Here is a 57341-nt window from a genome sequence, read left to right as displayed (position 1 = left end):
TGCGCTTGCCCAGAGACATGAGCTGAAGATCATCATTAATCTCTTCACTCATGCTTTCCCTCAGCGCAGTGGGCACCCAAGACATGGACCAATAATGGCGCCCATGCATGAGCCGGGGAAACTGCCGGTAGAGATCTACCACCCAGGGACTGATGGCATTATCCAGCTCGCCCAGAAACTGTTTGGTGTACGGCACCCACTTGATGGCTGAGGTAGAACCGCTGGTTGGCTGAAAACGGCTCACCGGGGAGCGGCTCATCCAGCTGCGCCCCTGGCTACGGTGAAAATCGATGGCGTCACGCCAATAATCGTAATCCGTAACCGGCTGGGCAGCCGAAAATTGCTCCCAGCTCATATCCGCCGTCAGCCCAGCCTGTTCTGCAGCGGGCATACCGGCAATCTGTCCCAGCAAGCGGGACAGGTTTTCTCGTTGTACGTTTTCCATGGACTCTCGCGAGCGCGCAAAGCGCCGTTCGCCGGGTCCAGTGGCCAGCTTCAATAGATGGTGTCCGAACATGGTTGCCCCGTTTTTGTAATTATTTTGCCGGGATAGCTGTCATGGTCCCGCGGGTTTTACGGCGCAGTTTGCGCCACAAGGAAAAGGGGTAATGCAAAATCAGGGAGTAGCTAACCTCACCCACACAAGGCAATTCAGTTCCACGCTCCCAGCTGGGGTTGCGCTTTTCGAAGAAATGAATTTTTTCATTTCTTGCACGCATTTCATCTGTGATCTGTGCCACATCTGATTTCAGGTGAGTATAGCCGCCGCCAAAGTCGAGAAGCTTGTTTTCCGGACAATAGTAGGGCTGAAAAAGCAGTTCACAGTAATTATCTACCAGCCCCTCAAGCTTTTCACAATGCCTGTCGGGGTTTGGATAATAATTATGGAAATTATTCGCCATCAACAAGTACGTTTTGTAACCCTTGGAGATCAGCAACCAGAACATGGGACGAAAAGGATGTCGTAGTTTTTCTCGAATCATGCGTAAAAAGAACGCCACATGCAGTGCTTTATTTCCCCAATATTCCTTCTCGATAATGGTGTCACCACTGAACACGCCTTTAACCCGTTTATCGCCATTACGCATGTCCAATGTTTTCATCGTTGAAAAACCTACCACGCGCTTGGTAGAGCGATCCTCAACCAGAAAAACACCGTTTTTTTCAGCCATATCCTGACAAAACAGATCCAGACTTATATTTTCGTAGTACTGAGAATATATCTCATACATTCGCCTTATTAACCGGACTGATACTTTAGAGATAGGGACATACCTCGCTTTCAATTTAGGCGCAGTTTCCCTTTTCATTTTGTGGCTCCCTGATTATTTTTATGCGATAAAGCGGGGCGACATCATGAGCATCTGAAGGCGATCAATTAATAGTAAAAGCGGCCAATTTTTTGTTAAAACGGGAAAACTTTCATTTCCGTTTTCATGATCAGCAAGATATTGCGACAGAGTTCTCAACAATAAAAACAACGGGGTCCGATTAAACCGGATAATTGAGAATGAAAAGAAAAGGAATGGCGCTCGAAGTTCCTCTGATTTCTGCACGTTATGCCCGTCGGTATCTACGCTTTCTCCAAAAACGCGGAATAAATGGAACGTTGGTACTCGAAAATTCAAACCTGGATTTTCATGTTATCGAACAGCCCGACACCTATCTCTCGATAAATCAGATCTGCCACATCCTTCGCCAAGGCGAAAAACTGCTGAATGATGCCTCTGCCAGTTTTCAGTTTGGTCAGGAACTGGATTTACAGGGCCATGGCTTGTTTGGTTTTGCGCTACTACGCCAACAGGACTTCCCGAAACTGGTCTACATGGTCGTGCAGTATCTTCGTGTTTCTCTGCCGCTGATGGATATGGAAATCACCTGCAATGGTGAATTGATCACTATCGAGTTGTGCGACAACTGGGACCTGGAAGATCTCCGGCCAACCATCACCAACATATACATGGGCAGTATCTATTCCCTTGCTTCCCTGGTGTGCCGTGAATTCACCTTCAAGTTCAACTTTCCCTGCCCGGAGAAGTCTCCCAACTGGCGACAGTTGCCCAACGATGTCTCCGTCTATTTCAACGAACCCTCCAGCAAGGTGCTAATGCCCTTGTCCGGCAGACAGGCAAGAGACGATGAGGCAAGCATGGCTGCATTTCTGGCCAGCGCCCGCTCCCGCGAGCAACTCGACCAGGATGACAGCCTTCGCGTTGCCACGTTGATCAGGCAGGAAATTATTCGTGGTTGCGGCCGTAACAGCAGTCTTGAACGCGTGGCGGACAGTCTCGGCATGAGCCCACGCTCAGTGCGTCGCCACCTGAAACTGGCCGGGTATGCCTTCAGCACTATTCGAAACGAGGTAAGAGAAACCTTCGCCACCCGCTTTCTCCGCGATACGGACATGCCGCTGGACAAAATCGCCGAACAGATCGGTTACAGTGACCAAGCCAGTTTCAGCAAGGCTTACCGAGGCTGGACGGGAAAAACCCCCGGAGAGGTGCGCCGGGCCCAACGTCAATAACCCCCCACATACAAAACCAGGCGAGAATTGACCCAAATTGCAGCCAGACTGGCGCGAGCGGCTTTTTCTTTCTGAACCTTTCCTACTACCATCCACTCATACCCTAAAGCGATACCAGTAATAACAACGCAGGAAAATTCCATGAAGAAGCTGATGACTGCCGCCCTGGCCGCTTGCGCCCTGGCAACATCCATGACGGCCCAGGCCGCTACCACCAAAACCAAGATCTGTGTTTTTGATATTGTCGGCAATGTGGGCCCGATGATGGGAGCCATGAAAGACTGGCAGACCGCCGCTGTGGGCTGGGGACTGGATGCAGAACTGATCCCCTACACCAATGAAGCCATCGCCGCCGAAGATCTCAAGGCGGGTATCTGTGATGCTGCCCTGGTTACCGGTATCCGTGGCCGAGGCTTCAGCAAGTACGCCGGCACCGTGGATTCGATCGGCTCCATCCCCAGCATGGATCACTTGCGTATCGTGCTGCAGGTGCTGTCACTGCCCCAGAGTGCGCCCAAACTCACCCAGGGCTCCTATCAGATCATGGGCATCGCGCCGGCAGGAGCGGCCTATATCTTCGTGAACGACAAACAGGTCAACACCCTGGCCAAGGCTGCGGGCAAGCGGGTAGCGGTTCTCGAATATGACGAAACCCAGGCCAAGCTGGTCTCCCAGGTAGGTGCCACCCCGGTAGCGTCTGATATCACCAACTTCTCCACCAAGTTCAACAACGGCGTGGTGGACGTGATTGCCGCTCCCCTGGCCGCTTATGAAGCGCTGGAACTGTACAAGGGCCTGTCCCCGGATGGCGGCATTATCAACTACCCGCTGGTGCAGCTGACCATCCAGCTGATCGGCAAGAAAGACGCCTTCAGCCCCGAGCTGGCCCAGAAATCCCGGGAGTATTTTTACCAGAATCTGGACCGGATTGTGGCCCAGCTGAAAAAGGAAGAAGAAAAAGTTGATGCAAAATGGTGGGTAGAAATCCCGGATTCCGACAAAGCAGAATATGAAGTGCTAATGCAGGAAGCGCGTAACCAGCTGAAGATCGAGGGATACTATGACCCGGACATGCTGACCCTGCTGCGCAAGGTACGTTGCAAGCTGGATCAAAGCCGCCCAGAGTGTACCGCCGGCTGAGCCAGAGCACTCGCCACCAGCCACAACGCCGCTGAAGCTCGTTGGTGGCTCAACAGAGGCCGCGCCCATGCCTGGACGCGGCCTCTTTGGTTGTTGGGAGATGAGTTTCGAAAGGCAAAACCCTCCCTGTAGTCACTGCTGTCCCACAGTCCTGAAGGGCCGGCAGGGTTTTCGTGATATGAAGACATGAATTGTCGGCGAGCCAATTTTCAGATGCCGCCACTCCACGTCGGTTGGTTCTTCCTGGGTAGGCGCTTGCTTGCAGGCGAAGAAGTGTTCGCTAGTGCCGAATTCGCTTGCAAGCAAGCTCCCACAAAGGAAGGGGGAGGCTGTCCCAAAGAGGGGGTCTGAAAATGTGGGACAGCAGTTCCCTGTAGTTCGCTTCTCGTTACTCGTTACCCAATCTTCTCTCACAAGCCCATTTGCTTCGCGATCACCTCATTCATGATCTCATGGGTGCCGCCGCCAATGGACAGAATACGGTTGTCCCGGTAGAGGCGCTCAACGATGGTGCCACGCATATAACCACTGCCACCAAATAGCTGTACCGCGTCATAGGTGACTCTGTCCGCACAGCGGGTCGCCACGTTCTTGGCCATCGACACATCCAGCACACAATTCTCACCGGCCGCAATCTTTGCCGCTACCCGATAAGTGAATTCGGTGCTCGCCTTGATGTCGGTGGCCATTTCCGCCAGCTTGTGACGGGTTACCTGAAAACCCGCCAGAGGCCGCCCAAAGGCTTCCCGCTCCTTGACGTAACGCAGGCATTCATCCAGCGCCAGCTGGGCGGTACTGTTGGCTGTCACGGCCAGGATCAGGCGCTCCATCTGGAAGTTGCTCATGATGCAGTAGAAGCCGCCATTCTCAGGGCCAATCAAATTTTCCACCGGTACCCGGCAATCTTCGAAGAACAGCTCGGCGGTATCGGACGCCCACCAACCCATCTTTTTCAATTTTCGGCCCACGGTGAACCCCGGGGTACCCTTTTCAACCAGCAGCAAGCTGATGCCGCCGTAGCCCTTGTCACCGGTACGAACAGCCACCGTGTAATAATCCGCGCGCACACCACTGGTGATAAAGGTCTTGGACCCGTTTACCACATAGTGATCACCATCGCGCACCGCACGGGTTCGCAGATTGGCCACATCAGAACCACCATTCGGCTCAGTGATCGCCAGCGCCGAGATTTTCTCACCGCCAATCACTTCGGGAATCACCTTCTCTTTCATGGCCTCGCTGCCCCACTTCCACACCGGGGGCAGGCCAATATCCAAAGACCCGAGGCTGGCGCAAAGGCCACCGGAAGAGCAGCGTACCAGCTCCTCACAGGCCGCTACCTTCATGAATACGTCTTCACCGGTGCCGCCAAATTGCTCCGGGGCATTAATGCTGAGAATGCCGGCCTCTGCGGCCTTGCCATAAAGCTCCCGGGGGAACTCGCCGGCCTCTTCCCAGTCATCCACATGGGGAAGAATTTCCTTTTCTACAAATTTGCGAACCGTCGCCCGCACCATCTGGTGGGTTTCATTGAAGTATTCCAGTGCGCTCACAGGGCCTCCTTATGCTTTCAACCTAGCGCTTGCTTGGTTTCGACCTTAGCAGAATCTGCGCCAGAAAGGCTATACAGGTTGATGAGTTATGTGGATTGGGGGTTGTTTGTCTGGCGCGGATTGGCGGGGAGGCGCAGGCACTGGCTGTAGCTTTGAGTTGCGAGGAACGAGTTTCGAGTTGCGAAAGGCATTAAAGTCAAAAGCGGTTTTACCACAGAGGGCACAAAGATCACGGAATCAATGGGGCTGATTCTGTGATCTCTGCGGTAAATTGATTTTACCAGGTTTTGATCTTCGAAACTGGAACCTCGAAACTCGCCTCCCAACAACGAAACAGGCCGCGTCCGGGTATGGGCGCGGCCTATTGGGGCTCAGTCACGGACAAGCTTCAATCCCGTTGTAGCTGCTAGCTCTCGAACGGTCGGCGGGCGCGAAGGGCCTGGGCCAGGGTGGCGCCATCCACGAATTCAAGGTCACCACCCATGGGGACGCCCTGGGCAATGCGAGTCACCTGAACGCCGGCATCCTGAGCCAGATCCAGAATGTAGTGAGCAGTGGCTTCCCCTTCGACGGTAGTGCCCGTGGCCAGGATCAGCTCGCGAATTTCACCGCCCTGCAGGCGCTGCTCCAGCACATCCAGACCCAATTCGCGCGGCCCAATACCATCCAGCGGCGACAGCTCACCCATGAGCACGAAATATTGCCCCAGATACTCACCGGATTGCTCAAATGCCAAAACGTCAGCGGGGGTGGAGACAATACAAATCAAGGATGCATCACGCTTCGGGCTCTCGCAGATCGGACACAGCTCAGCTTCCGCATAGTTACGGCAGCGCTGGCAATGCTGCACCCCATCCATGGCGGCGTGCAGGGCATCACCGAGTCGGCGCCCCTGCTCCCTGCCGCGATCCAGTAACGCATAGGCCATTCTCTGCGCCGAACGCGGTCCAACGCCGGGCAAACAGGTAAAGGCATGAATGAGCTGATCAACCAGAGGCGCGTGCTTCACAAATCGGTCCTAGAGTTTGAAGCCGGGAGGAAACGGGAAACCACCCGCCATGTTCTGCATGTTGTCCTGCTGCTGCTTCTCGACACGACGCACAGCATCATTCACCGCCGCAGCCAGCAGATCTTCCAACAACTCTTTGTCTTCGCTCATCAGCGAGTCATCCACGCTCACCGATTTCACATCGTGACGGCCATTCATGGTCACCTTGACCAGGCCTGCGCCCGCTTCACCGGTCACTTCGGCGTTGGCCGCCTCGTCCTGCATTTTTTTCATCTTCTCTTGCATGGCCTGCGCCTGCTGCATGAGAGAGTTGATATCAAAGTCCATGGGGATCTCCAGATAAGTACACCTGACGCCGAACACCGGACGCGTGAGGCTTAAAAACAAAAGCGCAAACCGGCGTCTGGCATCTGGCTCGCTACTCTACCGTTTGCTTAGGGGTGACACTGTCTTCGTCCAGGCGCCCGTCAAAGCGATTAACCAGCTGCTGTACAACCGGATCGTTGTGCAACGTCTCAATTGACTCAGCGAGAATTTCCTGACGTTTAGCCTCGGCCATCAGCTCGGGGGTGTCACCAGCACGCTGTTCGTATTCCACCTGCACCTGAATGCGGCGCTGGAAGTAATTTTCAAGGGCCGCAGACAATTCATCCAGCCGCTCACGATTGACCAGTACCTGATGGCCGGTGCTGATGCGCAGCGTCCACAGATGGCCTTCACGGCTCACCAGCACCGCGTTGCGGGCAATGTTGCGCACCGTGCCATCCAGATCCAGACGCAGCAGCAGGGCTGCCCACCAGGTGGCCACTTCAGCCTCATTGGTCGGTTCCGCCAATGGAGCCAGCGGCGCCTCAGGCTCAGCTGGACTGACTTCAGGCACTGTCTCGGTTATGGCCTCAGCCGGCAGTTCAACTTGCGGTGGCTGTGCAAGTGCGGGGTCAGATGACTGCGCCTGCTGCACGGGCTCATCTTCCCACGGCGGCACATCCTCCTCCCAAGGGGGAGTATCCTGTGTGGCTACTGTCGTTGGTGCTGGCTCAGCTGCCGCCGGTGCCGCGGCAACCGGTTGAGACTCAACGGGTTGCTGTTCCATCGGCTGAGACTCAGGACGGGAAACAGCCACTGCCGGTGATGTGGGCTGTGGGGCCGGCTTGGGAGCATCCAGCAAGGCTCGCAAATCCGGTAGCCCGTCGGTATTTGCCGACGGTGCTGCGGCTTCAGGCTTTTTTGCCGGAGCCGCACCGCCCCCCTGGGCGGGCAGTACACCTTTCGGGGTAAACAGCACCATCCGCAGCAGCAACATTTCCAGTGCCGCGCGGGTATCCGGGGCATCCTGCAGATCACGACGCCCACGCAGTGCCACATCGTAGTAAAGCTGCACCTGCTCGGCAGTGAGCGCCCCCGCCAGTTGAGTGAGGGTCTCATCCGCCGCCCCCGGGACGGCCTGGCACACTGCAATCTGATGCAACTGGCTGATCAGTTCATCCAGCAGGGCCAGTTCACCGGGGCTGTGTTCGCACACGGCCGCCAGCGCCTTGAGCACCCCGGCCGGCTCCTGCTCTGCCAGCGCCACCAACAGCGTTAGTACATGGTTGCGATCCACGGTGCCCAGCATGGCGTTCACCGCCTCGCTGCCCAGCTGCTCGCCGCCAAACGCAATAGCCTGATCGGTGAGGCTGAGCGCATCACGCATTGAGCCTTGGGCCGCCTTGCCGAGCGACAGCAACGCAGGCTCGTCATAGCGGATCATTTCCTTGTCGAGCAGGGCCTTCAAATGCCCAGCTATCTGCTCAGCAGGTAGCGCCTTGAGACTAAACTGCAGACAACGGGACAGCACTGTCACCGGCAATTTTTGTGGATCAGTGGTGGCCAGCAGAAATTTCACATGGGGTGGTGGCTCTTCCAGCGTCTTCAATAGCGCGTTAAAGGAATGAGCGGAAAGCATGTGCACCTCATCGATCAGGTACACCTTGTAACGGCCCCGTGTCGGCGCGTACTGCACGTTATCGAGCAGCTCACGGGTATCTTCCACCTTGGTCCGGCTCGCCGCATCCACCTCAATCAGATCGACAAAACGGCCTTCGTTGATTTCCTGGCAGGTCGGGCAGACGCCACACGGCCTTGCACTAACACCCTGCTCGCAGTTCAGGCAGCGGGACAGAATCCGCGCAATGGTGGTCTTGCCCACCCCGCGAGTGCCCGTGAAAAGGTAGGCGTGGTGCAAACGATCCTGATCCAGCGCATGCATCAGGGCCCGCGAGACATGCTCCTGCCCTACCAGTTCATCAAAGGTACGGGGACGGTATTTACGGGCAAGAACCTGATAACTCATAGCACTCCAGCAGCTTTCTCAGCCACCACGACAAAGGAATTGAAATTCAGTCGCTTATGCTAACGAAGTTCCCGGAGGGAGGACAGTACGAGTCGCGGTTTTGGCAGGTTTGCTGTTGTGTGTTGCGACAAGGGTGTTACAGAAGAATGTTGCCTGAAGCGGCGTTATGGAGGTCTTCCCGCCAGCCACACCCCGGCACACGAGTCCACTGCTACCGTTGCTCCCTTCCGGGCCTGGCGGGGTTTACAGCTTGTCGTTGCGGGGGGACCGACGGGTCGACCATAACGCGCAAGGGCCTGGCGGCCACGAAGCGAGGGCGCATTGTGCTCCAAAGCGGCGATGCTTTGCAAGAATCTGCCGTCTGTCTGAACAAAGCTTGATCAACCCGGCCACAGGTCTACACTGAAAACATGGCGTAGAGGGAGACTGCACCATGAGCGAGAACAGTAAAATTCGCATTGCTATCAATGGCTTCGGCCGTATTGGCCGCTGCATTGTCCGTGCTCTGCACGACCACCCTGCCGGGAACCGGTTTACCCTGGTCGGCATCAATGACCTGGCTGATTTTGAGGTACTGGCCCATTTGCTGGCTTTCGACAGCACCCATGGCCGCTGGCAACATTCGGTGCACTACGACAACGGCTATATGGAAATCGACGGCCAGCGCATCCCCTGCACCTCACATCGAGAACTCACCGACCTGCCCTGGCATAGCCTGAAACCGGACCTGGTGATCGAGTGCGCGGGCAAATTCAAGACCCACGGTGCCCTGCAAGATCATCTACACGCCGGCGCACCACGAGTGCTTTGCAGCTACCCGGTAGAGGATGCAGACGCCATGGTGGTTTACGGGGTCAACCATGAATGCCTGAGCCGGGATCACCACATCGTCTCCAATGCCTCCTGCACCACTAACTGCCTTGCCCCACTGGTGGACGTGCTCGATCAGGCTTTTACCGTACGGCAAGGCTTGATGACCACGATCCACAGCTATACCAATGACCAAAACCTGGTGGACAAGGCCCATGGCGATTTGCTGCGAGCCCGCGCGGCAGCAGTCAACATGATTCCCACCAGCACCGGAGCAGCCAAGGCGGTCGGCAAGGTGCTACCGCATCTGGCCGGCAAGCTGGATGGCCTGGCAGTGCGCGTTCCCACACTCAATGTATCGTTAACCGACTTGACCGTGCTGCTCGACAAGCCCGCCACTGTGGCGGAGATCCACGAGGCCCTGAGTAATGCCGCCCATGGCCCACTGCAAGGCATCATGGCCATCAACCACATCCCGCTGGTATCCGGTGACTTCAACCATCAACCCTTCTCATGCATCGTGGACACCAACCACACGCGCCAGATAGGCCAGCAAACCAAGTTACTGGCCTGGTACGACAATGAATGGGGATTCAGCCAACGGATGCTGGATGTGGCCAACTACTGGATGAGCGTGTGACGCCTGGCCGCATGGAACACTTGCGACAGAAGGGTTAGCTCAGGCTTGAGGACCATGCGCGTCGGGCCCAGTCGACTCCGGCGCGCCATCAATCAAAGGGGCTGAAATGTTCCTCACGGCCCGCTTCTTCGGCCTCATGACGATGACCAGCCATGACCTTCTCAATCTTGCCAGCCTGGGCATCATCGTCAGCGTCCACCATCATCAGATAATCACCCTCCATCACCCGATCCATATAGGGTGTGAGGTGATGGTTCTGACTGGACACACCATGCAAACCGCCTAGCCAGGCACCAAAGCAGGTACCAAACAGAGTCGCGCCGATGATGGTGCCGCTATCAAGCTGCATGCCCCAGGGATCAAGACCGGCCAGCAGGAAACCCGCCAGCAACCCCACCCCCATTCCTGTCAGTGCACCGACAAAACCGGAATGCATGATGTCGGTTTCTTCCCAGGGGGTAGTGCCATGGACATGGGCCTGGGCAATGGCCATGGTGTCGTTGCCCATGACGTGGAGGCGGTTCTCGCCAATCCCCGCCTGCTGCAGCTCATTGGTGATGCCTCGCACTGAGGCCAGAGACTTGGTGAAGTAATAGATACGTTTCATTGCGTGCCGCTCCCTGTGGCTGACAATGTTGCCGGTCCTGATCATCCTGACCAGAGCTCGAAGGCAATACCCAATACGGGCTGTCGCACCTGCGGAAACGAGCTGACGACCCGTATTTGCAGAATCAAGGTAGCAAAAAGGGGCCATTCCGGCCCCTTTACTGTGTCACAAAATCCGCGTCACAAACTGTTAGCAATTAATTGCTTTTTGTAGGCGCTGTTTCGCCGTCCACCGGGATGATGCGGGGCTTTTTCTCTTCCGGAATCACCCGATTGAGGGTCACCGTCAACAAGCCATCATCCAGGCTCGCTGAGGCGACTTCCACATGATCGGCCAGCTTGAAAGTACGCTCAAACGCACGGCGTGCTATGCCACGATGTAGCCAGGTTCGACCCTCCTCGCCCGGGTCAGAAAGCCCGCCACGGATACGTAGTTCGTTCTCCTGAACCGTAATTTCCATGTCGCTGCGCCGGAATCCTGCTACTGCCATCACGATACGGTAGCAACCATCCTTTTCGCGAATAATGTCATAAGGTGGGTAGCCGCTGGATTGATCTGCCCGCAAGGCCGCATCCAGCAGCTCATCAAAGCGGTCGAAACCTACGGAATGGCGAAAAAGGGGAGCCAGGGAAAATCCAGTATTCATCACACAAATCCTCATCATCAACAGCAGACCCCGCAGGCATCCACTGCATCATGGTTAATCATCAGATTGGCGCGACAGGAAGCAGCTGCCACTCGGGGCAGACACTTCAGACCGGTCTTGTCACGAATAAAGTAGTGGGGCCGGCAAAAACGTTTTCAAGGGAGGCGCGGAAAAAGAGAAGTGTTGAATAACGTGACGGCACTCAACGCACAATGCTGATGCGGGCTGTGGCCTGCTGTTTCGGCACCTGGAAATCTTCTGGTGCACGTGCCGGATAGGTCAGCGCCTCCATGGTCAGCTCCAGCGGTTGGTCTGCTACCGCCACCGGCACCCTGACGCACAGCTCCTCGCCAGCAGTCACAGCCCAACGCGGACTACTGCCACTTTGCCAGCGCTCGCTATCACCGGTGCAGGCGCGATCCATCAGGAAACCGCTATCCTTGTGATCTGCACCCAGAAACTGCACCTGCCCGGTGAGCGTGGCTCGATAACGGAACGTCAGCACGACTTTGCCACCTGGAGAAACCCGCTGCTCACCCGGTGCCCGCCATTCGGGCATGGCCACCAGCCCCAGCTGAAGCGGCCCGGAATGGCGATCCGGCTGCGCCTTGAGCGCCCAGGAAACCTGCCGCCCCTGGGTACGACCAGCTACCCCCTGAACGACAGGAATCACGGGAAGTAACCAGTTATCCGGCAACGCCACGGACAATGTCATCGGCTGCCCCCGGCTCTGTGCTTCAGACAGCCGCAAACTGATACCTCCAGCATCCCCGCTGACATCCGCCAGAGTGACGCCCCGATTGTCGGTCAGGGAAACGCTCACCTCAGCAAGAGGCCGCTCACCATCATCCTGCCGTGCATTGAAGGCGGCACCAGGATTGGCCGCGCCGTTATCCTCGAATATCACACCCGATACCCAGTGCCCGGCCGGACGACATTGATAGCCCGCCAACGCACCGGACACCGACCAGGATGCAAACCCCGGCCACGGCTGTGGACCCGCAGCAAGCCGCTGGCCTTCCCCGCCATCGCCACCGCCGGCACTGCCTTTGCCTCCCTGCAACGCCAGGGTCACTGGCAACAGGGATCCCGCCGGCATATCCAGCCACAAGGTGCCGCCACTACCACCGCCACCACCGGCCTTGCCCGCTACACTACCGGGGCCGCCGGACAATTGCAGGGCACCGGGGCCCAACAGCCCTGACGTGCGCACCAACAGCAGCCCGCCACCATGGCCGCCGTCTCCACCTTCGCCCTTGTTACGGGCCGCCGCGCCGCCCCCACTGCCCATTACCAGGCCTCGGGGAGCCACACCTCCCCCTTTACCACCACCGTTCGCAGGCAGGCCATCCTGACCCTTTCGCCCATTACCCGCGCCACCGCCACTAGCAAAAGCCCGGTGAGAAAGATCCAGAGCATTGCCTCCGCCCCCCGCCGTGGCGGGCGCGCCCCGTGCCATGTCGCCACCCGGATACCCGGATTCCTCATCAAGCAACATCACTGGCGTTCCGGCAATGCCCTCACCTTTGCTGCCATGATGACCGTAGGCCACATCACGGTCGGCCTTGCTGGGGCTGGTGTAGCGCCAATCCTCCGGGCTTCCCAGTGCCCCCAACAGGGACACCGCCGGCGCGCCTCTCAAACCTGCCGCAGAAACATCCAGTTGATGACCATTGAGCTCCAGTTTGCGACGCACATCCAATGCCAACACGCCGCCGGTAAATCCATCCCAGGGCAACGGTTTGAGATCCTGCGACAGGGACAGGCTGTCATACTGGGGCACCCGCACCAGCTGCCAGCGTCGTCGCCCGGTTTCCGCTGTGGCAGGCTCATTGACGTAGGTATAGAGCAGCCCCCCTCCGGTTCCAGCACCGCGAACCCGAAGCGTGCTTCCTTCCAGGTGCTCAATACGCACCCATTCAGCATGGAGCTGCTGACTTTGAACTTGTCCGTAGCGGGCATCATTGCGACTCACAATCGCAGCACCCTGCACCTGCATAAGCAACGCCAGGTCACCCGCCATCAAGGGTGTCGCGCCACGGGCGCGGGCAAGAAGAAAAGTGCGCGTGCCGGCCGTTAACGTTTGCGAATCGGGGCCGGTGAAGTAGGTATTGATGATGTCGCCGACTGGAGCTGTGCCATCACGGCCAGGCTCACCACACAGCTCGCCACGCACCGTCCCGGCAAGCAGGAGACTTGCCAGGATCAGCGTGGCGGATCGAGCCAGTCGGCGGTGGTGTTGTTGCATCGGAACCATCCCGCAATACTGTAGCGTTCCTGCGTGGCTGCCAAGACTTCGTGGGGAATTTTCTCGCTCAGGAAAGCCACCAGGGTGCCTGCTACCGGCTCGACTTCAGTGGCAACAGATGTGGCATCCGGCTCCGGCCAGATACGTAACCGACCACCCCATTCACTCTGCCAGCCTTCGTTCAGGTACAACACCACCGACAACAAGCGTCCATTGTTGCCGTTAAAGGCATCGAGATGTCGCTGGTAATAATCCCCCGGCCCATAGATAGCAAAGTGGGACTCCAGTTCGAACAACCCCATATACAAGGATTGGTTGACGGCAAGGCGCAGTGCTTCCATGTGCTCCAGCCACTGACACTGGGCCAGGGTTTCTGACTTGAGCCAGCAGGTCCGATCGCTGCGTACACGGGTGTCTTTCTGGTGATCCTGACGGCGACCAATGCCGGCAAGACGAAATTCACCCAACTGATCGCGTTCCATGGCTTCCTTGCGCAAGGCGCGTACTAATGAGAGCGGCGCAAAGCCCGGTGACACAGCAAAGCCTTGTCGCACCAGGGATTCGATCAGACCATCAAGGTGACCACCGCCTACCCCGCCGACCAGATCCGCGTTCTCATGCATGTCAGTGCAGCGCCTCACCAGGAGGACTGTCCATCTCATCCGGCCAGATCAGCCAGTGATATTCCTGACACTCATCCATCAGCTGCAGCGTGGCATCCACCGTAGCCTGCACAAAATAGATGAACTGATCGAAGGTAATACCACGACGACTCAGCAGCAGATCGCAGGCCACCAGGCGCGGCAGAGAATCGTCATTGACGTCGAGGAACAGCTTGATAGAAGGATAAGCCATGTTAAGGCGGCTAAGCTCAGCCTGAACAGCAAACAGTGCAGCCGGACGTACCTCCAGTTCGGTGGTGAGCAGCACGCCATCCTCTTCCACAAACAGGCGGGAATCCACCACGCCTTCACGGCCCTGCAACTCAGACAGGTGCAAGCCATGACAATGTTCGCAGATATAATGTTGGATATTGGCTTGCAGTAACCACTGTTTAACCTGGTCTGCATCCACCTGAATGACGCCTAACATGCTTGCTCCTTACACCCAGCAATGGCCGCGAATCATCATCTATCGGCAGCCAAAAAGGAATAGAAAATGGGCAATTTTGGTCATTGGGCAATCAAATCCCCACGCGTATCATCCTTTCTTCCAGCCTGAGGAGAACAAGAATGACAATACCCCACGTGGCTTTCCTGTCCAGCGAGACCCTGCACAGCAAAACCGAGGCCTTCATCAATCACATGCAAGGCGGTGCCAGCAAGCCGGAGCCCAAGGAAATTGAAGCCATCATGGGCATTTTCATTGACGAAGCCCTGCACTCCTTCATGGTGCGCGCCGCCGAAGCGGCGGGTTTGTCTGCCAGCATGTTTCGAGTGGTTAACATGACCTGCCAGACCATCAGCAAGGCCACCTCTCTGGTGATCGGCCGTAGTGCCAAAAAGATGGATCTGGAACAAAACAAGGCGGCGGCACAGTACATGGACACGATTCGCCAGCCAGGCAGCCAGGGCGAGGGCTGGTATGTGGCTTTTCCTGTGAGCGAAAGCATGGCACTCAAGGGCAACAACCTGCCCGATTTATGCGCCAATGGCGAATACGACGAGGCCCGCCGTGAGCTGGAGGAGTATCTGCTCGATATCACCAACGAAACCATCCGCTGGTACTTCGAGGAACCCATGGCCCTGCTGGGGTTCGGTCCTGTGCTGCGTAAACTGGCCAGCGTGGGAGTAGAGACCACCCGCAAGGCCTCCCGCAGCCTGATCCATAATCTGGTCCCCAAGCTCGACAACGACCAACTCACGGCATCAGCCCAGTACCAGGCCAGCATGCTCATGGCATTCGCAGAACGGCAGCGTTGACACTCGTCGCACAGGCCGTTGCCCACTGAATAACTCGACCTACATAGTGCACGTCTTTTAATAACAAATACTTACACAGGACAACTACTGAAGGGCAATCTCACCAAGTTTTTACAAAACTACTTATTCAACGGATTGCGCAGCAATAACACGGCTCTCTACTATCAATATGGTATTACCTATATTTAATCAGGACGAGGAGTCAGCCGTGTCTTTGCGCCATGCCATACTTGTATTGCTACAAGATCAAGAAGCCAGCGGTTACGACCTCGCTCGCGAGTTTGCCAACAGCATCGGCCTGGTCTGGAACGCCACGCATCAACAGATCTATCTGGAACTGGGCAAACTGAATGAGCAGGATATGGTGAAGTACCGCCATATTCCCCAAGACGGCAAACCAGACAAAAAACTCTATCGCATTACCGAAGCCGGCCGTGATGAATTGATTCGCTGGCTGCGCAAACCCGCAGCCCCACCCCGCATTCGTGACGCCTTCATGGTGAAAATTGCTGGTGGTGCCCTTAGTGAGCCGTCAGCCGTGCTTCGGGAACTGGAAGATCAGGCCGACCTGCGCCGCGAGCGACTAAGCACCTTTGAGGAGCTTGCCCAGGCACTGTCCGAGCGTAACAGTGAAAAGGACACTTACACCTACCTGACCTTGCGCCGTGGCATTCTCGACCAACGCGCCTGGTTGAGCTGGGCGGATGAGGTCCGTGCCGAACTGCGCAAACGGGAAGACCTGCCCACCTCTGCATGATCACAGCTCCGGTCAACGGGAGTCTGCATGGCCAGCTAAGCTGGCTGGTTCAGGCTCCCTCCTTGCTAGCTTGCCCACCTTATGCGGATGCCGGCCTTCAGTTGCAGCGTGAATGGCAACGAGACCCCGGTCTGATAAATCGTGCCGCCGAATGGCTTGCAGAAACCAGTCAACCCCAGCGGTTGGGTCTGGCGTTTGAGCAATGGGTGGCGGCTTTGGTGTGCGCCAGTGAAGGACTGGAACTGGTGGAGAGAAACCTGCCCATTCGGGACGGCCAGACCACGCTCGGTGAGCTGGATATGTTGGTGCGCGATCTGGAAAGCGGCAAACTCTGGCACTGGGAACTGGCCCTGAAGTTCTATCTTGGCACACCCGAACAGTGGTACGGCCCTAACAGCCGGGACACGCTGGAACGCAAGCACAAACACTTGTTTGAACAGCAATTGCCGCGCAGTTTACTCCCTGCATCACGAAAGCTGCTGGCGCAGCGCGGATTGAAGGTCAACGGCCAGGCATTGCTTACCCGGGGAAGGCTTTTCTACCGCAATGGACACCCGGAGGAACCGCTTCGTCATCCACATCATGAAAGAGGCTGGTGGCTACCAGCACGCACCCTTCCACAACAACGCTGGCGGATCATTGAGAAGAAAAACTGGCCCACTCCATCAATGTCGGACAAAAGTACCACTTTTATTGATACGCCAGAGCTCATTGACTATGTTGAGGCTCAATCACGTCCGCTCATGGTCTGCTCCACACTGCGCCCTGAGCCGGGTTTTATTGTCCCTGTCAGCTGGCCTCACGCATGAATTTTCAACCTCAACCTTCCCCGTTAGTGAACGACCGGGGACAGGTAGCATTGGGCGTTTTCCCTGACACTGTTTCTCTGGTGAATGGTCGCGATGCGGATTATCGCACCCCCATGGGCAGCCGGGCCGGTGCCATGGCGCGCCATTTTCATTACAAGCAGTTCCAGTACTTCGGCATCATCAGTGATGATCTTTTGGCAGGCTGTGCCCTGGCACACACCGCCTGGCTGGGCATGGCATTTTTCTATGTCTTCGAACCCAAAACCGGCACGCTGAAAGAGTACACCTGGCGCTCCCCGCTGGGCCGCGATTTGCAAATGTCCAACTCGCCTCGCGAAGGGCGTAGCCGTTTTCAACAGAAAGGGGTGGATATCGAGCTAGGCTACCAGGACAACAATGGAGCCCTGACCAAAACTCTGGCCATTGCACTGGATGGCCTGCAATTGCAGGCGACCATGGAAGAAGGCAGTGACTATCAGCCCATGTCCCTTTGCACCCGTACCGGTGTCAATGGTTGGGTCTATGCCAATAAGGTGGCCGGCAAAACCGTGACCGGCACGCTGACTCGAGCGGGCAACACCCAAACACTGGAAGCGTTGGGCGCATGTGGTCATCATGATTTTTCCGCCGGTTATATGCGCCGGGAAACCTTCTGGAACTGGGCTTGTCTGTCCACAGAAGCCGATGGCAAACGCATCGGCCTGAACCTGTCCTGCGGGGTTAACGAAACCACCTTCTCGGAAAACTGCCTGTGGGTGGACGACGTCATGATTCCTACTGACGGGGTCATGTTCGATTATCAGCGTGATGATCTGATGCAGCCCTGGCGCATCCGCAGCCTGTGTGGTCGTGTGGATCTGACCTTTACCCCCAGCGGCAATCATCGCGAACGCCTGAACCTGGGTTTGTTCGCCAGTAACTTCAATCAACTTTTCGGTCGCTTTGATGGCGAGCTGCGTCTTGATGACGGCAGCACCATTGCCATCAGCAACCGCTTTGGCTTCGTCGAGGAGCAATACGCGAAATGGTAGACAACAAAAATCCTGAAGCCCAAGAGGCACCGCCAAGAAAAGTGAACGAAAAACTGCGTCGAGGTTTTTTCTGGATCGTTCAATACTGGCGAGAGCTGTTCAATTTCCGCTTCGACAAGTACATGATCATTCAGGTGCTGCCGGGAGTGTACGGCATTGCACTGGCTGCGATTGCCATGGGACTGCTGTACCTTTGCGTGGAAGCCTTCATGGCCTCGACCTGGCGTGGTCTTTTCTATTTCTTTGTCGCCGCACCCGTAACGTTTCTGGTACTGGCATCTGTGCTGCGGGCGTTGCTTGAGTTCTACATGGTGGTGTTCAAGATTTCCGAACACGTGGATGAACTGGTGGGGCTCCGCGACACTGTCGATCGCCTGTCGGGCATTGGCGACACGGTGGATGAAATGGTCTCTGTGACCCGCCGCATTCCATTCTGGCGGGTACTCTCAGGGCGCTCCCCTACCCCCAAAGCCGAGCGACCACCGCGCAAGGAAGAAAGCCGGAAAAACCAGAAGGACAAACCGGAATAATTCTCGGCTAGTGTGAGCCTGTTACTCGCAAGTACAGGCTCACGCCAGAGATATGCCAAACCTGAGCTTAGCCAGCGGCTTCCAGAGCAGTGAGCAGCAAACGCTGATAGAGATGCTCCTTTACCCCATCCGGATCACTTAACTCCATCCGTTTCAGCTCCTCTGCAAACTCTGTTTCACTACCTTCATGAAACAATGCCTTGTTGCCCAGTTCCATGTATTCCTTGTGACTCACTTTTTCCTTAAGCCAGGTCAGCGCCTTGAGCAGACGCTGCTCCGTGTTTGTGAAATCTGCTCCCAGGGGGAATAACGGGAAACTGGTGTCGCCACAGCTCGCGGCAATGTCATGGAGATGCTCTGGGTTATTGCGCCGGTGCGCTTCCGGAATCTGGTAGTCCTTGCGTAGCTTGCCTGCCGCCTGGGCCTCTTCCATTAGTGCAATCTGGAAACGACTGTCAGACACATTCAACATGGCCATGACCACCTCTTCATCGGTCTTGCCGCGCAGATCAGCGACACCATATTCCGTCACCACTACGTCTCGAAGATGACGCGGGATGGTATTGTGGGCATAACCAAAGACCACATTACTCATGGCCTCGCTGGCCCTTTCCCGCCATGCCCGCACCATGAGAACAGAGCGGGCACCTTCCAGCTCATGGGCCTGGCTAACGAAGTTGTACTGTCCCCCAACCCCGCTCAGGACACGCCCGTCATCAATTTGATCCGCTACCCCTGCACCCAGCAAGGTGACGGTGAAGGCGGTATTCACAAAACGGGCATCCTGGCGCTGCAGGCGCTTGAGACCCTCATCGCCATACAAGTGGTTCACAAAGCTGATGCGCGTCATGTTAATAGCCGAACGCTGGGCCTCGTCCATCTCGCGTAATCGCTGGTAGAACGCTTCCGGGCCAAGAAAGAAGCCACCGTGCATCACGATGCCGCCACGCAGACGATCACCGAATACCGCTTTCAACGCTTCGCGGCTGGCACGGTCATCAAGGTCATTGGCAATCCGCACACCGTTGGGAAGCTCAAGCTCATCGCCCTGCTTGCTCACTCCCTCGCGGAAAATACCAAAACGCTTCAAGGCTCGAATTTGGGCACGATCCAGACGCCGGCTGATAGCGGACTGCTCACGCAAGGCATCGAGCAAGGCCAGCCCGGGCAACGTTGGTTCATGCATCTCCAACTGCTGCAGCGGCTCCCAATCGTACACCGGGCGGCGGATAATGCCGTCGTGAACCAGCTGCAACAAACCGTGGGTCACCATCTCGCTGCAGCCATACAGACCTTCGCGGAAAGCGCCTGTGCCACCTTCCTGATCGATCATCTGTTGTTGCGCATCGGGAATGCCCCAATCCTTCAACGGGCGCAGGTAACGTTGATTGTCCTGATCACGCAGGCGCAAATGGTGGACCAGGGCATCGCCTAGTGCACCAATACCAATCTGAAGAGTCCCGCCATCACGAATCAGCGTGCTGGCATGCAAGCCAACAAAATGATCCTGCACATTCACAGGCATGTTGGGTGTGCTGAATAACCGGCTGTGGCCCTGCGGGTCATCTACCAGAATATCCATGTGCGGCAGCCAGTCATCCAGCCGGGCATCATTTTCCATGAACGGCAAATCACGGTGAATCTGACCGACTGAAACAATGGTCTCACCGGCCTCCCTGCGCGCCAGCAACAACGGCATCAGATCCAGCGTCACTTCAGGGTTACAGGAAAAACTGTACTCGTCACTGCCTTCCACCTGACGATGGGCCAGCAACTGGGCCACCACATTAATGCCTCGGGCATTCAGGTCTCGGGCTACGTGGGTGTAGTTACTGCTGATGTAGTGCTGCTGGGCACCGTCACTGCCAAGCATGCTGCCTGGCTGAAAGAAGAACTCAAACACACGGATGTTGTCTGGCAATGAGCCTTTCTTTACCGGCTTGAGATACGCCAGCTCTTCGTAATCCCCGAACACCCGCTCCGCGAAGGGTTTCAGGAAACGGCTTTCAAGATCGCTACCGGCACCAGGCCGCCCAAGCGACAACGCGGTGAAAATATCCAGTGACAGGCTGTCATCCTGCTCAACCCGGCGATAAAGCGCGTTAACGAAGCGGTTGGGTTTACCCAAACCCAGCGGCATGGCCAGACGAATGTCGCCACCGGTTTTTTCGATTACCGCATCAACGGCACGCTCAACACTTTCCATCCGTTCGGTCACAGCATTCCCTTTTTGTCAGTGCGAGGAAGTTTTGACACACAGGTCGCCAGGATCAGACCCAGCAGATAAATCCCGATTCGGCCACTGCAGATCGATCCTGTTTGATGATCAAACACCAGCATATCAACCAGTGCAATGGGCGCGATAGCGGGAAAGGAATCCCCGTCAGGAAACAAGCCCGTATCAGTGGCCAGAGGCAAGGAGCTGTGTCAGCAATGATTGCCAGTGTGCCATTTGTTGATGGACAAAATCAGGATCGTCATGACGCACAATCAATACCAGACGCGTTTGAGTATCGCCATCCGGCCACTGATTCATGGGGGTCAGTTCAGGTTCGGCCGTGCCCACCCATTGAACCAGCAGAGGACCGTCCAGGCCTTCCACGCGAAGCAGACCTTTCACCCGTACCAGGGCATCACCGCACTGGCCAGCCAGCTGCTGTAATGCAGCCTGCCAGTGCACCCAGCTCAACCCATGTGCCCAGATCAAAGCAGCACTGTAAAGCTGGTGGCGGGAGGAGGAGGTAGGCAACGGCTCACTAACCCGGGGAGCAAAAGACGATGACTCCGGCGCAACAATGCTGAGACGCCCCGTAATACGGCAGCGCCGCTCAAACTGACGCTCCAACAGCTCTGCCGCCGCCGGCGTTGATACCTGATCGGCCTCACGATTCAGCGCGACAAGTTGTTGCTGAAAGCCGACCAGCCTCGCGCCATCGACCTGATCGGTTCGTGACAACAACAGCACATCCGCTGCCTGGATTTGCTCAAGGCACTCCGGATGGCGCTGAATGGAGTCCACACCGGCGGCAACATTCACCACCGTCAGCACAGACTGGCAGTAGAAGCGCTTTTTCAGCCAGGCATCCTGCTCCAGGGGAGCCAGCACGCCCGAGGGCTCCGCCGCACCAGTGGTTTCCAGCACGATCCGGGTGAACGCGGGAATATCGCCGTTCTTGCGCGCCATAAACAGATTGCGGAGCGTCGAGGACAGTGAACCCTGCACCACACAGCATACGCATCCACCTGCCAGCAACGTCACCGGCACGCCAGATTGCGCCGTCAAATGCTGATCAATACCGATGTCGCCCATTTCATTGATCAGCACGGCCAGATCCTGCCGCTGCTGTAGCCAGGCGTTCAGCTGGGTGGTCTTGCCGCTACCAAGAAATCCAGTCAGCACCACTACCGGTATACGATCCATCATCAAGCCAGCGACCAGGGCAGCTCCTGACCTGCATAGAACGGCACCATCGGCTCACCGGCTGCATCAACCAGCTCGGGAACCGACCAGGGCTTGCGCACCAGCGTCACGGTGTCGCTATGACGCGGCAAGCGGTAAAAATCGGCACCGAAATGGCTGGCAAAACCTTCCAGCTTGTCCAGCGCATTGTGTTGATCCAGGAAGGTGGCATACAACGGCAATGCGGCGCGGGCGGAATAGCACCCAGCACAGCCACACGCCGCCTCTTTCTTGTTACGGGCGTGGGGAGCTGAGTCAGTGCCAAGGAAGAAACGGTGGTGGCCTTCCAGCACAGCTTGCTGGATCACTTCCTGATGCTGACGTCGCTTGAGAATAGGCAAACAGTAGTTGTGAGGTCGCACACCGCCAACCAACAGATCATTACGATTCATGAGCAGGTGCTGAGGCGTCACGGTCGCGGCAGTAAGATCGTTCACTTCCTGCACAAAATGCACTGCCTCAGCAGTGGTGACATGTTCGAACACAATCCGCAGGGCCGGGAACTGGCTGCGAATATCACTCAGGTAACGATCAATAAAGATTTTTTCCCGGTCAAAAATATCGATATCCGCATCGGTCACTTCACCGTGAACCAGCAGCGGCACATCGTACTTCTCCATAGCCTCATAGAGATGGGTAATCTTGCCCGGGTCGGTCACACCACTGTCGGAGTTGGTCGTGGCACCTGCCGGATACAATTTGAAGGCATGAACGAAGTCGCTTTGCGCAGCGCGAGCCACCTCTTCCACCGGGGTACTGTCTGTCAGGTACAACACCATCAACGGCTCAAAGGTCACACCAGCGGGCACCTGGGCAAGAATGCGCTCACGGTAGGCCGCCGCCTGGGCCACGCTGTTCACTGGTGGCGTGAGGTTCGGCATGACGATAGCCCGACCAAACACATTGGCCGTGGCCGGCACCGTCTCCTCCAGCATCTCTCCATCGCGGAAATGCAGATGCCAGTCATCAGGACGGGTAATGGTCAGGGTATCAGTCATGGGTCACCTATTTGGCCGAGATCAATTCGGGGGCGTAGTGTAACGCAAATTGGCAACCAGGGGCGCAGCAGGAATCAGACAGAACGGAAGCGGAACAAGGAAAGCAAGCGGTGGAAGCAAGCCCCCACCGCCGAAGCATTAGCCAGCGAAGTTCAACAACACCCCCGCGGCCACAGCAGAACCAATGACGCCAGCCACATTGGGCCCCATGGCATGCATCAGCAGGAAATTATGCGGATTGGATTCAAGGCCGACCTTGTTTGCCACCCGGGCTGCCATGGGTACCGCAGATACCCCGGCCGCACCGATAATGGGATTCACCGGGTGGTGGCTGAGGCGATTCAACAGCTTGGCCATCAGCACCCCTGTAGCGGTACCAATCATAAAGGCGGCCAAACCCAGCGCCAGAATCCCCAGGGTCTCCACCACCAGGAATTTTTCCGCGCTAAGCTTGGAGCCTACCGCCAGCCCCAGCATGATGGTGACCACATTGATCAGGGCATTGCTGGTGGTATCCACCAAACGATTCACCACCCCGGATTCTTTCATCAGGTTACCGAAGCAGAACATACCCAGCAGCGGAGCGGCATCGGGCAGCACCAGCGCCACCAGAATCAACAGCAAAACCGGGAACAGAATCTTTTCCACCTGACTCACCGGGCGCAGCTGCTCCATCTTGATCTTGCGCTCGTTTTCGTTGGTCAGGGCGCGAATGATCGGCGGCTGGATGATGGGTACCAGCGCCATGTAGGAATAGGCCGCCACCGCGATGGCCCCCAGTAATTCCGGTGCCAATTTGGTGGTCACGTAAATGGAGGTTGGGCCGTCAGCGCCACCGATAATGCCGATAGCCGCCGCGTCCTGCAGACTGAAGTCCAGCCCCAGCCAGTTTAACGCCAACGCCCCCAGCAGAGCGGCAAAAATACCGAACTGAGCCGCTGCCCCCAGCAACAGGGTACGCGGGTTAGCCAGTAGCGGACCGAAATCCGTCATGGCTCCCACGCCCATGAAGATCAGCAGCGGGAAGATCCCTGTCGTCAAACCCGCGGTGTAAATCAGGTACAGAATACCGTCACCGTAGTTGGCCTTGACCGCCAGATGATGCAGCTGGTCGTGAACAGCAGGCCCCGCCGCTTCAGCCGCCTTGTAGAGGGCCTGGCGTCCCGCCTCCACATCCATGCCCAATACCTGGGCCATGCTGGCCAGCAGGTTCTGGTCACCGAAATGCAGCGCCTGACTGATGGCGGATTCCGCCAGCCCGGCCATGGGTATGTTGGCGAGAATGCCGCCAAAACCAATGGGCACCAGCAGCAACGGCTCAAACTTCTTGTGGACGGCCAACCACAGCAATCCCAGACACACCAGCATCATGATCAGCTGGCCGCCGCTCATGTGATAGAGCCCGGTACTGGTCCACAACGTTTCCAGCTTATCCATGAGCAGGCTCCACGCTCAGCAAGGTCTGGCCAACCGTCACACCGTCGCCTTCCTTGACCAGCACCTCGGTAACAATGCCCGCCTCCGGCGTGGACACATCGGTTTCCATTTTCATGGCTTCCAGCACCATGATTTTCTGCCCTTCGGCAATACGATCACCAGGTTTTACCAGCACTTTGAAGATGTTCCCTGCCAACGGAGCGGGTACCGGCACACTGTTGGCAGGATCACCCACTACCGGTGCGGCCGGCGCGGCAGCACTACCGGCACCGAGGGATTTGATCCCGGTAACATCGCCGCCATCACTGACCTTGACTGTGTACTGCTTGCCCTCTACTTCGACGGTGTAAACCCCTTCGCTGTTGGCGGCAGCCGCCACCGGCGCGACCTCACCGGTAGGCACCGGTTCAAAGGCGGATGCATCACCCCGCTTCTCCAGGAAGCGCAAACCGATCTGGGGAAACAACGCATAGGTCAGAACATCATCATCACGACGCTCACCTGCAGACAGCGTCAGCCCTTTTTCACTGGCCAATGCGGCTACTTCATCGCGCAGGCTGTCCATTTCGTTATCGATCAAGTCCGCCGGGCGACAGGTCACAGGCTCATCACCATCCAGTGCACGGGACTGCAGGTCGCTATTGAAGGGAGCCGGAGCCGCACCATATTCGCCGCGCAATACGCCTTGGGTTTCCTTGCTGAGCACCTTGTAGCGCTCACCGGAGAGCACATTCAGCACGGCCTGGGTTCCGACAATCTGGGAGGTTGGTGTCACCAGCGGGATATAGCCCAAGTCCTTGCGCACAGCAGGAATTTCTTCCAGGACTTCATCAAAACGATCTGCCGCCCCCTGCTCCTTCAGTTGGCTTTCCATATTGGTGAGCATACCGCCCGGCACCTGTGCTACCAGGATTCGTGCATCCACGCCACGCAGGCTGCCTTCAAACTTCGCGTACTTCTTGCGCACGTCACGGAAGTAACTGGCTATCTTGTTCAGCTTCTTCAGATCAAGGCCGGTGTCCCGGTCCGTGCCTTCAAGCATGGCAACAACCGACTCGGTAGGGCTATGGCCATAGGTCATCGACATGGACGAGATTGCCGTGTCCACGTTATCAATTCCGGCCTCCGATGCTTTCAGCGCGGTGGCGGTCGAGAGGCCGGTGGTGGCATGGCACTGCATGTGTACCGGAATTGTCAGAGCAGCCTTCAGGCGAGAAACCAGCTCAAACGCATCATTCGGGCGCAGCAGACCCGCCATATCCTTGATGGCGACGGAATGGGCACCCATCTGTTCAATCACCCTGCCCTGCTCCACCCACATATCCATGGTGTGCACCGGGCTAACGGTATAGGCGATGGTTCCCTGGGCATGCTTTCCCTGCTTCACCACCGCCGCGATAGCGCGTTCGATATTGCGCATATCATTCATGGCATCAAACACGCGGAATACATCCACGCCATTTTCAGCGGCACGCTCCACAAAGGCATCGACCACATCATCCGCATAATGGCGATAACCCAGCAGATTCTGGCCACGCAGCAACATTTGTTGCGGCGTATTGGGCATGGCCTTTTTCAGCTCACGGATACGCTCCCAGGGATCCTCACCCAGATAACGGATACAGGCATCAAATGTGGCTCCTCCCCATGACTCCAGGGACCAGAAACCGATTTCATCCAGTTCGGCAGCGATCGGCAGCATATCGTCAAGACGCATGCGGGTTGCGAACAGGGACTGATGGGCATCGCGGAGCACCACATCAGTGATGCCAAGTTTCTTACTCATGATGATTTCCGGATTATGACTGGGAAGACTGCCGGTGCTGACGCACGGCCTGCTCGATGGCTTTGATCACCGCTGCAGAGGGTATATCCGTAGTAGCGGAGGGTGTCGGGTTGGAGGGTGTAGTGACAGAAGCTACAGGTGCCCGTCCTAATCGCTGAACCAGCGATGACATCAAGGTGGTAATCCCCACCAGAACGATGAGGAAAACAAACACCACACCCATGCCAACCATCATGAGCTCGAGGCCCTGGGACATCAGTGAGTCCATGGAACACTCCTTAACGATTCCGTTAGCAGTTTCACCGAAGCCTTGGTCTTGAGAAACAGCAGATCAAACGGTTTCGCCTGTATGCCGCTGACCAAGCATCCGCATCAGTGATTTCGCGGAATGTAAGCGGATTGTCGACAATTCGCAATGAGACGTCTGTAGTACCAGGAAGAGGTTTTGGTGGTTTTGATCAATTCAGTTGCACTCTGCCCACAAGCGGTGCAGACAGATAGCACCAACGAAGCACTCAGGGCATGTTCACCGCCAATGAGGGGAAGAAGATCCGCAGAAGAAAAGGTGAGGTTAACGCTGAATTATGGGAGGGCCAGAAACAGAAAAGGGCCTGCATCTCTGCAAGCCCTTCGTCTGTATGGCGCGCTGGGGAGGAGTCGAACCCCCGACCTTCTGGTTCGTAGCCAGATGCTCTATCCAGCTGAGCTACCAGCGCTTTTCCATCTCGTTGCTGTATCGCCCCGAGAGGCTGCGCATTATTCCGAAAGCCTCTTCATGAGTCAAGCGCAGATCGCTCAAAAGTTCAGCAATCAGTCTTCTTCTGGCTCCATTTGTTTTTGCAGGTAGTTTTCGATGCCAACCAGGTTGATCAAATTGAGCTGAGTTTCCAGCCAATCAATGTGCTCTTCCTCAGATTCGAGGATACGTTTGAGCAGATCCCGAGTGATGTAATCCTGGATAGACTCGGCATAGGCAATCCCTTCGCGCAAATCAGGAACCGCAATCTTTTCCAGCTTGAGGTCACACTCCAGCATTTCCTTGGTGTTTTCACCAATCATCAACTTGCCGAGATCTTGCAGATTCGGAATACCTTCCAGAAACAGAATCCGCTCTACCAGCCAGTCGGCATGCTTCATTTCATCAATGGACTCGTGGTATTCCTTTTCATACAGGGCCTGCAGCCCCCAATCCTTGTACATCTTGGCGTGAAGAAAGTACTGGTTGATCGCGACCAGTTCATTACCGAGTGCCCGGTTAAGGTACTCAATGGCTTTGGCGTCGCCTTTCATGGGGAATCTCCGTCCGCTGAGTCTAAATAAAGAATCGAACCCTATTGTTCAGCAACAGGGCGACGGAAACAAGGACGAAGCAGGAGGAAAGCGCTTTCAATACAAGCGCTTATGGAAATGAGAACGATTTTTATGCCGGTTGCGGCCAGAACATGACCGGCTCAGGGGAAGAATGCGAGAAAGAGGACGCCTGGCTTGCGCTACGGGCCTCACGCAGTTCCTGACGGGCGTGACGGGCACATTTACCACACTGACTTCCAACCCCAAGTTCCCGACGAAGATCACGCAGGCTATCGCAGCCGTTTTCGACCGCTTCCCGTATTTGGTTGTCAGTAATGCCCTTACAAATACAAACGTACATACGCCATTCCTCAATCTCTGGAGGAGATGCTAACCCTAACGCGAATCATTATCAACTACTTTCGTGGTTATCGTTTTCTTCTATGCTCCCCTCATCCCCCGGCAGCCCTACAGTGGGTATCCCGACCCGAGAGCTCTTGCGGTTTCATCTCCTGTGGGAGCGGGCGTTCGACCGCGAAAGGCCGGTGCCAGGGCATCGCGACGCAACCGTCGCTCCCACAGTTGAATCATGGCCCCCAGGCTTTTGGCGACTTAGGCAGGGTTCTGCGTCCTGTGCTTATTCCCCTCTCTCATTCCCGCTAATCCGCGCTGAAGCATAAAAAAAGCCCCGCAAAGCGGGGCTCTTTTTACTTTCCAGATCGGGAACCGATCAGGACTTGGCTTTCGCCTTGGCCGCTGGACGCTTACGCGCAGCTTTCTTGGCAGGAGCCTTGCGAACAGCCGCTTTCTTGGCTGCAGCTTTCTTCTTGGCAGGAGCCTTGCGAGTGGAGGCTTTCTTGGCTGCGGCTTTTTTACGCTTCGGCGCTGCAGCCTTCTTCTTGGCTGCACGTTTGGCTTTCGCCGCTTCACGCTTGGCAGCAGCCTTGGCCTTCGCTTCTGCTTTCTTCTGCTCAGCCTTTACTTTCTTGGCCAGTTTACGCTCATGCTCACGCAGTTTGGCTTTCAGGTTGCGTTCTGCAGTGCGCAGCTTTTTCACTTCGCGGGTAACGACTTTCTTGGCCGCGGCAATTTCCGCACGGATCAGTTTGGCTTCCGCACGAATATCCTGAAGCTTCAGTCGAACTGTATTCAGCTTGCCACGCGCAGTTTCTACTGCACGTTTGGCTGCCGCAGTCGGCTTCGCTTTGGCCTTGTCACGTTTGGCTGTTGTATCAGCACGCAGCTTGGTCAGCTTGGCATTTTCGCCATCGACCTTGGCACGGTGCTTATCCAGCTTGGTTTGCGCCTGAGCGACTTTTTTCTGTGCCTGATCCACTGCTTTCTGTTGCAGTTTCACACTAGCTTCAGCATTAGTTACGGACTTCGGCAGGGCCGGAGCCTTGGCCGCTGCAGTTTTCTTTGCTGCTGGTTTACGAGCCGCAGTTTTTTTTGCGGCGGCTTTTTTTGCTCGAGCCATGATTGATCTCCTAAGCTATAGCGTTGTCATCATTACTGCGACAAGAGAAAAATAGCATAAAAAAATTTCGGTTGGTACATTATTTGATCAATTCAATTTTCATTTTTCATTCCGTTAATTTTTCTTTACTCCTGCCCGGACTTTTTTCGTTATCCATTGCCGGATTTTTCTGTCTCTTTTCTCCTCCCCGGTTCTCACAAAAAAGCATTGCTTACCGGAAAACCAATGGCAAAAACGCAGTTAATTTCCGTCCAGAAAAGCACTGACCTGCTTTGATCCCTCTCCCTTTAAAGCACCACATCAACTGCTGCTTCACCGGCGGGGAGAATAAAGAAACGTCCGCAACCAGGAAAACTCATCGCCAAAAACTCCCACAAGCTCGGGGAGAGTCCGCACAAAGGCTTCTAATCCCAACGTTAAAATGAGTAGAACGGTGACAGTATGACTGAGCCATTTATTTGCATTTTGATGCACAAGCAAACATGGGAAAGGGAAAATCCGCGACAGGGAATCGGGTTGCGTCGCTACAAAGCTGATACAAATTCTGCCAGTCGGGGAAAGATGCTCTACTTCCATAATCCCGCGACCAGAACGCTCCGGTACTGAGTCAGGCAGCGCCTTTTAGAATAAATACCGGGCCAGGTGAAATCCGGATCCGGCGGATGCGGTAAGAAAGGTTCATCGCAGATTATCGGGAAACCAGGATGGGGAGCCTCGCTACTGCCCCCAGCGTACCGATTGCAGCCTTGCGCAGGATGTGTCGGTTATTCGCTACGCGCCCCCTTTGGGCCGCCTTGGCAGGCGTTTCTTCGCTGAGTTCGGTGCCGCGCGATAATGAGCCTGGATCAAAGGCATTTTCACTACAGGGCACATAGAGATCACAGCCCCCTCTTTCCTGCGTGAACTCTGTGTGCTCTGTGGTAGAAACAGTTTTATCCTGACCAGGGGGCGGTTAAGACTCTGCTATTCACGGGCCATTACGTTGAGTTTCACTTGGCCATCAACAAAAAAGGGAGGCCGAAGCCTCCCTTTTTAGCGATCCTGATTCGATCAGCCTTTCAGGCCGGCCAGAACCCGGTCACGGATATCGTCCACAGAGCCCACACCTGCCACACGGACATAGCTCGGTGCATTCGCTTCACCTTTGGCGGCCAGATCCTGGTAGAAATCAACCAGAGGGCGAGTCTGAGCCTGATATACTTCCAGACGCTTGCGAACCGTCTCTTCCTGGTCGTCATCGCGCTGAACCAGCTCTTCACCGGTTTCATCGTCTTTGCCCGCTTCTTTCGGCGGATTGTACTTCACGTGGTAAACCCGACCCGAGGCGGGATGGACCCGGCGACCGCTGAGGCGCTCAATAATTTCTTCATCGTCCACATCGATTTCCACAACGTAATCGATGTCTACGCCCTGCTCTACCAGAGCCTGAGCCTGGGGAATGGTGCGAGGAAAGCCGTCGAACAGGAAACCCGCAGCACAATCACTCTCGGTAATACGCTCTTTCACCAGCCCCAGAATGATGTCGTCAGAAACCAGACCACCCGCATCCATCACTTTCTTGGCTTCCAGTCCCAGAGGCGTTCCTGCCTTTACCGCAGCACGCAGCATGTCACCGGTGGAAATCTGTGGAATACCAAATTGTTCCTTGATGAACTGCGCCTGGGTGCCCTTGCCCGCACCGGGAGCACCAAGCAGGATGACACGCATAGGATTCTCCATCTTACTGTGATTCTGAAGAGGCAACGTTCTGTTGTGCCGGGATAACCAGCCGTTCCCCGGGCTCCAAACGCCCTATTTTCGGGCATTTCAGTGCCATCAGAGGCAACAACAACAGACCCCAAGGGCCTCCGAAGAGGTGCAACTTTACCCTGAGGCCCGTTTCTCCACAAGGGAAGGTGCGTGCGACCTAGGTCGCACGCACGCATTTGCGATCGATTTGTGGCTATTGACGAATCAGTGACAGCTCTGTCGCAGAGGACTGCGGTAGCGCCAGAGACACTGGTTCAGCGCTGATCATGGCTTGGTCCACCGCTGCACCGGGAGCGGGAGTGTAGCGAGCACCGATCACCAGAGGCGTTGCCTGGGACGGATAACCCTGTAGCCAGTTCTCCGCCGTCAGCGATACGCTTATCGGGAAGGCCGGAACCACTTGGCGCCGTGCAGCCAGCGGCTGACCTGCGCTGCCTTGCTCCCTTATATAGACGAACAGGGTGCCACCCGCAGGCAGGCCTTCACCCTCCACTTTCGCCGTCAGAGAGGCAAAAACGCCTTGGCGCTGCTTCTGGGTGCGTGAGTTCTCCAATCCTCGACCGAGCAAACTCGCCGTTTCACCATCCGTATGGCGGCTGAGCAGGGATTCCCAGGCCTGGATGGCCAAATCATATTGCCCAGCACGATCTGCCGACATGGCCTGTAGCATCCAGGCTCCATCGTGGGCGGGCTCACGGTCCAGAACCCAACGAATCTGCTCATAAGCCGGATCGGTCAATTTTCCGCCCGCCTTTTCAATCAGCGCCCGCGCCAACAGCAGGTGTGAGGATGGCTCGTCGGGATTGATAGCCAGAGACTTTCTTGCCGCCTCTTCCGTCTGGGCCGGTGCACCCAACTGGTCGTACAAGCTGCCCAGGGCAAACCAGCCTGTGGCAGAAGAGGTTTGCGACAACTGGGACTGCAGCACCCGCACCATGGCCGCAGCTGGAATTTGTGACGCATCCACATCTGGCGTCTTACCGGCAATAATCGCACGAGCGGCTTCGCCATAGTCCTTCTGCTGTTGAAGCCAGGGACCGGTGTGCTCGTTATAACCCACCAAACCATAGCCAGCCGCAGCAAGCACCAGCACGATCAGGGGAATGCCTATCCCGCCTGCCGTCGCTCGCCCGGCCCGCCGTGCTTCACGGCGCCATTGCCACCACAGCAGCGCCCCGAACAAGATAAGCAATAGCGCAGACATCACCAGCAACATCATGATGCGCCTCCATTATCATCTGCGTCATTTTCACTGGCATCTGCACGGGCACTGGCACGTCGCAGCAGCGAAATAATCAACATCCCCCCGCCCAGCAACATCAACAACGGGATGCCCCACAGCACCGAGGTGCGCGCATTCACAGGCGGGCGATAGCTGACAAAGTCACCATAGCGGGAGACGAAATAATCGACGATTTCCGCATCACTTTTGCCGTCCAGGATCATGCTGTGGACCCGGTCACGCATATCGCGGGCAAGCTCCGCATCGGAATCAGCAATGCTCTGGTTCTGGCATTTAGGGCAACGCAGCTCTTCCGTGAGCACATGAAAGCGGTCTTCCTGTTGCTCACTATCAAACGAATACACATCAATGGCGGCTAGCAACTGAAGTGGCAGCAATAGCAATGCCATTCTCAAGAAAGTCATACGCCTTCCCCCTGGGCCGTCACGGGCTTCGCAGCAGGTAGCAACGGCTGGAATTTTTCCCGCCAGACCCGTTCATTCAAATCCCCGGCATGGCGTAGCACGATCTCTCCCTGCGGGTTGATCAGAAACGTTTCCGGTGCACCATACACGCCCAGGTCCAGGCCCAGCTGTCCATCGCTATCGACGATTACATGGGTAAACGGGTTACCCATATTGGCAAGATAATCCCGCGCCGCAGGCAGCTCATCCTTGTAATTGAGACCGGTGATCGGCACACCCTGCGCCGCCAGCGTCAGCAGATAGGGGTGCTCTACATGACAGGTGGGACACCAGGTGGCCCACACATTGAGCAACTGCCAGCGCCCCGTCAGCGATTCCTCGGTAAAGGTTTCCTCTGTCAGCAGTGATGGCAGGCTGAAGCTCGGTACCGGCTTGCCCACCAAGGCCGACGGCAGCTCCTGGGGATCACGCCCCAAGCCACTGGCAAGCACAATGGCCAACAAGACGAAGCCGCCAAGCGGCAGGAAGACCCAAGGGGAATTTGCTTTCATTGGCCTGCTCCGGTTTGCGTGGAGGCGAATTTCTGGCGGCGGTAGCGCTTGTCAGACAGGGCCAAGGCCCCACCCAATGCCATGATCAACGCGCCCAGCCAAATCCAGCGAATCCCCGGCTTGAAATAGATACGCACCGCCCAGGCATTATCTCCTTTGAGCGGTTCTCCCATCGCCACGTAGAGATCCCGCCAGAAACCAGCATCAATCGCCGCCTCAGTCATGACCTGGCGGCTGGCATGATAGGTGCGCTTCTCGGGGTGCAGTAGTGCAACCTGTTCCTCTTTCCAGAACACCTGGAAATGGCCGCGGGTGGAATCGAAGTTGGGGCCACGATATTCATCCAGGCTGTCGAAGACAAAACGGTAGTCACCAAGCTGAACTTCATCGCCGGGAGCCATGCGCACATCACGCTCCACTTCATGAAAACTGACCAGTGTGATCCCGGCTACCATGACCGCAAGACCGCAGTGAGCGGTCACCATGCCCCAATAGCTGCGTCCGAGTTTGCGCAGGCCGGCAGCAAGCCCCACGTTATAGGCCTGCGCCCGGCGCAGCACATCATCGCCGTGCGCCAGAATCAAATACAGGGACAACATGATCGCCAATACGCCCTGCCAGGGAGAAGGCTCGGGAATACGCGCAGCAAACCAGCCCGCAATCGCCGCGGCCGGCACCAGCAAAGCAATCCGCCGAATCAGGGTATTACCGTCCTGACGCTTCCAGTTACTGAAGACTCCTGGCACCAGCAACAGGATAAGGACAAAGGTTAACGGCACGAAGAAGCCATTGAAGTAAGGGCTGCGGATAGAAATCTTCAGGTCCATCCACTCAAAAAATAACGGTGCAATGGTACCCACCAGCACCACCGCCATGGCGGTGAGCAAGAGCAGGTTATTTCCCAGCAGGAAAGCCTCCCGGGACAGCGGCTTGAAACCACCATCACTGCGCAGAGCTGACGCACGCACAGCAAAGAGCGTCAGTGCGCCACCGGCAACGACCACCAGAAAACCAAGAATGAAGGCCCCGCGAGTGGGGTCATTGGCGAAGGCATGCACCGAGGTGAGCACACCGGAACGGACCAGGAAGGTCCCCAGCAAACTCATGGAGAAGGTAATAATGGCCAGTAACACCGTCCATGCTCTGAACAGGTTGCGCTTCTCGCTGACCGCCAGAGAATGAATCAACGCTGTGCCCGCCAACCAGGGCATCAGGGAAGCATTCTCGACCGGATCCCAGAACCACCAGCCTCCCCAACCCAGCTCGTAATACGCCCACCAGGAACCGAGGGCGATCCCCACCGTGAGGAAACACCACGCCACTGTGGTCCAGGGCCGCGCCCAGCGGGCCCACGCAGGATCCAGATTCCCCGCCAGCAAACCCGCCACCGCAAAGGCGAACGCCACCGAGAAGCCCACATAGCCCATATAAAGCATGGGCGGATGCACAATCAGACCCGGGTCCTGCAACAAGGGGTTAAGGTCTGCCCCATCCAGCGGGAACCACGGAAGGGTGCGGTCAAACGGATTGGAGGTGAGCAGCATGAACAGCAGGAAACCCACCGCGATCATGCCCATGACCGCCAGCACCCGAGAGACCATCTCCAGCGGCACACTGCGACTTAACCAACCCACCATGGCCGCCCATGAGGCAAGTAGCCACCCCCACAGCAGCAACGACCCCTCATGGCCACCCCAGATGGCAGAGATCCGGTAACCCAGCGGCAAGGCGGAATTACTGTGGTTAGCCACATAGGAGACGGTGAAATCATTGATATAGAAGCTGTAGCCCAGTGCCACCATGGCGACAGTCATTGCCAGCCATTGCACCCAGGCCAGAGGACGCGCATACCATTGCCAGGCATTGATGCCACGGTAAACACCCACCAGCGGGAAGATGGAAAGACACAGTGCGGCGGCCAATGCCAACCACAGGGACAGGTGCCCGATTTCTGCTGCCACAAGAACTCCTCAATCCAGTTCAGCCAGCGCAGGGTAATAGGCCTGCACTGGGCGCATAGCATCTTTAGATGGCCCACCAATTGCAAGTCCGGACCTGAGCCGCCGCGAGGGAAGTTGTCATAGAGGGGACGATCGGGAACTAGCCGGCCGCGCCATCCGTTTGACACGGATCTGCATTCCGCTCGTCTGCTATTGCACCGAATGTTGGCACCAATATGGTAGAAGTTGTGCCCCAATACCCCTCACGGAAGTGTGACAACCGTCTTTTCTGTCCGTTCATCGGTCATTTTCGGTAAAGCAACCACTCCGACATATTTTGAGACGCTTGCTATTCGTATGCTTTCACTTGGCTTTGCTAGTATCTCCGTCACCTTAAAGCCTGTCACCGGGCTGACGGAAAAATGACACAAATCATCCATATACTCGGAATGCGCCGCCCTGGCCTTCATGGAGTAAGATTTTGAGCACTACAACAGAAAAGAAGTCTTCCTACGATCGTGACGATCTGCTGGCCTGCGCCCATGGCGAGTTGTTTGGCCCCGGCAACGCACGACTGCCTTTGCCCAACATGCTGATGATGGACCGCATCGTCCACATCAGCGATCAGGGCGGCAAGTATGGCAAAGGCGAAATCATTGCAGAACTGGATATCAACCCTGATCTCTGGTTCTTCAAATGCCACTTTGAATCCGACCCGGTGATGCCCGGCTGTCTTGGTCTGGATGCCACCTGGCAGCTACTGGGTTTCTTCCTGGGCCGTGAAGGCCACCCTGGCCGAGGCCGCGCGCTCGGCGTTGGCAATGTGAAGTTTTCCGGACAAATCCTGCCCACCGCCAAGAAAGTCACCTATCGCCTGGACCTGAAACGCGTCATCACTCGCAAACTGATCCTCGGCATCGCCGATGCCATCGTCGAAGTGGATGGGCGAGAAATCTACGCTGCAGATGATCTGCGAGTCGGCCTTTTCACGTCTACCGATGGATTCTAGGAGTAAAACATGCGCCGTGTAGTGATTACAGGTATGGGCATCGTGTCCTGCCTGGGCAACGACGCCGAAGCAGTCACCCAGTCTCTGAAAGAAGGCCGCTCTGGCATTCGTTTCAATGAAACGTACAAGGAAATCGGTATGCGCAGCCACGTCGCTGGCGTACCTGATATCAACCTTGAGGATTTTATTGACCGCAAGGCGCGGCGCTTCATGGGCGATTCTGCTGCCTACGCCTATGTTGCCATGCAGCAGGCCATCGCGGATGCCGGCCTCAGTGAAGACGAAGTCAGCAACGAACGCACCGGGCTGATCGCTGGCTCTGGCGGCCATTCCTCCCTGAATCAGGTGGAAGCCGCCGATATTGCCCGCAGCAGAGGAGTTAAACGCATTGGCCCGTATATGGTGCCCCGTGTGATGGCCTCCACGGTTTCTGCCTGTCTGGCTACTCCGTTCAAGATCAAAGGGGTCAACTACTCCATTACGTCCGCCTGTGCGACCAGCGCACACTGTATTGGGAACGCGGTCGAGCAGATCCAGCTAGGCAAACAGGATCGAGTCTTTGCCGGTGGCGGCGAAGAAGAGCACTGGGCGTTGAGCTGCCTGTTTGATGCCATGGGTGCACTGTCCAGCAAGTACAATGACACCCCTGAAACCGCTTCTCGAGCCTATGATGCTACCCGGGATGGCTTCGTCATCGCAGGCGGCGGCGGCATGGTGGTATTGGAAGATCTCGAGACCGCCCTGGCCCGTGGTGCCAAAATCTATGCAGAAGTGATCGGTTATGGTGCCACCAGCGATGGCCATGACATGGTTGCGCCAAACGGCGAAGGCGCTGCCCGTTGCATGCGCCAGGCGCTGGCAGGTTTTGATGGCAACGTTGACTATATCAACGCACACGGCACCAGCACCCCTGTGGGAGATGTTGCCGAGCTGAAGGCAGTGCGCGAAGTATTTGGTGATGCCTGCCCGGACGTGGGTTCCACCAAAAGCCTGACAGGCCATAGCCTGGGGGCTGCCGGCGTCCATGAAGCCATCTACTGCTTGCTCATGATGCAGAATGACTTCACTGCTGTAAGCGCCAATATCGAAACCCTGGATGAAAAGGCCGAAGGCATGCCCATCCTGGTAAAAGGCAAGGACACTGGGCCGTCGGTGGTCATGAGCAACAGCTTCGGGTTTGGCGGCACCAACGCCAGCCTGCTCATGAAGAAATGGGAAGGCTGAAAGAGCAGTTAATAGTTAATAATTAACAGTTAATAGCTCAACAAAAAAACCGGCGGAAGCCGGTTTTTTTGTTTGTCGCAGCCAGGGGTACGAGTTGCTAGAACTTGTGCACCATGCCTACGGAGAATGCCGTCCCGGACTCATCTACATCATTGATGGTGCCCACGGGATCGAAATCCGAATCGGAAGCAGACACAAGGCCATAGGCGGTGGTCTGGTCACCAAGCTTGTAGTCGGCACCCAGCGTAATCACCCGAATATCCAATTCCAGATCACTGCTGTCGAGCACCCCGGCCTGCGCCTTGACGCCAAGACGATCATTCAGGCCAACACGACCACTAACCAGGTAGGACATAAGATCCGCCTCATCGTCGCCCAGGGGATCAAAACGAGCGCTTTCCACAATCACACCCAGCTGGACAGCGTCGCTGGGCTTCATGCCAAAGGTGCCTCGCAAAGCGTCACGGTCACCGCCAAAGTCGATACCGAGAATATCGATCTGTTCATAGGCTTGCTCATAGGCCAGAGCGGCGTATAACGCGCCGTTATCCAGAGTGGCGGACAAGCCCCAGGTATCGGCAAGACCATCCTTGGTTTCAGATCTGGCCGGTTGCCCTGGAATGTTTGAGGTCAAGACATCCCCTTCGCCAGGCGCAATCTGCGCACGAATCACCACGCCGCTGAAATCAGGGCTTTCCCAATTCAAGGTGTTGTCATTACGGTTCTGGCTGACAAAAACCATTTCCATATCGGCCACGGTCTCATTGAACTGATCCACCCAGCCTTCAGCATCTTTCACCACGCTGTCGAAACGACCAGCAAAGAATTTGCCGGCCCCGGTATTCAGCCCCAGGAAGCTGTTACGAGTGCTGAATGTCAAGTCAGAATCACCATCCACGTCGTACCCTGCTTCGTACTGATAAATCACCGATAGATTGTCGAAATCCAGCGGCTCCTCTCCGCGTACCCCCAGACGAGAACTGTTGCTGGAAACAGCCCACTCATCAGACAGCGTATCAGCAGTAAAAAGCCTTGCGTCTTCAGGGTAGTCACTGGTCTTGTCTACACTCAGATTGATTTTGCCGTAAAAGGTCGGGGCAGCCAGGGCTGTGACAGGAAGAGCGGCACTAACCGCCATCGCCAGCAAATGCTTTTTCATTATCGTTTTCTCCTTGAAAGTAAAGTCCTCGAACGCCCCAGCAATATATGACCATTTAATGACAGCAACAAGGTAGGCCGGAGTATAGGCTGGCTGCGTGGGCCATTCCGTAGGCGCGGCGCGGGCGGCGCGATTCCAAGATCAAGATCAAATGCAGTCTCACCACAGAGGGCACAGAGTTCACTGAGGAAAAGAGGATTTTAATCTCTGTGTGCTCTGTGACCTCTGTGGTAAATATCGTTTTTCAGATTTGGGATATCGCGCCGCCAGCGACGCTCCTACGGAAAGGGGAGGATTAAATCGGGCTTTTCCCGGAAATCCGCGATGAACCAAAAAAAGCCCCCGACAAGTCGGGGGCTTGAAAGTCGTCACGGCATCAGACTGCAGTGCAGCTCTCCCGAGTACGATGACGACGCGCACACTGATTGACTATACACAATCAGAACCAGCGATTCTGCATATCCAGGCTGCTTCGATCTCCTTCCTGAAGTCTTGTGATATCGGTCTCAACTCGCGGCAATTCCCACTGGAAAAAATATCGGGCTGCCTGGAGTTTTCCGTTGGCAAAGTCTTCGTCTTCTGCCGAAGTCAGTGCAACGGCGGCGTTGGCCTGGCGCAACCACATCCAGGCGGCGACCACATGCCCTACTAACTGCAAATACGCATTCGCGTTAGAGAGCGCCGCCGTGGCACCCTCACTTGCAAGCTGTTTGCCCACCGCTTCGGTAACAGACTGAACCTTTGGCAACATGTCTTGCAATGCGCAAGCAAAAGGCTGGCATCGTGAGTCCGTTGTTGCTGACACATCCGCCATGATGCGTTGAGCCAACAACACAAGCCCCCGGCTTTCCGCCTGCCAGACCTTGCGGCCCAGCAAATCCAGACCATGAATACCTGTGGTGCCTTCGTGGATAGGGTTGAGTCGGTTGTCTCGCCAAACCTGCTCCACCGGATATTCACGGGTATAACCCGCCCCACCGAAGACCTGGATCGCCATATCATTGGCTTTTACCCCAAACTCTGAGGGCCATGTCTTGAGTACCGGGGTCAGTAAATCCAGCAGTAGCGCCGCATCGTTAGCCTGCGTCTCATCCCCTGTCTGGATCTCATCGACCAACCGGTAGCCATAGAAACTCATCGCGAGCGCGGCTTCCGCATAAGCCTTCTGGGTAAGCAGCAAGCGTCGCACATCAGCATGCTCAATGATGGGAATCATGGGCGCACTGAAATCCGCCGTCTCAGCCGAACGCCCCTGAGTTCGGTCGCGGGCATAATCCAGGGAAAGCCGATAGCCACGATAGCCCAGCAAGGCAGCACCATACCCCACCCCTACCCTGGCTTCGTTCATCATCTGGAACATGTAACGCAAACCCTGATGGGCTTCGCCTACCAGATAACCATGGCAATCATCATTGTCACCAAACGTCAGTGCGGTGCTGGTTGTACCCCGATAGCCCAGCTTGTGTATCAGCCCGGCCAGAATGACGTCGTTACGTTCTGCTGGCTCTCCCTGTTCATCCAGTCGATACTTCGGAACCACGAAAAGGGAGATGCCTTTTACGCCCTCCGGCCCTCCCGGGATCTTGGCCAGCACCAGATGAACAATGTTGTCACCCAGTTCATTCTCACCGCCGGAAATAAAAATCTTGTTACCCTTGATACGATAAGAGCCATCATCCTGTGGCACGGCTCGGGTGCGGATATCTGCCAGAGAAGAGCCTGCATGAGGCTCTGTGAGTGCCATGGTGCCGGTGAAACGGCCCTCCATCATCGGGGCAAGAAACTGCTGCTTGAGTGTCTCGCTGGCGAAATTCCGAATGACGTTTCCAGCAGCGGCTATCAGAAAAGGGTATGCAGTGGTGCCGGGATTCACACAGGTAAACATGCCTGTGCAGGCCGCCGCGGCAACTTCTGGAAGTTGCATTCCCCCTTCATCAAAGCTGGCGCGTGCTGCCAAAAAGCCAGCCTCGATATAGGCCTCAAAGGCTTCCTTCACTTCATCACGCATCACCACTTTGCCATCGACAAAGCGAGGCTCTTCCTTGTCGCAAAGCGCATTGTGGTTAGCGAATTTGTCCTGCGCCAATTTCTCTGCCGTATCCAGTGCGGCCTCAATCGTCTCCCGGGAATGCTCTTGGAAGCGGGGCCGGCTCAACAAGGTATCCGTATCCAGCACTTCGAATAACTGAAAACGCAGATCACGGCGATCAAGAATGGTATCGGTCACAGCTCGGCTCCTTTTTTGTCAATCAGCTTGCCAGTGGGGAGGTATCTCTGGCATTGTCGCCTATGACTAATTTATGGTGGATAGCGTCAGCATGTATCAGGTTGCAGTACTTGCCTTCGATGGCGTCTTCGCCTCGGCACTCACCGGAGTCGTGGATCTCCTGACTTTGGCCGGCGTCACCTGGAATCGCATCCAGGGCGAACCACTTGATCGCCAGTTTCAGGTCAAAATCGTTTCCTGGGACGGTAATCCGGTCCGCTGCACACCTGCCATTCGTATGGCCGTTGACGGCTCCATTGATCAGATCGAGCGGGTCGATCTGGTGGTGGTCCCCACCATTGGCGCACGTATCGAAGACGTATTACAGCAACAAAAGCAGGTCTTGCCCTGGCTACAAAAAATGCATGCCAATGGCGCGGACTTGGCCAGCAATTGCACGGGTGCTTTTCTGCTCGCAGAAGCCGGCTTGCTGGACAACCGAACCGCCACCACCCACTGGGGCTTCAGTCAGCAATTTCGCCGCCGCTACCCGGCAGTCAATCTGCAGGAGCGGGAGCTGATTACCCGTGACGAGAATATTTTTTGTGCCGGTGGCGGCATTGCCTGGCGGGATCTGTGCATCCTTCTGGTGGAACGCTACTGTGGCCAGGATCGAGCCAGAGAGCTGGCTCGCGCCTTTGTCATTGATGTGCGCAACGACCTGCAAAGCGTGTACGCAGGCCTGCCCGCCCACACCTATCATCAGGACGAACAGGTGCATACCGTGCAAGCCTGGATTCATGAGCATTTCCATGAACCCACCTCCCTGGCTCAGCTGGCCGAGAAAGTCCACATCAGCCCGCGTCAGTTGCAGCGCCGCTTCACCAGTGCGCTGGGCGAGCCTCCTCTGCAATACCTTCAGCGGGTCAGAATCGAGGCAGCCCGAAAGATGCTGGAGCGAGGTAACAGCAACCTTGCTCGACTCTCGGAACAGGTCGGCTATCAGGACGTGAGCAGCTTTTCACGCCTGTTCAAGCGCCACACTGGCCTGTCGCCCAGCCATTATCGGCAACGTTTCGCCCGTACCGGTGCCTTGAATGACTGAAGGGCCTTCATCTTCTATCCCTTGCAGCCTACCTCCCTGGAGGCGGACACTGGCATTGACGCCCCATTGACGGCAGCAGGGGCAATCTTGGTTGTACAATTATAGATCCTTGTACAGGAGAGCCCCTGTGGACAATCTGTCGATTCTGCTCGTGGAAGACCATCGCCAACTGGCCCAGACCGTTCTGGAGTACCTCGAACAACAAGGCGCGACGGTGGATTATGCAGGCAATACCCATCTGGCCAGGGAGCTGGTTAAAGAGCATCACTATGACCTGATGCTGCTGGATGTGATGCTCCCGGGTGAGAGCGGCTTCGAGTTCTGCCGCTCCCTGCGCGCCGATCTGACACTGGATATGCCAGTCATCTTCATGACTGCCCGGGATCAGCTGGATGACAAGCTGGAAGGGTTTCGCAACGGCGGTGATGATTACATCGTCAAGCCGTTTGCCTTGCCTGAGTTAGCGGCACGGGTTCATGCCCAGATTCGACGACAGCGCCGAGAGGTGACCGCCAACACCCTGCAGGTGGATGATCTGGAACTGGATCCGGCACGCCAGGAAGCGCGCCGGGCAGGCCAGCCCCTCAAACTCTCTCCCACAGCATTTCGTATTCTGCGAATCCTGATGCGAGAGTCTCCCAAGGTTGTCAGTCGAGAGCAGCTGGAGCAGGAGTTGTGGGGTGATCTGGTGCCTGACTCGGACGCGTTACGCAGTCACCTGTACAACCTGCGCAAGGCTGTTGACAAACCCTTTGCCAATCCACTGCTGAACACCCTTCCTGGCGTGGGTTTTTGCATTCAACCACCAGAATGATCAGCCGTTCATGAAACGCATCCTTGCAGTAACGTACACTGGGGCGTAACAATGTAATAAATTTTATTCATATAGGCCTATGTCTGCTTCCCGTTCCGCCCCACCCCTGCACTACTCCTCCAGTCAGGCATTGCTGGATGCACACCTGCAACATCTCCAGAAACGGTACGGTTTGGCCTTATGGATGATTACCCGGTTGCGCGAGAATAATCTGCATTTGCTGAGGGTCTCAGACAAGCATTACGGCCTGGAGCCGGGCCATCGCATTGAGTGGGAACGCAGTTATTGTATTCGCATGGTGGAAAAGGGCGCCCCCCGCATCGTCACAGACACACGAGAAGAGCCGGTGTACCAAAACGCAGAAGTGAATCACGAGCTCAGCATAGGCGCCTACATTGGCTTCCCTCTGTTGGATTCACAGCAACAATTGTTCGGCACCCTCTGCGCACTGGATCCTGACCCACAACCTGAATCACTGGGCACCCATCGTGCAGAACTGGAGCATGAGGCCGCCGTCATCAGCTACACGCTGGAGCATGCGCTTCGCGAGGCCCAACAACAGAGACTAACCACTTTTATTGAACACCCCGATCGCTGCGAGGACACAGATCTACCTGGCGAACGTGGCTGGCGGGACATGTTTCAGCAGGAGCAGGAAAACTGTCGAAATTTTGGTGGTGAGTCCTCCGTGCTCTATTTACAGGCTGCCGAAGAAGCCGACAGCCTGACCATCGCCGATTCGCTGGCCGCCTTGCTACGCGACCAGGACAGTGTGGCCCACCTGGGAAACAATCATTTCGGAATCCTGCTGACAGACACCAGCATGCCTCAGGCCAGCCGTGTTGGCGACCGTATTCGAGATGCCCTTAACGCCAAAAGGATGCTGGTTCGTTTGCGGCAGGAAACACTCTCGTTGTCTCCGGAGCCACGTTAATCTTTTTCGACAACCGTTTCAGAAACGCACCTGAACCTGGGTTCCCTTCCCAGGCTCACTGGCCACCATCAGCTCCCACTCATAGCGTTCACACAAACGCTGTACGATAGCCAGCCCCAGACCATGACCACCTTCATGGCTCTGGCCGCGCTGGAAAGGCCTCATCATCCTGTCGAGCTCTGAGCGCTCCATTCCCACACCCGCATCCACGACCTGCACCGCGCCCTCTTCTATTACGATGGTCACGTCACCAGAGCCGCTATAGTTGATCGCGTTGCGCACCAGATTATTCAACAGAATGGTCAACACCGCTTCTGGAGCCGCTATACGCATCAAGGCTCGCTGACGCACCTGCAAACGAATCTGCTTTCGCTCGGCAAGAGGAGACAGACGCTCCATCAAGTTGACCGCCAGATCATTCACGATGATGACCTCGCTGTCCTGACTGGTCTGCTCGGTGCGAGCCAGCATCAACAAGGTCTCCAGCGTCGCCTCCATGTCATCCACCGTGTCTTCCATTCGCCGAATCAGGGGACGATCACCAGTCTGGCTCACCAGCAGCTCCAGATTGGCACGAAAAACGGCTAATGGTGTGCGCAGCTCGTGGCTGGCATCACGGGTAAACTGCCGCTCTCTCTCCACAAAAGTCACCAGCCGGTCCGCGTAGCTATCCAGTGCCCGCAGTAGTACTGATACTTCACTCTCCGCATCAGCATCGATATCAGAAAGATCCGGTCGAGCCAGGGCAGGGTTGTCTACTGGTGCCTGGCGAAGTCGATCCGCCAGCTGAACCAGAGGAGATAACAGTTCCCGGGATTTTTTCCAGCCCAGAAATGACGTGATGTAGATAACGAGCAGCACCCCGGTAAGCGGCAAGATACCAAAGAGAAACGCCAGTACCGAGACCCTCTGCTCGTCAAAGATCAAGTACAGTCGGGAACCATCGTGCTTCTCGATGTACACGATAGGATGCTCATTACCCAACCTGACCCGATGGTAACCATCGGGTAGCTGAACCAGTACCTTGGGTACGTCATCCTGAATAGCCGAACTGTTTAACAGGCCCAGCAGATGCCGGGTATTGGGCCGGGGCTGCTCAGGATTGTCATCCAGTAATGACCAATAATGTTCCGCCTCCTTGATCAGGGCCTGCTTGACCAAGACCTGTTCAATGATCTTCGCGGTAGCCCACACCCCCAGCACCGTAGCCATACTGATCAGCAGTAGCTGGATCAGGTAAACGCGGGTAATACGATGCTGTACCCCGGACTTTTTCATGCCTTCCTCTTCTTGAACCTGTCACTTACCCGGAAAGGCATCTGCTGATGCCTTTCGGGTAGTGGCAGGGCCTGATTGGCGTCACACCCTCACGGACGCACAAAAAGATAGTGCGCAACGAACCACTCTTCACCCTCACCATAGTTAAACAGTTCCGCGCATGCCATGAAAAACATGCGCCAACGCTGCAACCAGCGCTTGCCTTCCCCCTTCCCGTAAAGTTCCTCCAGTAACGGAACCAGTTCATGCTGATGGGTGTCTGCCAAGGCCAGCCAGGCTTCCAGGGTACGACCATAGTGTGTGCCATTCACGGCCCAGCGTTGCTCCTCCTGTAGCGTCTCTGCACATTCGGGCAACCAGTTCCATGAAGGCATCATCCCGCCGGAGAAGAAGTTGCGGGCCATCCAGTCGCTCTCGCCCTGGTCTTCAAACAAATAGGTTAATTCGCGGTGGCAAAAGACATGGACAAACAGCTTTCCTCCGGGCGCCAACCAATCGTGGATGCGTCCCATCAACGCCCTGTGGTTACGCATGTGTTCAAACATTTCCACAGAGACAACACGGTCAAACTGCTGATCCGGGGTAAAGGTGGCCGCGTCTGTGGTGATCACGTTCAGGTTGCTTAAACCCCGCTCACTGGCACGAGCAAGAATGAACTCCCGTTGCGAAGCAGAGTTGGAAATGGCCGTAATCCGGCTTTCAGGATATTGGGCCGCCATCCACAAGGTCAGCGAACCCCAGCCACAGCCCATTTCCAGAATATTCTGCCCGTTGGCCAGCTGTGCCCGATCACATGTCATTGCCAACATGGCCGCCTCAGCCTCAGCCAGGGTACTGTTGTGATCTGGCCAATAACCACTCGAATATTTCAGGTGCGGCCCCAGGACTTTTTCATAAAAGCGGGCATCAACCTCATAATGTTGCTCATTGGCAGCATCCTGATCCACTGCCACCGGCGCCTCCCGCAAGGCCTCACTCAGCGCCTGAGACTTGCGTTCTTGCTCCTGCTGCAAGCGGCGGCCGAGCAAGCGGCGAATGCCAAAGCGCACAAGGGGATCGGGTAACCATCCGGACTCAGCCATCTGAATGATCATGGTGAGGGTCTCCTGGGGAAAAATGCACTGGTTGTGCGTTGATAATCCCGGTAATCATCACCCCGGGTCTTGATGGCTTGTCGCTCTGTATAAGGAATACCAGTGACAAACCAGAGGAACAGGAACATGGCCAACGGCAGCAACCACAGCCAACCACCGAAGCTGGCTCCCATCGCGATCAGTGGATAACTGATCCAGTGCAGCCACTCGAAAAAGTAGTTGGGATGGCGAGAGTAGTACCAGAGGCCTTGACGGCAGGTCTTCCCCTTGTTGGCAGGGTCGGACTTGAAGCGATTGAGTTGGCGATCAGCCAGACCTTCCCCGGCGATGGCCAACAGCCCCAGCAGCGTACCGAACGATACGGCTAACAGGCTCCATTCATCCTGTTCTCCAATCACCTTGAAGGTCAGCGCAAACAGCCAGGCCAGGAGCGCCTGACCCCAGAAGAACAGCAAGAAAACCGGTTGAGTCTTCCCCCCCAGTGCTTCACGCATGGCCGCGTAGCGACCATCTTCATGAGTCTCCCGGCGAACCCGAAGGTAAATGTGTCCGCCAAGCCGCACCGACCAGCACAGTAGCAACAGCATAGCCAGCACCCGGGGAACCAGATGGCCGTCCCCTCCCACCAGGAACATAAGCCCGGTCGCCCCGGTACCCCAGGACCAGAAGACATCCACCCACCCCGCATTCCCGGTCTGCCTTTGTCGCCACCACATAACCGTGGCCACCAGGATTAGTGCGATCAGGTAAAACCAGACACTAGGCATTGCCATCAACTCCGTGCTCGGGTTGCTCTGATGACTTTACAAGAACACGACTTAACGCCGCAAAAAAAGGCACCACTAGCGCCCAAATTGCGCCATAGGCCAACAGCAACTGCATTTTCCCCAGTGGCGCCTCTGCTGCACCCAGATGAATTCCAGCTAATACAGAGAAGGCTCCGCCAAACCCGCCCAAGGCTGCGGCCAACAAAAACCGGGTTTGCAGCCAGGAAAGGCAGTAACAAAAACTGACAGCGAAACCGCCCCATAAAGCCCAGATCCAGCCAGGAGCAAACCATTGTGCTGACCAGTCCACATACCTGATCATGCCTGTTGCCAGCCATACCGGCTCAAGCAAACCGCATGCAAGAAACCCAGCCAGCACCATTCTCAGATCGCGCAATGCCTCACCACCGGCAAAGGCCGTGAGCACCAACATGACAGCGAGGACTCCCCAGGCAAGATTCGGCAGACCGTGAGCGGCACCCAGCACGGCAGCAGGCCAAAGCAATTGGAAGCCCAGAAAATTAATCAACAAGGAAGGTGTTGGCCATGTCATGTACCTATGCTGCGCGAGTGCTCGTCAAGGGGTTGTGAACTCATCTTCACAGGCGTCTCACCATTTCTCACCGATCCTTCAACCATGGACATCTACCGACTCATCACATTGGCAGCTGTATCAGCATGGCTGTGGGGTTGCAGCAGCACGCCTGCGGGACCTTACGGCTACACCGCGACGTACCTGGACGCGCGAGCACACTGCGACACTGCAAGCCCCGCCAATCAGGAGAACATCGAACGTTTCATCGAATTTTATGATCAGCTGGAGCGCGTTCAGACGACGCAGGCAATTGACCAGATCTATGCCGAGGAACTGTATTTCAATGACACCTTGATCACACTGACAAGCCGAGACTCGCTTCAAGAACATTTTTTAAAAACAGCCAATCAGCTCGACACAATATCGGTCTCGCTGTTGGACGTACTGCATAGCTCACCCCTTGCCGGAAAGCCCGACGCCCTATCAAGTCAGGCCGTGTATTTACTGTGGGAAATGGAAGCCCGATTTTCCGTACTCGGCAAGCAGCGCCTCTCGCACACCCTTGGCATCAGTCAGCTTTGCTTCAACGCCGCAGGACAGGTGATTTTCCATCAGGATTTCTGGGACAGCAGCCAGGGACTGGATCAGCACTTACCACTACTGGGACCTCCGACACGATGGTTACGACAGCACCCCGATCAACAATGAAGCACTACTCCCGGATCGCCTTCGCGCTATTGGCAGGGAGCCTTTCGACGTCGCTGCATGCGGATGGTGACTGGCAGCCTTGCAATAAAGCCGATGTCAAAGCATTGAAGGTCTTTACTGTTGGAGAAGCCGCGCTCTATCGGAAAAACTGCGATGTTGAAAATCTGCTAAGCCCCCCATTAAAACTTTCCTTCCGCTACTTTCGGGAAGTTCCTGGGGATGCGTTCGGCAAGGCAGCCATGCATTTTCTTGAGAAGAACCTCAGGCCAGAAGAATTCGCTCGGTTAAAACCCGATCTTGCTGACTTCAACTCTCATTATCAGGATGTGGACGATGGTGACCAGTATCTGCTGACTTACAGCAACGACGGACTCACCCTGACCCTCAACGGAAAGCCGCTGGCTTACCGGCAAGGCAGGGATTTTGCCAGCGCCTACCTGACGATCTGGTTTGGCCCCCGCCCCTATTCTGACGACATGAAAGAAACCCTGTTGGGAAGCCGCTAGGCGCCTCAACGCAGCTTCCCTGACCGTGCTATTGCGCCCCGGCGAGGGAGACCGGATACTGAACCAATAATAAACACAGTCAGTTTCGGGGAAATACAGCATGGCAACGCTGTTTCATGTGATTGCAACCGCCTCTCGTCATATCAGCCAACCGGACCGCAGTTCAGCCCTGAAAGGCTCAGCTGCCTTTCTGTCAGCGGCTACACTGGTATCCGTTGTACTGACTGGCATCGCTGTACTGATCGTCGGCGAGCGAGACTGGCTTTCTGCCCTGATACTGGCCATCGCCCTGCCCCTGATCCTGCTTGCCCCACTGCTCTACCTGTTTGCCACCCGACTGATTGCGCTGGACCGCCACAATCGGGAATTGCAGCAGGCCGCACGGGAGGACCATCTGACTGGCGTCTTCAATCGGCCTCACCTGCTTGGCATGCTGGAGCGTGAACTGGCATTGAGCCAACGCCATAACTACAACGTCTCGGTGCTATTGATCGAAATCGGTGACTTTAGTCAGTTGCTGGATACCCATGGCCGCCATGTAGGCGAACGAGCCCTGCAACTGTTCGCGGATTGCATTGCGGAGAAGATTCGCGAAAGTGACTTGTTTGGCCGTTTTGACGGTGCCCAGTTCCTCTTGGTACTGCCACATACCAGCTTTGAAGATGCCACCCGAATGGGAGAAGGGTTGCGAGCTCTGGCCGCCAACCTCAAGCTGGACGGTCGTATCCAGGACGATGGTAGCCGCGCTTTAGTTCGTGTCAGCGCCAAAATGGGGGCTGCCAGCACAGAGAACAGCGGCCGAAATTTGAACTCCCTGCTGAATGAAGCTGACTATTCATTGTACCAGAATCGCAACGAGCGTCGTGACAAGCACGCAGAACCCGAACCGCCCTCCTCTCTCTAAATCCGAACCCCAGCCTCAACATTCTCCCCGGTATGTCCACCACCAAGGGCTTGCCGGACAACCCCGCATCGTCAAACGTAATACCTAATCATTAAAATAAAATAATGCTTTATTGTTATTTTTCTTTGTTTGCTGACATAAAAACGACAAATAGTTTCTCCCTTTGTAAATTTTTTTATTAATCTTTCGACGTAGGATTTACATGGAAGAGCGGCTGGCCAACACTGGCGAAGTGTTTGTTCTGCCTATTGATAAAAAAGGAAGGAGTCTATGAACGCTAAACGTTTTTTGGCAGCGAGTATTGCTTGCGCGTCTGTTACTGCCACCTCAGCAGTAATGGCAGAGGGTATGCCCGAGCGTTATTTCTACTTTGGTGGCCACATCAGTGAAAACTGGTTGGATGTGGGTGACCATTACCAGGAAAGCACCAGCGAAAGCGAAGTGACTCTGCCCGGTGCCCAGTTGGGTTACCGGTTTAACCGTAACTGGTCCGTTCAGGGCTGGTGGGAACGCAACAACTCCAACACCGATCTGTTCGGCGATGTGGATCTGAATATTGCCCATGCCGCACTGCGTAAGCACTTCTACGGTAGCGCAGGCTTCGAACCCTACGTGGGTATTGGTGCCGGTGAATTCCGTGCGGAGCCGGACAGCGACAGCAGCAACGACTACCAGGAGACCATTGGTACCCTGGAAGCCGGTTTCCAGACCCTGCTGCATCCCCACTTCATTCTTGATGTGGGTGCCCGTCCCTACTACGCCTTCGACAGCGAACGCTGGGATGCAGAAATCTATGCTGGCCTGAACTTCCTGATCGGCGCTTCCTCGTCTTCCGACGATGAAGAGCAGGAAGAACAACCGGCACCGGTCGACAACATTGTTTCTGACAGCGACGGCGATGGCGTTCCGGACGAGCAGGATCAGTGCTCCGGTACTCCGGCAGGTGCGCAGGTTGATGCCACCGGTTGTGAGCTGGATGATGACGGTGACGGCGTTGCCAACAGCAAGGATCAGTGTGCCGATACTCCAGCAGGCGCTCTGGTAGATGAAAGCGGCTGTCAGCAGTACCTGGACAAAGACGTGAAAGAAACCCTTTACGTTGAGTTCGAGCATGGCAAGGCTGAAGTGACCAAGGCTTCCTATCCGAAACTGGGCAACCTGGCAGATCAGATGCGCAAGTATCCTTCTGCTAACCTGGTACTGGAAGGCCACACCGACAGCACTGGTTCCGCAGCCTTCAACAAGAAGCTGTCCAAGGAACGTGCCGATGCAGTAATGCGTGTACTGGTTGACGAGTACGATATCGCAGCAGAGCGTGTTACCACTGAAGGCTACGGCGAAGACAAGCCGATTGCCGACAATGGCACCGCTGAAGGTCGTGCGCAGAACCGCCGTGTTGAAGCGGTGATGAAAGCCACCACCCAGGAAGCCCAGTTCCAGTAAGGAGCACTTCCTGAACAAAAAAAGGGCCGACATTGTCGGCTCTTTTTTTATGCCGCTCCGCGACCGCAGGGCGATCAGGCCCTTGCAGAACACGAGTCGGGGACACTGTTCAAGCTGATGCATTTCCATGTCAGGATCCGAATCGCCAGGCAAGCCTGGGGCGTCAGTCGAGACGCTGGAATCCTTACCTCGCATAGGCTCGGATCGCGTGCAAGCACGTTATTCGCTCCGCTCACCCCTTCGGGGCCGCACTCCGTGCGTTACTCCGCTGCGCTACGTTCCTACAGCTGCTGCGTAGAAAAGCAGAGGATTTGGGGGAACCTTTTGGTTTTTTCATATCCAATCGAGCGTAGCTCGTAGCTCGTAGCTCGTAGCTCGTAGCTCGTAGCTCGTAGCTCGTAGCTCGTAGCTCGTAGCTCGTAGCTCGTAGCTCGTAGCTCGTAGCTCGTAGCTCGTAGCTCGTAGCTCGTAGCTCGTAGCTCGTAGCTCGTAGCTCGTAGCTCGTAGCTCGTAGCTCGTAGCTCGTAGCTCGTAGCTCGTAGCTCGTAGCTCGTAGCTCGTAGCTCGTAGCTCGTAGCTCGTAGCTCGTAGCTCGTAGCTCGTAGCTCGTAGCTCGTAGCTCGTAGCTCGTAGCTCGTAGCTCGTAGCTCGTAGCTCGTAGCTCGTAGCTCACCGCCCTCGCCGACTAGCAAAGAACCCCTTAAGCATTGCTGCACTCTCCTCCGCCAGCAATCCACCCTCAACCCTCATCTTATGGTTGTAGAAAGCCGCGTCCGGCAACTGCAGCTGACTGACACAGACACCCGCACGGGGCTCGCTGGCCGCATAAACCAACCGGCTCACGCGCGCATGCACCAACGCTCCGAAACACATAGTGCACGGCTCAAGTGTCACATACAGGGTGCTGCCGGGCAGGCGATAATTCTGTTCATGGTGAGCAGCATGCCGCAGCGCCATGATTTCCGCATGGCTGGTGGGGTCGTGGGCCACAATGGGCTGGTTATAGCCCTCGCCCAATAACGTATCGTCACGCACCAGTACCGCACCAACCGGCACTTCGCCGGCCTCCGCGGCCTGTTCTGCCAAGGCCAATGCCCGGCGCATCCAGTCTTCATCGTTCACAGCAAGAGCTCCTTCGCAGTGCAGATGGTAGCACCTGCCCGGCATTTCGTTACAATCGGCATATCACCAGATATGGGAAACATCATGACCACCATTGGCACACCCAACACCGACACCGCAACCCGAGTTATGCTGCTCGGCTCAGGCGAACTGGGACGCGAGGTCGCCATCGAACTGATCCGCTACGGATGTGAGGTCATTGCTGTAGATCGCTACCCCAACGCACCGGCCATGCAAGTTGCCCAGCGTAGTCACGTGATCAACATGCTCGACGGTGGCGCGCTGCGCAGCTTGGTGGAGAAGGAAAAGCCAGCGTTGATCGTCCCGGAAATCGAAGCCATTGCCACCACGGAGCTGGTCAAGCTGGAAAGTGAAGGCTTTACGGTTGTGCCAACGGCAAGAGCCACCAATTTGACCATGAACCGCGAAGGTATTCGCCGCCTTGCAGCAGAAGAACTCTCTCTGCCTACCTCGCCCTACCGCTTTGCCGAAACACTTGAAGATTACCAGCAGGCCGTCGCCGAAATCGGTCTGCCCTGCGTAGTGAAACCGGTCATGAGCTCCTCAGGCAAAGGCCAGAGCACCATCAAAAGCGAAGGCGATATCCAGAAAGCCTGGGACTATGCCCAGTCCGGCGGCCGTGCGGGCCAAGGTCGTGTCATTGTAGAAGGCTTTGTAGACTTTGATTATGAAATCACTCTGTTGACCGTGCGCCATCGCGACGGCACCACCTATTGCGATCCCATCGGCCATCGTCAGGCCAACGGGGACTATCAGGAATCATGGCAGCCTCAACCGATGTCGGACGCTGCGTTGACGGCCTCAAAAGAGGTTGCCGGTGCTATCACCGAAGCTCTCGGTGGCATGGGCATCTTCGGTGTCGAGCTGTTTATCAAGGGCGACCAGGTGTACTTCAGCGAAGTCTCACCACGGCCCCACGACACCGGTCTGGTTACTCTGCTGTCGCAGAACCTGTCCGAGTTCGCACTGCATGCCCGTGCCATTCTGGGCTTGCCCATCCCTCTGGTTGAACAACGAGGTCCAGCGGCCTCATCAGTACTTCTGATTCAAGGTGATTCAGAGCAAATGCAATATTCTGGGCTGGACCAGGCTCTGGCCGTCGCCAATACAGAGGTAAGGCTGTTCGGCAAACCCGAGGTTCATGGCAGCCGTCGACTTGGCGTTGCTCTGGCATTGGGCGACGACATCGCCAATGCCCGGGACAAAGCTAACGCAGCCATCGCCGCTCTCAACGTTAAACTTTAAGGAACACCGTCATGCAAAATCAGGACACGCATAGCAAGGTTATCGGTTACCTGCTCTGGATTTTTGGTTTCATGGGCGCTCACCGTTTTTACTATGGGAAGCAGATCACCGGCACCATCTGGTTCTTTACGCTCGGCCTTTTCTTTATCGGCTGGATCATCGACCTGTTTCTGATACCCGGCATGGATGAGGCTGCCGATGCCAAATACGAAGCGGGTAGCATCGACTACAATGTGGCGTGGATCCTGCTCACCTTTCTTGGCATCTTTGGTATCCACCGCTTCTACATGGGCAAGGTCATCACCGGGATCATCTACCTGCTGACCGTAGGCCTGTTCGGGCTCGGCATTCTCTACGATTTCCTCACCCTCAACGGTCAGATCGCTGAAAAGAACCGCCTGCCGGGCTGAATCTGACCCGCTCTGCCAGAAAAATATTTACCACAGAGGGCACAGAGATCACTGAGAAATGAAGATTTTAATCTCTGTGAACTCTGTGCTCTCCGTGGTGAGAATGCTTTTGATCCTGGCCCTGAACCGCGCTACGCGCGATGCTCCACCGGGCAAGCCCAAGTATCAGAAGATTCGCTCTAATCTGTTAAAATTTTTTCTCGTAGCTCGTAGCTCATGGCTCGCAGCTTCAATTTTTCACCGCGTACTTGCCGGCCCCGAGGAAAAAGATTGCCACGGAGGTAAACAGGAAAAAGCCCTGCAACTCCAGCGCCCAGCCTCCCGACTTGGACAGCGCAAAGATATCGCCCATGTGCACCAGCACGATGGCGACCAGCATGTTCCCTGCCATCAACACGGCACCTACCCGTGTGTGCAAACCGATAATAACCATTAGCGGCGCGACCAGCTCACCAATAAATACACCGTAGGCCAGAAATCCTGGCAGGTTGTGCGAAGCCAACTCATTGGCGATCCACCCCACCCCTGAGTACAGCTTGCCAATACCGTGCAACAGCATCAGGATGCCGGCGGTGAGGCGCAAGATCAGCTTGGCAAGATCAGGATTGTTCAAAATATCATCTCCCCGTTTAGTAAACTCAGCCCAACTGCCTCATACGTTATCACTGCCATCTTCATCAAACATCAAAAAAACTGATATTAATAGAATAATTTGACGCATTTATCACAATCAGTTGAATGTATCTAATAGACCTCAAGACAAAACTCACCCCGTATTGACCGTGCCCCGGAGGGAACCACAATGAAAAACCTGATCAAGACACTGACCTAAACCCAGTCCGGCTGGGCCCCGCTCGCACTCCGCCTGCCCGTCGGCATCATCTTCATGGCCCATGGTGCCCAGAAGCTGTTTGGCTGGTTTGGCGGCTATGGTCTGGAGGGCACCGGACAATGGATGGCATCCATTGGTATTGAACCTGGCTACCTCATGGCACTGCTGGCGGGCAGCGGTGAATTTTTGGGCGGCCTGGCGCTATTGATCGGTTTGCTCACTCGGCCCGCCGCCCTGGTGACTGCCTTCACCATGATCGTAGCGATTCTCACGGTACATATCGGCAACGGTCTGTTCATGAGCAACAATGGCTATGAGTTCGGACTCGCCCTGTTAGCAGCCAGTGTCTCCTTGCTAATCAGCGGCGGCGGGAACCTCAGCGCCGACAAATCCGTCCACCAAGCCATCCATTGATCCACTCCGGCGGGCCTATCAGGCCCGCCACTGTTTAACAGCCCGTCGAAAACTTGGAGGGAGCTCAGCAGGGGCCATTTTGGTAGTGTTAACAGGCACCAGGCTTATGCAGTCATTCCCCGAGAGCACTCCATGATTCGTTATTGGCAAACCCCGAAGGCAGGCAATCGTTCCCGACTTACCCTGAAAGAATGTGAATCCCCGCCGTTACCGGAGCATCAGGTTCGGGTAAGGGTGGATGCAGTCGGGCTGAACTTCGCAGACATCTTCGCACTCACCGGCCTTTATTCTGCAACCCCGGGAGGCGCGTTTATCCCCGGGCTGGAGTTTGCCGGTGAGATTCTTGAGATCGGTGCACAATGCCAGCGCTTTACGGTAGGTCAGCGCGTGATGGGCGTTACCCGTTTTGGCGGCTACAGCTCCCAAATCGACATTGATCCTGATTATCTCATTCCCTTGCCAGACCAGTGGAGTATGGCCCAGGGTGCGGCTTATCCCGTGCAAACGCTGACCGCATGGTACGCACTCACCCGGCTGGGTGCCGTTCAAGCAAACCATCAGGTGCTGGTTCACAGCGCCGCCGGCGGTGTGGGTCTGCAATCAATGAAACTGTGCCAGGCTCTTGGGGCCACTCCGGTCGGCACAGTGAGCAGCGAAAGTAAGGCCTCGTGGCTTAAACAACAGGGTTTCGATCAAGTGCTGGTGAGAGACAGACACTTTGCGCGACAGCTGACAAAACGTGGCCAACAATTCGATCTTGTACTCGACGCTATCGGTGGCGAGGTACAGAAAGCCAGTTTCAACGCGCTGAACCCCATGGGCCGGCTGGTGGTGTTCGGCGCCGCCGAATTTACCCCTAGCGGCCAACGCCCTGATTACTTGCGCGCCTTGTGGCGCTACCTGAAACGTCCCCGCTACGACGTGATGGATATGATCAGCAGCAACCGTTCCGTGCTGGCTTTCAATTTGATCTGGTTGTGGGAACAAAAATCCGAAATGCAAAGCTTGCTTAAAGAGCTCGCCGACGTGCCTATTCCGGCGCCCCACGTGGGTCATCGCTTTGCGTTTGAACAGGCACACGACGCGCTGTCTCTGCTGCAATCCGGGCAGACCATCGGCAAGGTCGTGCTGACACTGCGGTAATACCAGTCACGACCATGACCAGGCCCTAGCGGATCGCGGCAAGCAAATCCGTCAGAGCCTGTGAGTCAGGTCGAACCGCACGGGCAATCTCTTCCCCATCACGCATGATAATGAGAGTTGGCCAGAGCTTGACGCGAAAACTGCGTCCAAGTCTGCGCCCCGGGCCATCCTCCACCTTCATATGTACCCCTTCCTGGACACCCTCCAGCGCTTGCTCAATCTCCGGCTGGGCGGCAATACAATAACCACACCAGTTAGCCCCGAATTCCACCACGGTAATTCCTTCAAGGGCATTCAACTCCTCCCGACTGAGCGATTCCGGCTCATACACACGCTGATACTGCATTGCGGCCCCTCACAGATTAACGGTTACACGCTACACTTCGACTCATCTATTCGTTTTACGCAGGATACCAGCAATGAGCCAGGCCACCGTACTCACCGAACGTAAAGACGGCATTCTGATTGTGACCCTGAATCGTCCCGAGGTACGCAACGCCGTAGATCGCCCCACAGCAGATGCCCTGCGGCAAGTCTTCGAACAGTTTGATCAGGATGACACCCTCAGCGTTGCGATTTTGCAGGGATCAGGTGGTAACTTTTGTGCCGGGGCGGATCTGGGTGCCATATCCGATCCGCAACGCCGTAACCAGATAGATGAACAAGGTAGCGGCCCTGGGCCCATGGGCCCCACCCGGCTGATCCTGAGCAAACCCGTGATTGCAGCGGTATCCGGTTACGCCGTGGCGGGGGGGCTGGAACTGGCGCTGTGGTGCGACCTTCGGGTGGCAGAAGAGAAGGCCGTCTTTGGGGTGTTCTGTCGTCGCTGGGGCGTCCCCCTCATTGATGGTGGCACCGTGCGACTGCCTCGGCTGATTGGTCAAAGCCGAGCCATGGATATGATCCTCACGGGCAGAGCGGTGGATGCCCAGGAAGCCTTGTCATTCGGTCTGACCAATCGTGTTACGGAGGCAGGAGGGGCGCTGGGCGCTGCGATGGATCTGGCACAACAGATCGCAGCCTTTCCACAGCGCTGCTTGCGTGCCGACCGGACATCTGCTCTCAAGCAATGGCAGCAATCCGAACCGGATGCACTCCGGCAGGAAGGTGTCGGGGGTTATCCGGTGGTCTTCGAGGAGGCTCTGGCCGGGGCAGCCCGGTTCAAGTCAGGAAAAGGGCGGCATGGCGAGTTTGAATAATCAGACTTGCTCAGGAAACAGGCTTGCCTGAGAGGCAAGCCTGTGCACACAAGGACTACGGCTTATCCAGCTCTATCTCAGTGGCATAATGAATGCCATTGATGAACGTGAAGTCCACTTCCACACGCAGTCCAGCTTCCAAATCCGCAAACTGCGTCAACCCATCGTCGTAATCGGTATTGTCTGTCGTCTTGAAAGTAATGCCCTGCAGCACAAAAGTCTGCGCATTGGTATCCAAAGATTCGATGCTGCCTTCCATATCATCCGCCAGCACCTGGCCACTGAATAACAGCAAGGTTCCAGCAGAGAGCAAACCGGGTACACGTTTCATGGTGTTCTCCTTTCACAGCCGTTTAGGGCCTGTTCACACTACCAA

57 protein-coding genes, 1 tRNA gene and 1 other RNA gene (1 of these 59 running past the window's edge) are annotated in these 57341 nt (G+C 56.1%); 22 read left to right on the top strand and 37 right to left on the bottom strand.

Annotated features, from left to right (window positions below):
- Together Y5S_RS13915 and Y5S_RS13910 are read right to left on the bottom strand one after the other, a co-directional pair.
- Positions 1-517: the start of a GH3 family domain-containing protein gene (locus Y5S_RS13915; RefSeq protein ID WP_052041617.1), read on the bottom strand. 1118 nt of this gene lie to the left of the window's left edge; only the first 517 of its 1635 coding nucleotides appear in the window; its start codon is at positions 515-517; the stop codon falls past the left edge of the window.
- Positions 518-536: 19 nt separating this feature from the next.
- Positions 537-1172, bottom strand: coding sequence for a hypothetical protein (locus Y5S_RS13910; protein ID WP_231552694.1), 636 nt, complete (start codon positions 1170-1172; stop codon positions 537-539).
- Between the two features lie 353 nt (positions 1173-1525).
- Between Y5S_RS13910 and Y5S_RS13905 the strand changes: the two genes are divergently transcribed.
- Together Y5S_RS13905 and Y5S_RS13900 are read left to right on the top strand one after the other, a co-directional pair.
- Positions 1526-2524, top strand: coding sequence for an AraC family transcriptional regulator (locus Y5S_RS13905; RefSeq protein WP_231552693.1), 999 nt, complete (start codon positions 1526-1528; stop codon positions 2522-2524).
- A 141-nt stretch (positions 2525-2665) separates the two neighbouring features.
- Positions 2666-3664: a putative solute-binding protein gene (locus Y5S_RS13900; protein ID WP_035233778.1), complete on the top strand. Its 999-nt coding sequence runs from the start codon at positions 2666-2668 to the stop codon at positions 3662-3664.
- Between the two features lie 410 nt (positions 3665-4074).
- Here the strand turns inward: Y5S_RS13900 and Y5S_RS13895 are convergent, their stop codons facing one another.
- The 5 genes from Y5S_RS13895 to ffs form a co-directional block, all read right to left on the bottom strand.
- A complete protein-coding gene (locus Y5S_RS13895; protein ID WP_035233777.1) occupies positions 4075-5217 on the bottom strand; it encodes an acyl-CoA dehydrogenase family protein in 1143 nt (380 codons plus the stop codon).
- A 406-nt stretch (positions 5218-5623) separates the two neighbouring features.
- Positions 5624-6226, bottom strand: a complete 603-nt coding sequence (recR, locus tag Y5S_RS13890; protein ID WP_035233776.1) for a recombination mediator RecR — start codon at positions 6224-6226, stop codon at positions 5624-5626.
- 9 nt (positions 6227-6235) lie between these two features.
- Complete coding sequence (locus Y5S_RS13885; RefSeq protein ID WP_035233775.1) at positions 6236-6553, bottom strand: YbaB/EbfC family nucleoid-associated protein; 318 nt, start codon at positions 6551-6553, stop codon at positions 6236-6238.
- A 91-nt stretch (positions 6554-6644) separates the two neighbouring features.
- Positions 6645-8558 (bottom strand): DNA polymerase III subunit gamma/tau, encoded by a 1914-nt coding sequence (gene dnaX / locus Y5S_RS13880; protein ID WP_035233774.1) that lies wholly within the window; start codon positions 8556-8558, stop codon positions 6645-6647.
- A gap of 176 nt (positions 8559-8734) precedes the next feature.
- Positions 8735-8831, bottom strand: an RNA gene (gene ffs / locus Y5S_RS19310) — signal recognition particle sRNA small type.
- A gap of 160 nt (positions 8832-8991) precedes the next feature.
- On the opposite strand from ffs, the gene gap reads away from it, so the two are divergent.
- Positions 8992-10008, top strand: coding sequence for a type I glyceraldehyde-3-phosphate dehydrogenase (gene gap / locus Y5S_RS13875; protein ID WP_035233773.1), 1017 nt, complete (start codon positions 8992-8994; stop codon positions 10006-10008).
- 88 nt (positions 10009-10096) lie between these two features.
- On the opposite strand, the gene Y5S_RS13870 is transcribed toward gap, so the two are convergent.
- From Y5S_RS13870 to Y5S_RS13850, 5 genes are all read right to left on the bottom strand, one after another.
- Positions 10097-10615: a hypothetical protein gene (locus tag Y5S_RS13870; protein WP_035233771.1), complete on the bottom strand. Its 519-nt coding sequence runs from the start codon at positions 10613-10615 to the stop codon at positions 10097-10099.
- 196 nt (positions 10616-10811) lie between these two features.
- Positions 10812-11261: an Hsp20 family protein gene (locus Y5S_RS13865; RefSeq protein WP_035233770.1), complete on the bottom strand. Its 450-nt coding sequence runs from the start codon at positions 11259-11261 to the stop codon at positions 10812-10814.
- 202 nt (positions 11262-11463) lie between these two features.
- Positions 11464-13509: a hypothetical protein gene (locus tag Y5S_RS13860; protein WP_035233769.1), complete on the bottom strand. Its 2046-nt coding sequence runs from the start codon at positions 13507-13509 to the stop codon at positions 11464-11466.
- On the bottom strand, positions 13467-14132 hold the full coding sequence (locus tag Y5S_RS13855) for a 2OG-Fe(II) oxygenase (RefSeq protein WP_035233768.1): 666 nt from the start codon (positions 14130-14132) through the stop codon (positions 13467-13469). The genes Y5S_RS13860 and Y5S_RS13855 overlap by 43 nt, the downstream gene beginning before the upstream one ends.
- Before the next feature lies 1 nt (position 14133).
- Positions 14134-14601 carry a YbjN domain-containing protein gene (locus Y5S_RS13850; protein ID WP_035233767.1) on the bottom strand — a complete coding sequence of 156 codons (468 nt, stop codon included), beginning with the start codon at positions 14599-14601 and terminating at the stop codon, positions 14134-14136.
- Positions 14602-14741: 140 nt separating this feature from the next.
- Between Y5S_RS13850 and Y5S_RS13845 the strand changes: the two genes are divergently transcribed.
- The 5 genes from Y5S_RS13845 to Y5S_RS13825 all read left to right on the top strand — a co-directional run bounded on the left by Y5S_RS13845 (position 14742) and on the right by Y5S_RS13825 (position 18558).
- The gene (locus Y5S_RS13845; protein WP_035233766.1) at positions 14742-15431 is read left to right on the top strand and encodes a hypothetical protein; all 690 of its coding nucleotides are present in this window, start codon (positions 14742-14744) and stop codon (positions 15429-15431) included.
- A 208-nt stretch (positions 15432-15639) separates the two neighbouring features.
- Complete coding sequence (locus Y5S_RS13840) at positions 15640-16188, top strand: PadR family transcriptional regulator (protein ID WP_035233765.1); 549 nt, start codon at positions 15640-15642, stop codon at positions 16186-16188.
- A complete protein-coding gene (locus Y5S_RS19215; protein ID WP_052041616.1) occupies positions 16185-16997 on the top strand; it encodes a DUF1853 family protein in 813 nt (270 codons plus the stop codon). Before Y5S_RS13840 ends, Y5S_RS19215 begins: the two co-directional genes overlap by 4 nt.
- Positions 16994-18028 carry a DUF2804 domain-containing protein gene (locus Y5S_RS13830; RefSeq protein WP_035233764.1) on the top strand — a complete coding sequence of 345 codons (1035 nt, stop codon included), beginning with the start codon at positions 16994-16996 and terminating at the stop codon, positions 18026-18028. Before Y5S_RS19215 ends, Y5S_RS13830 begins: the two co-directional genes overlap by 4 nt.
- A complete protein-coding gene (locus Y5S_RS13825) occupies positions 18022-18558 on the top strand; it encodes a DUF4282 domain-containing protein (protein ID WP_035233763.1) in 537 nt (178 codons plus the stop codon). Before Y5S_RS13830 ends, Y5S_RS13825 begins: the two co-directional genes overlap by 7 nt.
- Positions 18559-18625: 67 nt before the next feature.
- On the opposite strand, the gene Y5S_RS13820 is transcribed toward Y5S_RS13825, so the two are convergent.
- From Y5S_RS13820 to Y5S_RS13750, 15 genes are all read right to left on the bottom strand, one after another.
- On the bottom strand, positions 18626-20776 hold the full coding sequence (locus tag Y5S_RS13820; protein WP_065130321.1) for an acetyl-CoA hydrolase/transferase C-terminal domain-containing protein: 2151 nt from the start codon (positions 20774-20776) through the stop codon (positions 18626-18628).
- A 183-nt stretch (positions 20777-20959) separates the two neighbouring features.
- Positions 20960-21982, bottom strand: a complete 1023-nt coding sequence (locus Y5S_RS13810; RefSeq protein ID WP_035233761.1) for a CobW family GTP-binding protein — start codon at positions 21980-21982, stop codon at positions 20960-20962.
- Positions 21982-23016, bottom strand: a complete 1035-nt coding sequence (pyrC, locus tag Y5S_RS13805; RefSeq protein ID WP_035233760.1) for a dihydroorotase — start codon at positions 23014-23016, stop codon at positions 21982-21984. Before pyrC ends, Y5S_RS13810 begins: the two co-directional genes overlap by 1 nt.
- Before the next feature lie 138 nt (positions 23017-23154).
- A complete protein-coding gene (locus tag Y5S_RS13800) occupies positions 23155-24453 on the bottom strand; it encodes a sodium ion-translocating decarboxylase subunit beta (protein ID WP_035233759.1) in 1299 nt (432 codons plus the stop codon).
- Entirely contained in the window at positions 24446-26239 is a 1794-nt protein-coding gene (gene oadA / locus Y5S_RS13795; RefSeq protein ID WP_035233758.1) for a sodium-extruding oxaloacetate decarboxylase subunit alpha, read from the bottom strand. Before oadA ends, Y5S_RS13800 begins: the two co-directional genes overlap by 8 nt.
- A gap of 13 nt (positions 26240-26252) precedes the next feature.
- Entirely contained in the window at positions 26253-26507 is a 255-nt protein-coding gene (locus Y5S_RS13790; RefSeq protein WP_052041615.1) for an OadG family protein, read from the bottom strand.
- 371 nt (positions 26508-26878) lie between these two features.
- Positions 26879-26955 (bottom strand) — tRNA-Arg (locus Y5S_RS13785).
- 94 nt (positions 26956-27049) lie between these two features.
- A complete protein-coding gene (gene bfr, locus Y5S_RS13780; RefSeq protein ID WP_035233756.1) occupies positions 27050-27529 on the bottom strand; it encodes a bacterioferritin in 480 nt (159 codons plus the stop codon).
- Between the two features lie 130 nt (positions 27530-27659).
- Positions 27660-27890 (bottom strand): bacterioferritin-associated ferredoxin, encoded by a 231-nt coding sequence (locus tag Y5S_RS19515; RefSeq protein ID WP_081939780.1) that lies wholly within the window; start codon positions 27888-27890, stop codon positions 27660-27662.
- Between the two features lie 369 nt (positions 27891-28259).
- A complete protein-coding gene (locus Y5S_RS13775) occupies positions 28260-29006 on the bottom strand; it encodes a hypothetical protein (protein WP_035233755.1) in 747 nt (248 codons plus the stop codon).
- Positions 29007-30056: 1050 nt separating this feature from the next.
- Positions 30057-30713: an adenylate kinase gene (adk, locus tag Y5S_RS13770; protein WP_035233754.1), complete on the bottom strand. Its 657-nt coding sequence runs from the start codon at positions 30711-30713 to the stop codon at positions 30057-30059.
- Positions 30714-30948: 235 nt separating this feature from the next.
- Positions 30949-31974, bottom strand: coding sequence for a tetratricopeptide repeat protein (locus tag Y5S_RS13765; RefSeq protein ID WP_035233753.1), 1026 nt, complete (start codon positions 31972-31974; stop codon positions 30949-30951).
- Complete coding sequence (locus tag Y5S_RS13760) at positions 31971-32402, bottom strand: cytochrome c-type biogenesis protein (protein WP_035233752.1); 432 nt, start codon at positions 32400-32402, stop codon at positions 31971-31973. Before Y5S_RS13760 ends, Y5S_RS13765 begins: the two co-directional genes overlap by 4 nt.
- On the bottom strand, positions 32399-32953 hold the full coding sequence (locus Y5S_RS13755) for a DsbE family thiol:disulfide interchange protein (RefSeq protein WP_035233751.1): 555 nt from the start codon (positions 32951-32953) through the stop codon (positions 32399-32401). Before Y5S_RS13755 ends, Y5S_RS13760 begins: the two co-directional genes overlap by 4 nt.
- Positions 32950-34914, bottom strand: coding sequence for a heme lyase CcmF/NrfE family subunit (locus tag Y5S_RS13750; RefSeq protein ID WP_035233750.1), 1965 nt, complete (start codon positions 34912-34914; stop codon positions 32950-32952). The genes Y5S_RS13755 and Y5S_RS13750 overlap by 4 nt, the downstream gene beginning before the upstream one ends.
- Before the next feature lie 460 nt (positions 34915-35374).
- Between Y5S_RS13750 and fabA the strand changes: the two genes are divergently transcribed.
- Both fabA and fabB read left to right on the top strand, forming a co-directional pair.
- Positions 35375-35902, top strand: a complete 528-nt coding sequence (gene fabA, locus Y5S_RS13745) for a 3-hydroxyacyl-[acyl-carrier-protein] dehydratase FabA (RefSeq protein ID WP_035233749.1) — start codon at positions 35375-35377, stop codon at positions 35900-35902.
- A gap of 9 nt (positions 35903-35911) precedes the next feature.
- Positions 35912-37126, top strand: a complete 1215-nt coding sequence (fabB, locus tag Y5S_RS13740; protein WP_035233748.1) for a beta-ketoacyl-ACP synthase I — start codon at positions 35912-35914, stop codon at positions 37124-37126.
- A 97-nt stretch (positions 37127-37223) separates the two neighbouring features.
- Here fabB and Y5S_RS13735 read toward each other — a convergent pair whose 3' ends face one another.
- Positions 37224-38285 (bottom strand): porin, encoded by a 1062-nt coding sequence (locus Y5S_RS13735; RefSeq protein ID WP_035233747.1) that lies wholly within the window; start codon positions 38283-38285, stop codon positions 37224-37226.
- A 439-nt stretch (positions 38286-38724) separates the two neighbouring features.
- The gene (locus Y5S_RS13730; protein ID WP_035233746.1) at positions 38725-40512 is read right to left on the bottom strand and encodes an acyl-CoA dehydrogenase; all 1788 of its coding nucleotides are present in this window, start codon (positions 40510-40512) and stop codon (positions 38725-38727) included.
- 73 nt (positions 40513-40585) lie between these two features.
- Here Y5S_RS13730 and Y5S_RS13725 point away from each other — a divergent pair, with 73 nt between their 5' ends.
- The 3 genes from Y5S_RS13725 (at position 40586) to Y5S_RS13715 (ending at position 43344) form a co-directional block, all read left to right on the top strand.
- Positions 40586-41596 (top strand): GlxA family transcriptional regulator, encoded by a 1011-nt coding sequence (locus tag Y5S_RS13725; protein ID WP_231552692.1) that lies wholly within the window; start codon positions 40586-40588, stop codon positions 41594-41596.
- 127 nt (positions 41597-41723) lie between these two features.
- Positions 41724-42410, top strand: a complete 687-nt coding sequence (locus tag Y5S_RS13720) for a response regulator transcription factor (RefSeq protein WP_035233745.1) — start codon at positions 41724-41726, stop codon at positions 42408-42410.
- A 79-nt stretch (positions 42411-42489) separates the two neighbouring features.
- Entirely contained in the window at positions 42490-43344 is an 855-nt protein-coding gene (locus Y5S_RS13715; RefSeq protein ID WP_081939779.1) for a GAF domain-containing protein, read from the top strand.
- 18 nt (positions 43345-43362) lie between these two features.
- Here the strand turns inward: Y5S_RS13715 and Y5S_RS13710 are convergent, their stop codons facing one another.
- The 4 genes from Y5S_RS13710 to Y5S_RS13695 all read right to left on the bottom strand — a co-directional run bounded on the left by Y5S_RS13710 (position 43363) and on the right by Y5S_RS13695 (position 47036).
- Positions 43363-44622 (bottom strand): sensor histidine kinase, encoded by a 1260-nt coding sequence (locus Y5S_RS13710; protein ID WP_035233744.1) that lies wholly within the window; start codon positions 44620-44622, stop codon positions 43363-43365.
- An 89-nt stretch (positions 44623-44711) separates the two neighbouring features.
- Positions 44712-45716: an SAM-dependent methyltransferase gene (locus Y5S_RS13705; RefSeq protein ID WP_035233743.1), complete on the bottom strand. Its 1005-nt coding sequence runs from the start codon at positions 45714-45716 to the stop codon at positions 44712-44714.
- Complete coding sequence (locus Y5S_RS13700; RefSeq protein ID WP_035233742.1) at positions 45713-46483, bottom strand: DUF1295 domain-containing protein; 771 nt, start codon at positions 46481-46483, stop codon at positions 45713-45715. Before Y5S_RS13700 ends, Y5S_RS13705 begins: the two co-directional genes overlap by 4 nt.
- On the bottom strand, positions 46476-47036 hold the full coding sequence (locus Y5S_RS13695; RefSeq protein ID WP_035233741.1) for a DUF2878 domain-containing protein: 561 nt from the start codon (positions 47034-47036) through the stop codon (positions 46476-46478). Before Y5S_RS13695 ends, Y5S_RS13700 begins: the two co-directional genes overlap by 8 nt.
- A gap of 84 nt (positions 47037-47120) precedes the next feature.
- Between Y5S_RS13695 and Y5S_RS13690 the strand changes: the two genes are divergently transcribed.
- The 4 genes from Y5S_RS13690 (at position 47121) to Y5S_RS13675 (ending at position 50579) form a co-directional block, all read left to right on the top strand.
- Positions 47121-47726, top strand: a complete 606-nt coding sequence (locus tag Y5S_RS13690; RefSeq protein ID WP_035233740.1) for a hypothetical protein — start codon at positions 47121-47123, stop codon at positions 47724-47726.
- Entirely contained in the window at positions 47723-48232 is a 510-nt protein-coding gene (locus Y5S_RS13685; RefSeq protein WP_035233739.1) for a chalcone isomerase family protein, read from the top strand. Before Y5S_RS13690 ends, Y5S_RS13685 begins: the two co-directional genes overlap by 4 nt.
- Positions 48233-48332: 100 nt before the next feature.
- On the top strand, positions 48333-49136 hold the full coding sequence (locus Y5S_RS13680; protein WP_035233738.1) for a GGDEF domain-containing protein: 804 nt from the start codon (positions 48333-48335) through the stop codon (positions 49134-49136).
- Between the two features lie 270 nt (positions 49137-49406).
- Positions 49407-50579 carry an OmpA family protein gene (locus Y5S_RS13675; RefSeq protein ID WP_035233737.1) on the top strand — a complete coding sequence of 391 codons (1173 nt, stop codon included), beginning with the start codon at positions 49407-49409 and terminating at the stop codon, positions 50577-50579.
- Between the two features lie 669 nt (positions 50580-51248).
- Here the strand turns inward: Y5S_RS13675 and tadA are convergent.
- On the bottom strand, positions 51249-51701 hold the full coding sequence (gene tadA, locus Y5S_RS13670) for a tRNA adenosine(34) deaminase TadA (RefSeq protein WP_035233736.1): 453 nt from the start codon (positions 51699-51701) through the stop codon (positions 51249-51251).
- 84 nt (positions 51702-51785) lie between these two features.
- Between tadA and purT the strand changes: the two genes are divergently transcribed.
- Together purT and Y5S_RS13660 are read left to right on the top strand one after the other, a co-directional pair.
- Positions 51786-52967 (top strand): formate-dependent phosphoribosylglycinamide formyltransferase, encoded by a 1182-nt coding sequence (purT, locus tag Y5S_RS13665; protein WP_035233735.1) that lies wholly within the window; start codon positions 51786-51788, stop codon positions 52965-52967.
- Positions 52968-52978: 11 nt separating this feature from the next.
- Positions 52979-53377, top strand: a complete 399-nt coding sequence (locus Y5S_RS13660; protein WP_035233734.1) for an NINE protein — start codon at positions 52979-52981, stop codon at positions 53375-53377.
- 229 nt (positions 53378-53606) lie between these two features.
- Here the strand turns inward: Y5S_RS13660 and Y5S_RS13655 are convergent, their stop codons facing one another.
- Positions 53607-53990, bottom strand: coding sequence for a DoxX family protein (locus tag Y5S_RS13655; RefSeq protein ID WP_197055153.1), 384 nt, complete (start codon positions 53988-53990; stop codon positions 53607-53609).
- A 273-nt stretch (positions 53991-54263) separates the two neighbouring features.
- Here Y5S_RS13655 and Y5S_RS13650 point away from each other — a divergent pair, with 273 nt between their 5' ends.
- Together Y5S_RS13650 and Y5S_RS13645 are read left to right on the top strand one after the other, a co-directional pair.
- Positions 54264-54623 carry a DoxX family protein gene (locus tag Y5S_RS13650; protein ID WP_156107779.1) on the top strand — a complete coding sequence of 120 codons (360 nt, stop codon included), beginning with the start codon at positions 54264-54266 and terminating at the stop codon, positions 54621-54623.
- 132 nt (positions 54624-54755) lie between these two features.
- The gene (locus Y5S_RS13645) at positions 54756-55766 is read left to right on the top strand and encodes a synaptic vesicle VAT-1 family membrane protein (protein WP_035233732.1); all 1011 of its coding nucleotides are present in this window, start codon (positions 54756-54758) and stop codon (positions 55764-55766) included.
- Between the two features lie 25 nt (positions 55767-55791).
- Here Y5S_RS13645 and Y5S_RS13640 read toward each other — a convergent pair whose 3' ends face one another.
- Positions 55792-56112, bottom strand: a complete 321-nt coding sequence (locus tag Y5S_RS13640) for a thioredoxin family protein (protein ID WP_035233731.1) — start codon at positions 56110-56112, stop codon at positions 55792-55794.
- Between the two features lie 73 nt (positions 56113-56185).
- Between Y5S_RS13640 and Y5S_RS13635 the strand changes: the two genes are divergently transcribed.
- Positions 56186-56965, top strand: a complete 780-nt coding sequence (locus Y5S_RS13635; RefSeq protein WP_035233730.1) for a crotonase/enoyl-CoA hydratase family protein — start codon at positions 56186-56188, stop codon at positions 56963-56965.
- Positions 56966-57020: 55 nt separating this feature from the next.
- Here the strand turns inward: Y5S_RS13635 and Y5S_RS13630 are convergent, their stop codons facing one another.
- A complete protein-coding gene (locus Y5S_RS13630; RefSeq protein ID WP_035233729.1) occupies positions 57021-57296 on the bottom strand; it encodes a DUF5666 domain-containing protein in 276 nt (91 codons plus the stop codon).
- Positions 57297-57341: the final 45 nt, after the last annotated feature.

This window comes from Alcanivorax nanhaiticus (assembly GCF_000756665.1).
In the GTDB taxonomy this organism is placed as follows: Bacteria; Pseudomonadota; Gammaproteobacteria; order Pseudomonadales; family Alcanivoracaceae; genus Alcanivorax; species Alcanivorax nanhaiticus.
Note: the sequence above shows the minus strand (reverse complement) of the source record. Positions and strands in the feature narration are given on the sequence as shown.

Bases quoted from the DNA above. Each gene is read 5' to 3' on its own strand.
- pyrC (WP_035233760.1), bottom strand. From the start codon at position 23,016: ATGACTGATACCCTGACCATTACCCGTCCTGATGACTGGCATCTGCAT.
- Y5S_RS13705 (WP_035233743.1), bottom strand. From the start codon at position 45,716: ATGATCATTCAGATGGCTGAGTCCGGATGGTTACCCGATCCCCTTGTG.
- Y5S_RS13685 (WP_035233739.1), top strand. From the start codon at position 47,723: ATGAAGCACTACTCCCGGATCGCCTTCGCGCTATTGGCAGGGAGCCTT.
- Y5S_RS13660 (WP_035233734.1), top strand. From the start codon at position 52,979: ATGCAAAATCAGGACACGCATAGCAAGGTTATCGGTTACCTGCTCTGG.
- adk (WP_035233754.1), bottom strand. From the start codon at position 30,713: ATGCGTGTCATCCTGCTTGGTGCTCCCGGTGCGGGCAAGGGCACCCAG.
- Y5S_RS13650 (WP_156107779.1), top strand. From the start codon at position 54,264: ATGGCCCATGGTGCCCAGAAGCTGTTTGGCTGGTTTGGCGGCTATGGT.
- Y5S_RS13775 (WP_035233755.1), bottom strand. From the start codon at position 29,006: ATGGCTCGAGCAAAAAAAGCCGCCGCAAAAAAAACTGCGGCTCGTAAA.
- Y5S_RS13845 (WP_035233766.1), top strand. From the start codon at position 14,742: ATGACAATACCCCACGTGGCTTTCCTGTCCAGCGAGACCCTGCACAGC.
- Y5S_RS13675 (WP_035233737.1), top strand. From the start codon at position 49,407: ATGAACGCTAAACGTTTTTTGGCAGCGAGTATTGCTTGCGCGTCTGTT.
- Y5S_RS13710 (WP_035233744.1), bottom strand. From the start codon at position 44,622: ATGAAAAAGTCCGGGGTACAGCATCGTATTACCCGCGTTTACCTGATC.
- Y5S_RS13885 (WP_035233775.1), bottom strand. From the start codon at position 6,553: ATGGACTTTGATATCAACTCTCTCATGCAGCAGGCGCAGGCCATGCAA.
- Y5S_RS13735 (WP_035233747.1), bottom strand. From the start codon at position 38,285: ATGAAAAAGCATTTGCTGGCGATGGCGGTTAGTGCCGCTCTTCCTGTC.
- gap (WP_035233773.1), top strand. From the start codon at position 8,992: ATGAGCGAGAACAGTAAAATTCGCATTGCTATCAATGGCTTCGGCCGT.
- Y5S_RS13630 (WP_035233729.1), bottom strand. From the start codon at position 57,296: ATGAAACGTGTACCCGGTTTGCTCTCTGCTGGAACCTTGCTGTTATTC.
- dnaX (WP_035233774.1), bottom strand. From the start codon at position 8,558: ATGAGTTATCAGGTTCTTGCCCGTAAATACCGTCCCCGTACCTTTGAT.
- Y5S_RS13640 (WP_035233731.1), bottom strand. From the start codon at position 56,112: ATGCAGTATCAGCGTGTGTATGAGCCGGAATCGCTCAGTCGGGAGGAG.
- Y5S_RS13690 (WP_035233740.1), top strand. From the start codon at position 47,121: ATGGACATCTACCGACTCATCACATTGGCAGCTGTATCAGCATGGCTG.
- bfr (WP_035233756.1), bottom strand. From the start codon at position 27,529: ATGAAAGGCGACGCCAAAGCCATTGAGTACCTTAACCGGGCACTCGGT.
- Y5S_RS13760 (WP_035233752.1), bottom strand. From the start codon at position 32,402: ATGACTTTCTTGAGAATGGCATTGCTATTGCTGCCACTTCAGTTGCTA.
- Y5S_RS13700 (WP_035233742.1), bottom strand. From the start codon at position 46,483: ATGCCTAGTGTCTGGTTTTACCTGATCGCACTAATCCTGGTGGCCACG.
- Y5S_RS19215 (WP_052041616.1), top strand. From the start codon at position 16,185: ATGATCACAGCTCCGGTCAACGGGAGTCTGCATGGCCAGCTAAGCTGG.
- oadA (WP_035233758.1), bottom strand. From the start codon at position 26,239: ATGAGTAAGAAACTTGGCATCACTGATGTGGTGCTCCGCGATGCCCAT.
- Y5S_RS13830 (WP_035233764.1), top strand. From the start codon at position 16,994: ATGAATTTTCAACCTCAACCTTCCCCGTTAGTGAACGACCGGGGACAG.
- Y5S_RS13865 (WP_035233770.1), bottom strand. From the start codon at position 11,261: ATGAATACTGGATTTTCCCTGGCTCCCCTTTTTCGCCATTCCGTAGGT.
- Y5S_RS13825 (WP_035233763.1), top strand. From the start codon at position 18,022: ATGGTAGACAACAAAAATCCTGAAGCCCAAGAGGCACCGCCAAGAAAA.
- Y5S_RS13680 (WP_035233738.1), top strand. From the start codon at position 48,333: ATGGCAACGCTGTTTCATGTGATTGCAACCGCCTCTCGTCATATCAGC.
- Y5S_RS13635 (WP_035233730.1), top strand. From the start codon at position 56,186: ATGAGCCAGGCCACCGTACTCACCGAACGTAAAGACGGCATTCTGATT.
- Y5S_RS13855 (WP_035233768.1), bottom strand. From the start codon at position 14,132: ATGCATGAGAACGCGGATCTGGTCGGCGGGGTAGGCGGTGGTCACCTT.
- Y5S_RS13695 (WP_035233741.1), bottom strand. From the start codon at position 47,036: ATGACATGGCCAACACCTTCCTTGTTGATTAATTTTCTGGGCTTCCAA.
- Y5S_RS13715 (WP_081939779.1), top strand. From the start codon at position 42,490: ATGTCTGCTTCCCGTTCCGCCCCACCCCTGCACTACTCCTCCAGTCAG.
- purT (WP_035233735.1), top strand. From the start codon at position 51,786: ATGACCACCATTGGCACACCCAACACCGACACCGCAACCCGAGTTATG.
- Y5S_RS13645 (WP_035233732.1), top strand. From the start codon at position 54,756: ATGATTCGTTATTGGCAAACCCCGAAGGCAGGCAATCGTTCCCGACTT.
- Y5S_RS13860 (WP_035233769.1), bottom strand. From the start codon at position 13,509: ATGCAACAACACCACCGCCGACTGGCTCGATCCGCCACGCTGATCCTG.
- Y5S_RS13800 (WP_035233759.1), bottom strand. From the start codon at position 24,453: ATGGATAAGCTGGAAACGTTGTGGACCAGTACCGGGCTCTATCACATG.
- Y5S_RS13810 (WP_035233761.1), bottom strand. From the start codon at position 21,982: ATGATGGATCGTATACCGGTAGTGGTGCTGACTGGATTTCTTGGTAGC.
- Y5S_RS13790 (WP_052041615.1), bottom strand. From the start codon at position 26,507: ATGGACTCACTGATGTCCCAGGGCCTCGAGCTCATGATGGTTGGCATG.
- Y5S_RS13765 (WP_035233753.1), bottom strand. From the start codon at position 31,974: ATGATGTTGCTGGTGATGTCTGCGCTATTGCTTATCTTGTTCGGGGCG.
- Y5S_RS13900 (WP_035233778.1), top strand. From the start codon at position 2,666: ATGAAGAAGCTGATGACTGCCGCCCTGGCCGCTTGCGCCCTGGCAACA.
- fabB (WP_035233748.1), top strand. From the start codon at position 35,912: ATGCGCCGTGTAGTGATTACAGGTATGGGCATCGTGTCCTGCCTGGGC.
- Y5S_RS13870 (WP_035233771.1), bottom strand. From the start codon at position 10,615: ATGAAACGTATCTATTACTTCACCAAGTCTCTGGCCTCAGTGCGAGGC.
- Y5S_RS13905 (WP_231552693.1), top strand. From the start codon at position 1,526: ATGGCGCTCGAAGTTCCTCTGATTTCTGCACGTTATGCCCGTCGGTAT.
- Y5S_RS13910 (WP_231552694.1), bottom strand. From the start codon at position 1,172: ATGGCTGAAAAAAACGGTGTTTTTCTGGTTGAGGATCGCTCTACCAAG.
- Y5S_RS13725 (WP_231552692.1), top strand. From the start codon at position 40,586: ATGGTGGATAGCGTCAGCATGTATCAGGTTGCAGTACTTGCCTTCGAT.
- Y5S_RS13755 (WP_035233751.1), bottom strand. From the start codon at position 32,953: ATGAAAGCAAATTCCCCTTGGGTCTTCCTGCCGCTTGGCGGCTTCGTC.
- Y5S_RS19515 (WP_081939780.1), bottom strand. From the start codon at position 27,890: ATGTACGTTTGTATTTGTAAGGGCATTACTGACAACCAAATACGGGAA.
- Y5S_RS13850 (WP_035233767.1), bottom strand. From the start codon at position 14,601: ATGTTAGGCGTCATTCAGGTGGATGCAGACCAGGTTAAACAGTGGTTA.